This window comes from Methylibium sp., assembly GCF_965279545.1.
Classification (GTDB): Bacteria; Pseudomonadota; Gammaproteobacteria; order Burkholderiales; family Burkholderiaceae_C; genus Methylibium.
The window spans coordinates 57672-112760 of the sequence record NZ_OZ257250.1 but is presented as its reverse complement, the minus strand read 5'-3'; the positions used below and the strand labels follow the sequence as shown (position 1 = coordinate 112760).

General features: G+C 68.7%; 57 protein-coding genes (2 of these 57 running past the window's edge). 34 read left to right on the top strand and 23 right to left on the bottom strand.

Annotation, left to right across the window (positions count from 1 at the left end; all coding sequences use genetic code 11):
* The 13 genes from ACQY9S_RS00525 to ACQY9S_RS00465 form a co-directional block, all read right to left on the bottom strand.
* A protein-coding gene (locus ACQY9S_RS00525; RefSeq protein ID WP_428422626.1) for a hypothetical protein crosses the window boundary here: on the bottom strand, nt 1-121 show its 5' portion. Its footprint begins 110 nt before the window's first position; only the first 121 of its 231 coding nucleotides appear in the window; the start codon lies at nt 119-121; the stop codon falls past the left edge of the window.
* A 133-nt stretch (nt 122-254) separates the two neighbouring features.
* Entirely contained in the window at nt 255-524 is a 270-nt protein-coding gene (locus ACQY9S_RS00520) for a hypothetical protein (protein ID WP_428422625.1), read from the bottom strand.
* 184 nt (nt 525-708) lie between these two features.
* Nucleotides 709-2334 carry a diguanylate cyclase domain-containing protein gene (locus tag ACQY9S_RS00515; protein ID WP_428422624.1) on the bottom strand — a complete coding sequence of 542 codons (1626 nt, stop codon included), beginning with the start codon at nt 2332-2334 and terminating at the stop codon, nt 709-711.
* 72 nt (nt 2335-2406) lie between these two features.
* Nucleotides 2407-4665 (bottom strand): putative bifunctional diguanylate cyclase/phosphodiesterase, encoded by a 2259-nt coding sequence (locus ACQY9S_RS00510; RefSeq protein WP_428422623.1) that lies wholly within the window; start codon nt 4663-4665, stop codon nt 2407-2409.
* Nucleotides 4666-4709: 44 nt separating this feature from the next.
* Nucleotides 4710-7703 carry a response regulator gene (locus ACQY9S_RS00505; RefSeq protein ID WP_428422622.1) on the bottom strand — a complete coding sequence of 998 codons (2994 nt, stop codon included), beginning with the start codon at nt 7701-7703 and terminating at the stop codon, nt 4710-4712.
* A gap of 280 nt (nt 7704-7983) precedes the next feature.
* Entirely contained in the window at nt 7984-8463 is a 480-nt protein-coding gene (locus tag ACQY9S_RS00500) for a response regulator (RefSeq protein ID WP_428422621.1), read from the bottom strand.
* A complete protein-coding gene (locus ACQY9S_RS00495) occupies nt 8460-11678 on the bottom strand; it encodes a PAS domain S-box protein (RefSeq protein ID WP_428422620.1) in 3219 nt (1072 codons plus the stop codon). The genes ACQY9S_RS00500 and ACQY9S_RS00495 overlap by 4 nt, the downstream gene beginning before the upstream one ends.
* Before the next feature lie 193 nt (nt 11679-11871).
* Complete coding sequence (locus tag ACQY9S_RS00490; RefSeq protein WP_428422619.1) at nt 11872-12627, bottom strand: flagellar brake protein; 756 nt, start codon at nt 12625-12627, stop codon at nt 11872-11874.
* A gap of 44 nt (nt 12628-12671) precedes the next feature.
* Complete coding sequence (locus ACQY9S_RS00485) at nt 12672-12971, bottom strand: flagellar protein FliT (RefSeq protein WP_428422618.1); 300 nt, start codon at nt 12969-12971, stop codon at nt 12672-12674.
* Between the two features lie 40 nt (nt 12972-13011).
* Entirely contained in the window at nt 13012-13446 is a 435-nt protein-coding gene (gene fliS / locus ACQY9S_RS00480; protein WP_428422617.1) for a flagellar export chaperone FliS, read from the bottom strand.
* Nucleotides 13447-13586: 140 nt separating this feature from the next.
* On the bottom strand, nt 13587-15035 hold the full coding sequence (gene fliD, locus ACQY9S_RS00475; protein ID WP_428422616.1) for a flagellar filament capping protein FliD: 1449 nt from the start codon (nt 15033-15035) through the stop codon (nt 13587-13589).
* A gap of 175 nt (nt 15036-15210) precedes the next feature.
* Nucleotides 15211-16074 carry a flagellin gene (locus tag ACQY9S_RS00470; protein WP_428422615.1) on the bottom strand — a complete coding sequence of 288 codons (864 nt, stop codon included), beginning with the start codon at nt 16072-16074 and terminating at the stop codon, nt 15211-15213.
* A 206-nt stretch (nt 16075-16280) separates the two neighbouring features.
* Complete coding sequence (locus ACQY9S_RS00465; protein WP_428422614.1) at nt 16281-17141, bottom strand: flagellin; 861 nt, start codon at nt 17139-17141, stop codon at nt 16281-16283.
* A gap of 430 nt (nt 17142-17571) precedes the next feature.
* On the opposite strand from ACQY9S_RS00465, the gene ACQY9S_RS00460 reads away from it, so the two are divergent.
* The 9 genes from ACQY9S_RS00460 (at nt 17572) to ACQY9S_RS00420 (ending at nt 25368) form a co-directional block, all read left to right on the top strand.
* Nucleotides 17572-18117: a class I SAM-dependent methyltransferase gene (locus ACQY9S_RS00460; RefSeq protein WP_428422613.1), complete on the top strand. Its 546-nt coding sequence runs from the start codon at nt 17572-17574 to the stop codon at nt 18115-18117.
* A 34-nt stretch (nt 18118-18151) separates the two neighbouring features.
* Nucleotides 18152-20080, top strand: coding sequence for a tetratricopeptide repeat protein (locus ACQY9S_RS00455; protein WP_428422612.1), 1929 nt, complete (start codon nt 18152-18154; stop codon nt 20078-20080).
* 298 nt (nt 20081-20378) lie between these two features.
* Nucleotides 20379-20702 (top strand): flagellar transcriptional regulator FlhD, encoded by a 324-nt coding sequence (gene flhD / locus ACQY9S_RS00450; protein ID WP_428422611.1) that lies wholly within the window; start codon nt 20379-20381, stop codon nt 20700-20702.
* Between the two features lie 115 nt (nt 20703-20817).
* Nucleotides 20818-21354: a flagellar transcriptional regulator FlhC gene (gene flhC / locus ACQY9S_RS00445; protein WP_428422610.1), complete on the top strand. Its 537-nt coding sequence runs from the start codon at nt 20818-20820 to the stop codon at nt 21352-21354.
* A gap of 136 nt (nt 21355-21490) precedes the next feature.
* Nucleotides 21491-22306 carry a class I SAM-dependent methyltransferase gene (locus ACQY9S_RS00440; protein WP_428425529.1) on the top strand — a complete coding sequence of 272 codons (816 nt, stop codon included), beginning with the start codon at nt 21491-21493 and terminating at the stop codon, nt 22304-22306.
* Nucleotides 22307-22437: 131 nt separating this feature from the next.
* Nucleotides 22438-23298: a flagellar motor stator protein MotA gene (motA, locus tag ACQY9S_RS00435; RefSeq protein WP_428422609.1), complete on the top strand. Its 861-nt coding sequence runs from the start codon at nt 22438-22440 to the stop codon at nt 23296-23298.
* Nucleotides 23299-23301: 3 nt separating this feature from the next.
* Nucleotides 23302-24264: a flagellar motor protein MotB gene (gene motB, locus ACQY9S_RS00430; RefSeq protein WP_428422608.1), complete on the top strand. Its 963-nt coding sequence runs from the start codon at nt 23302-23304 to the stop codon at nt 24262-24264.
* A 64-nt stretch (nt 24265-24328) separates the two neighbouring features.
* Entirely contained in the window at nt 24329-24724 is a 396-nt protein-coding gene (gene cheY / locus ACQY9S_RS00425; protein WP_428422607.1) for a chemotaxis response regulator CheY, read from the top strand.
* A gap of 11 nt (nt 24725-24735) precedes the next feature.
* Nucleotides 24736-25368, top strand: a complete 633-nt coding sequence (locus tag ACQY9S_RS00420; RefSeq protein WP_428422606.1) for a protein phosphatase CheZ — start codon at nt 24736-24738, stop codon at nt 25366-25368.
* Between the two features lie 81 nt (nt 25369-25449).
* On the opposite strand, the gene ACQY9S_RS00415 is transcribed toward ACQY9S_RS00420, so the two are convergent.
* Entirely contained in the window at nt 25450-26043 is a 594-nt protein-coding gene (locus ACQY9S_RS00415; RefSeq protein ID WP_428422605.1) for a hypothetical protein, read from the bottom strand.
* A gap of 106 nt (nt 26044-26149) precedes the next feature.
* Here ACQY9S_RS00415 and ACQY9S_RS00410 point away from each other — a divergent pair, with 106 nt between their 5' ends.
* From ACQY9S_RS00410 to ACQY9S_RS00380, 7 genes are all read left to right on the top strand, one after another.
* Nucleotides 26150-26896: a sulfurtransferase gene (locus ACQY9S_RS00410; RefSeq protein WP_428422604.1), complete on the top strand. Its 747-nt coding sequence runs from the start codon at nt 26150-26152 to the stop codon at nt 26894-26896.
* A gap of 163 nt (nt 26897-27059) precedes the next feature.
* The gene (locus tag ACQY9S_RS00405; RefSeq protein WP_428422603.1) at nt 27060-28481 is read left to right on the top strand and encodes a cyanophycinase; all 1422 of its coding nucleotides are present in this window, start codon (nt 27060-27062) and stop codon (nt 28479-28481) included.
* Between the two features lie 95 nt (nt 28482-28576).
* Nucleotides 28577-29368 (top strand): ABC transporter substrate-binding protein, encoded by a 792-nt coding sequence (locus tag ACQY9S_RS00400; protein ID WP_428422602.1) that lies wholly within the window; start codon nt 28577-28579, stop codon nt 29366-29368.
* 37 nt (nt 29369-29405) lie between these two features.
* A complete protein-coding gene (locus tag ACQY9S_RS00395) occupies nt 29406-30095 on the top strand; it encodes an ABC transporter permease (protein WP_428422601.1) in 690 nt (229 codons plus the stop codon).
* Nucleotides 30092-30781, top strand: a complete 690-nt coding sequence (locus ACQY9S_RS00390; protein WP_428422600.1) for an ABC transporter permease — start codon at nt 30092-30094, stop codon at nt 30779-30781. Before ACQY9S_RS00395 ends, ACQY9S_RS00390 begins: the two co-directional genes overlap by 4 nt.
* A gap of 20 nt (nt 30782-30801) precedes the next feature.
* On the top strand, nt 30802-31917 hold the full coding sequence (locus ACQY9S_RS00385) for a succinylglutamate desuccinylase/aspartoacylase family protein (RefSeq protein WP_428422599.1): 1116 nt from the start codon (nt 30802-30804) through the stop codon (nt 31915-31917).
* Nucleotides 31918-31920: 3 nt separating this feature from the next.
* The gene (locus tag ACQY9S_RS00380) at nt 31921-32691 is read left to right on the top strand and encodes an ABC transporter ATP-binding protein (RefSeq protein WP_428422598.1); all 771 of its coding nucleotides are present in this window, start codon (nt 31921-31923) and stop codon (nt 32689-32691) included.
* Between the two features lie 39 nt (nt 32692-32730).
* Here ACQY9S_RS00380 and ACQY9S_RS00375 read toward each other — a convergent pair whose 3' ends face one another.
* Entirely contained in the window at nt 32731-33468 is a 738-nt protein-coding gene (locus ACQY9S_RS00375) for a DUF599 domain-containing protein (RefSeq protein WP_428422597.1), read from the bottom strand.
* A 125-nt stretch (nt 33469-33593) separates the two neighbouring features.
* On the opposite strand from ACQY9S_RS00375, the gene ACQY9S_RS00370 reads away from it, so the two are divergent.
* Entirely contained in the window at nt 33594-35063 is a 1470-nt protein-coding gene (locus ACQY9S_RS00370) for a flavin-containing monooxygenase (protein WP_428422596.1), read from the top strand.
* Nucleotides 35064-35091: 28 nt separating this feature from the next.
* Here the strand turns inward: ACQY9S_RS00370 and ACQY9S_RS00365 are convergent, their stop codons facing one another.
* The 3 genes from ACQY9S_RS00365 to ACQY9S_RS00355 are packed head-to-tail and all read right to left on the bottom strand — an operon-like array spanning nt 35092 to nt 36988.
* A complete protein-coding gene (locus ACQY9S_RS00365; RefSeq protein WP_428422595.1) occupies nt 35092-35664 on the bottom strand; it encodes an NADPH-dependent FMN reductase in 573 nt (190 codons plus the stop codon).
* An 11-nt stretch (nt 35665-35675) separates the two neighbouring features.
* On the bottom strand, nt 35676-36230 hold the full coding sequence (locus ACQY9S_RS00360) for a flavodoxin family protein (protein WP_428422594.1): 555 nt from the start codon (nt 36228-36230) through the stop codon (nt 35676-35678).
* Between the two features lie 56 nt (nt 36231-36286).
* A complete protein-coding gene (locus tag ACQY9S_RS00355) occupies nt 36287-36988 on the bottom strand; it encodes a pirin family protein (protein WP_428422593.1) in 702 nt (233 codons plus the stop codon).
* 124 nt (nt 36989-37112) lie between these two features.
* Here ACQY9S_RS00355 and ACQY9S_RS00350 point away from each other — a divergent pair, with 124 nt between their 5' ends.
* The 3 genes from ACQY9S_RS00350 (at nt 37113) to ACQY9S_RS00340 (ending at nt 39575) form a co-directional block, all read left to right on the top strand.
* Complete coding sequence (locus tag ACQY9S_RS00350; protein WP_428422592.1) at nt 37113-38093, top strand: LysR substrate-binding domain-containing protein; 981 nt, start codon at nt 37113-37115, stop codon at nt 38091-38093.
* A gap of 33 nt (nt 38094-38126) precedes the next feature.
* Nucleotides 38127-39029, top strand: coding sequence for a tRNA glutamyl-Q(34) synthetase GluQRS (gluQRS, locus tag ACQY9S_RS00345; RefSeq protein ID WP_428422591.1), 903 nt, complete (start codon nt 38127-38129; stop codon nt 39027-39029).
* Between the two features lie 150 nt (nt 39030-39179).
* Nucleotides 39180-39575: a response regulator transcription factor gene (locus ACQY9S_RS00340; RefSeq protein ID WP_428422590.1), complete on the top strand. Its 396-nt coding sequence runs from the start codon at nt 39180-39182 to the stop codon at nt 39573-39575.
* An 18-nt stretch (nt 39576-39593) separates the two neighbouring features.
* Here the strand turns inward: ACQY9S_RS00340 and ACQY9S_RS00335 are convergent, their stop codons facing one another.
* The gene (locus tag ACQY9S_RS00335; protein WP_428422589.1) at nt 39594-40232 is read right to left on the bottom strand and encodes a response regulator; all 639 of its coding nucleotides are present in this window, start codon (nt 40230-40232) and stop codon (nt 39594-39596) included.
* A gap of 105 nt (nt 40233-40337) precedes the next feature.
* Here ACQY9S_RS00335 and ACQY9S_RS00330 point away from each other — a divergent pair, with 105 nt between their 5' ends.
* The 8 genes from ACQY9S_RS00330 (at nt 40338) to ACQY9S_RS00295 (ending at nt 44986) form a co-directional block, all read left to right on the top strand.
* Nucleotides 40338-41726, top strand: coding sequence for a sensor histidine kinase (locus ACQY9S_RS00330; RefSeq protein WP_428422588.1), 1389 nt, complete (start codon nt 40338-40340; stop codon nt 41724-41726).
* Nucleotides 41727-41946: 220 nt separating this feature from the next.
* On the top strand, nt 41947-42111 hold the full coding sequence (locus ACQY9S_RS00325; RefSeq protein WP_082535889.1) for a DUF1328 domain-containing protein: 165 nt from the start codon (nt 41947-41949) through the stop codon (nt 42109-42111).
* 69 nt (nt 42112-42180) lie between these two features.
* Nucleotides 42181-42525 carry a hypothetical protein gene (locus ACQY9S_RS00320; RefSeq protein WP_428422587.1) on the top strand — a complete coding sequence of 115 codons (345 nt, stop codon included), beginning with the start codon at nt 42181-42183 and terminating at the stop codon, nt 42523-42525.
* A 24-nt stretch (nt 42526-42549) separates the two neighbouring features.
* Nucleotides 42550-42930, top strand: coding sequence for a hypothetical protein (locus ACQY9S_RS00315; protein WP_428422586.1), 381 nt, complete (start codon nt 42550-42552; stop codon nt 42928-42930).
* On the top strand, nt 42927-43565 hold the full coding sequence (locus ACQY9S_RS00310; RefSeq protein ID WP_428422585.1) for a hypothetical protein: 639 nt from the start codon (nt 42927-42929) through the stop codon (nt 43563-43565). Before ACQY9S_RS00315 ends, ACQY9S_RS00310 begins: the two co-directional genes overlap by 4 nt.
* A gap of 233 nt (nt 43566-43798) precedes the next feature.
* Nucleotides 43799-44341, top strand: coding sequence for a ferritin-like domain-containing protein (locus ACQY9S_RS00305; protein WP_428422584.1), 543 nt, complete (start codon nt 43799-43801; stop codon nt 44339-44341).
* A gap of 43 nt (nt 44342-44384) precedes the next feature.
* Nucleotides 44385-44699, top strand: a complete 315-nt coding sequence (locus tag ACQY9S_RS00300; protein WP_428422583.1) for a BON domain-containing protein — start codon at nt 44385-44387, stop codon at nt 44697-44699.
* A gap of 47 nt (nt 44700-44746) precedes the next feature.
* Nucleotides 44747-44986 carry a CsbD family protein gene (locus tag ACQY9S_RS00295; protein ID WP_428422582.1) on the top strand — a complete coding sequence of 80 codons (240 nt, stop codon included), beginning with the start codon at nt 44747-44749 and terminating at the stop codon, nt 44984-44986.
* 154 nt (nt 44987-45140) lie between these two features.
* Here the strand turns inward: ACQY9S_RS00295 and orn are convergent, their stop codons facing one another.
* The gene (gene orn / locus ACQY9S_RS00290) at nt 45141-45716 is read right to left on the bottom strand and encodes an oligoribonuclease (protein ID WP_428422581.1); all 576 of its coding nucleotides are present in this window, start codon (nt 45714-45716) and stop codon (nt 45141-45143) included.
* Between the two features lie 52 nt (nt 45717-45768).
* Here orn and ACQY9S_RS00285 point away from each other — a divergent pair, with 52 nt between their 5' ends.
* From ACQY9S_RS00285 to rsgA, 3 genes are read left to right on the top strand one after another with little or no spacing between them, the layout of a single operon-like run.
* The gene (locus ACQY9S_RS00285) at nt 45769-47037 is read left to right on the top strand and encodes a M48 family metallopeptidase (protein ID WP_428422580.1); all 1269 of its coding nucleotides are present in this window, start codon (nt 45769-45771) and stop codon (nt 47035-47037) included.
* A 41-nt stretch (nt 47038-47078) separates the two neighbouring features.
* The gene (locus ACQY9S_RS00280; RefSeq protein WP_428425527.1) at nt 47079-47351 is read left to right on the top strand and encodes a 4a-hydroxytetrahydrobiopterin dehydratase; all 273 of its coding nucleotides are present in this window, start codon (nt 47079-47081) and stop codon (nt 47349-47351) included.
* Between the two features lie 10 nt (nt 47352-47361).
* A complete protein-coding gene (gene rsgA / locus ACQY9S_RS00275; RefSeq protein ID WP_428422579.1) occupies nt 47362-48276 on the top strand; it encodes a ribosome small subunit-dependent GTPase A in 915 nt (304 codons plus the stop codon).
* Nucleotides 48277-48390: 114 nt separating this feature from the next.
* Here rsgA and ACQY9S_RS00270 read toward each other — a convergent pair whose 3' ends face one another.
* Entirely contained in the window at nt 48391-49731 is a 1341-nt protein-coding gene (locus tag ACQY9S_RS00270) for a DEAD/DEAH box helicase (RefSeq protein WP_428422578.1), read from the bottom strand.
* Between the two features lie 319 nt (nt 49732-50050).
* Here ACQY9S_RS00270 and ACQY9S_RS00265 point away from each other — a divergent pair, with 319 nt between their 5' ends.
* From ACQY9S_RS00265 to ACQY9S_RS00255, 3 genes are all read left to right on the top strand, one after another.
* The gene (locus ACQY9S_RS00265) at nt 50051-51013 is read left to right on the top strand and encodes an MBL fold metallo-hydrolase (protein ID WP_428422577.1); all 963 of its coding nucleotides are present in this window, start codon (nt 50051-50053) and stop codon (nt 51011-51013) included.
* A 171-nt stretch (nt 51014-51184) separates the two neighbouring features.
* Complete coding sequence (locus ACQY9S_RS00260; RefSeq protein WP_428422576.1) at nt 51185-52828, top strand: methyl-accepting chemotaxis protein; 1644 nt, start codon at nt 51185-51187, stop codon at nt 52826-52828.
* Nucleotides 52829-52923: 95 nt separating this feature from the next.
* Nucleotides 52924-53709 carry an SDR family NAD(P)-dependent oxidoreductase gene (locus ACQY9S_RS00255; protein WP_428422575.1) on the top strand — a complete coding sequence of 262 codons (786 nt, stop codon included), beginning with the start codon at nt 52924-52926 and terminating at the stop codon, nt 53707-53709.
* Between the two features lie 37 nt (nt 53710-53746).
* On the opposite strand, the gene ACQY9S_RS00250 is transcribed toward ACQY9S_RS00255, so the two are convergent.
* Both ACQY9S_RS00250 and ACQY9S_RS00245 read right to left on the bottom strand, forming a co-directional pair.
* Nucleotides 53747-54994, bottom strand: a complete 1248-nt coding sequence (locus ACQY9S_RS00250) for an MFS transporter (RefSeq protein WP_428422574.1) — start codon at nt 54992-54994, stop codon at nt 53747-53749.
* Nucleotides 54987-55089: the end of a MarR family winged helix-turn-helix transcriptional regulator gene (locus tag ACQY9S_RS00245; RefSeq protein ID WP_428422573.1), read on the bottom strand. The gene runs 368 nt beyond the window's last position; the window shows 103 of its 471 coding nt (coding positions 369-471); its start codon lies beyond the right edge, outside the window; the stop codon is at nt 54987-54989. The genes ACQY9S_RS00250 and ACQY9S_RS00245 overlap by 8 nt, the downstream gene beginning before the upstream one ends.

Below are 55089 nucleotides of genomic sequence, written 5' to 3'. Positions count from 1 at the left end.
CCTCCGCCGCGTCGTCTTGCTGGGCTGAGCGAGCCAGTTCGGCAGCGCTTCGATCGGCCCGATGCTTGAGCGGATGCAGATTGAACTGCCGTGACTTGGCTCCAAAGTCGAACGTTGCCATCGCTGTCCCCACATTGCGAAAAAATCGCGAACATAAGGTTACATCTCTCCTGTGCGAGGAGTATTTCCCATGTTTCTGGAGTGGTTATCGCATGCGATGGCCTGCGGCTGATCGCATGCCGCCGAGAGCGCCCCTATTTCAGGGTCGTCCAGTGAACGTCGGCGCTTGTGGGTCGATCGTCGTCATCGTCTGAACCGTCGTCTGTTGCGCTGCCGGGCGCCGGTGCAGATTGGGCGCAGGTATCGATGAAGCGCCGCAGTTCTGCCTCCATCTCCGGGGTGAACCCATCGCGCATCTGTATGACCAACGCTTGCTCGATAGCGGTTCGCATATCGGACGGCAGATGCCGGCCTGCCAGAAGGGCCGTCACCAATTTTTGCGCCCGTCGTTCGATATCAGTCATATCGCGATCCACAGAACGTCGCCCATTGTCGACACTAAGCAGCCGACCGGCACTGCAGTTGATCGGTCCCGGTCTTGGAAGCATCGGCGATTCGACAGAACCTGGCGTCCCGCACAGGGGGTCGCTCCGATGGGGGACTGGCGGCAGGCGCCGCGCGAACGAGCTTGACCCGAAGGCGCTCGAATCAGGCGATGCAGGTGCGGTTCTTTCCGCTGTGCTTGGCTTCGTACAGCGCCTCGTCGGCACGCTCCAACGCCTGCTCGAGCCGCTCGCCCGACCGGTAGAGGCTGACCCCGGCAGAGAAGGTCACGAACACCTGCCCTTGCTCGTCGCTCATGAAGAGCTCCGCGCTCAGCGTGCGCTGCACGCGGGTCAAGACTTGCTGGGCTTCGTCGATCGGCGTGGCCGGCAGCAGCACGACGAATTCCTCGCCGCCATAGCGCGCGAGCGTGTCGCCAGGTCGCAGCGCCTGGGTCACGCGATGCGTCAGGAACTGCAGCGCCGCATCGCCGCTGGCGTGGCCCAGACGGTCATTGAGTCGCTTGAAGTTGTCGATGTCGATCAAGGCGACCGCCAGTTCGCCACCCTCGCCCTGCGCACCGCGCGCGCGCTTCGCGCGCTCGGTTTCAAAGGCCTGCAGCAAGCCGCGACGGTTGGCAATCTGCGTCAGCGGATCCGTGGACACCTCGTCGGACAGGCGCCGGATTTCGTCTTCCAGCTCGGCCACGCGGGTCTGCATGGCGCTGGATCGGCCGTGTTCCAGGGCCAGCTTCGCCTGCGACTGGCTCACGCTTTCGTGAACCGCCTTGCTTTCCGCCACCATCTGCCGCACCGTGCCGGTCAGGCTTTCGAGCGATTCGGCACGGTCGATCGCGTCGGCATAGCTGTCCAGATGGTCCGAGAACCGCCCGGTCTGTGCGCCGAGTGCCGCAATCTCGTCGAGCATCTGGTGGATGGAATCCTTCAGTGCTTCCCGCGCCTCGTTGCGTGTCGTGCGCAACGCTTGCTGGCGCTCACGGGTACGGAGCAGCAATTGGCTCACTGACCGCACCCCGCGCGCCGTCAGCCCCTCGTCGTTCTCGAACAACTGACCGCGCATCACCTCGCACTGGCCACGCACCCAGGAGTCGTCCTCCGACAGGTCGGCGAGTCCCTCGGTGAGCTCCTGGCACAAACTGCCGAGCTGGCCCATCAGGTGATGGCGGTGCTGCAGCACCCGCTGCGCCTCGGCACAGGCCTGCGCGACTTCGTCGACCAGCGCATCGGGTCCGCTCGCATGGGCGCGAACCTGCAAGCCGGCAAGCCGCTCTGCCACCTCGCGGCAGCGTGTTTCGCTCGTCGGCAGCGCAGCCTGTACGGTCGCGCCCAGTTCAGCGGCAAGGCGAGGCCACGCGGACCCGGCCACCTCTGCGATCGTGGATCGCGGCAGCACAACTTCGCTGGAGGGCAGTGTGTCCAGGGGAACGAGGTCGCTGGGCGCCTCGTTCGGCGCATCGCTGTCCCAGCTCGCGATCAACTGCTTCAGCCGCTGCTGCAGGCGCTTCGCATCGCTGCGGCTGCTCCCGAGCACCCGCTGCAGGCTGTCCTTCCGGCGCGCAGCGGTCCAGTGCCGGCCACCCCGCTCGACACCACGCAACGCACTTTCGATCAGGGTGGCCCAGGCCTCGCCGTCCGGGCCCTCCGCCTGAGGAGCGGGCACGCTGGTGAAGGCAGGAGAGTCACCACGCTCAGCGTGATAAGCCCGCGCGAAATTCTCGGGCGTGGGCTGCAGACGCTCCAGGGCGAGCCGCCGCAGGGCGGCCTTGGCCAACTGGGCGGCTGCAGGGTCGGCACCGCCTGCCGCCTGAGTCTCTTGGGTCACGACAGATCCAGCCGAGCGCGATCAAACGCCCGGTGTCGGCGCGCCGGGCAAGGCGCGCGCACCGCGTGGCGGCGGCTCAGCCGGCTCGTGGTCCTCGACCTGACCGATCCACGGCGCCTTGCGCGGCAGCACCGTTTGAGCGAGCCATTGCTCCAGCTCTTCGGGCGGCAATGCCTTGCTGAACAGAAAGCCCTGCATCGTGCTGCAACCCAGGCGGTGCAGTACTTCCATCTGACGCAGGTTCTCCACGCCTTCGGCGATCACGCGAATGCCGAGCGAGCGTGCCAGCGCAATGATGGCCGTGACCACCGCCGAACTCTGCAACGTCACACCGAGGTCACGCACAAAGCTGCGATCGATCTTCAGCTCGCTGATCGGCAACGTCGTCAGGTAGGCAAGCGAGGAGTAGCCGGTGCCGAAGTCGTCGATCGAGATCTCGACGCCAATTTCGTTCAGGCGGTGCAGCGCGGGGATCACGTTCTGCAGGTCCTTCATCAAACCCGTTTCGGTGATCTCGAGTTCGATGCAGGAATGCGTCACGCCATGCGCGGCCGCGGCCTGCTGGATGTGCGCGACCAGGTCGGTGCGCTCGAACAGGCGGCTCGGCAAGTTCACCGCAATCGAGGTCTCCAGGCCGTGATTCTGCTGCCAGAGGCGCGCCTGGCGGGTCGCTTCGCGGATCGCCCACTCGCTCATCGGAACGATCAGGCCCGTTTCTTCGGCGAGCGGGATGAAGTCCCCCGGCGGCACCAGCACACCACCGCGCTTCCAGCGCATCAGGGCCTCGGCACCGACCATGCGGGCGGTACGTACATCGATCTTGGGCTGGTAATGCAACACCAGTTCCTCTCGCTCGATCGCCTTGTGCAGCGCGCTCTCGAGCTCGAGCTTCTCGCGGCCCTTGCCAGCGAGGTGCGGCCGGTAGAGAGACGCGGCGTTGCGCCCGGCCGCCTTGGCGGAATACATCGCCACATCGGCGTTGCGCAGCACGTCGGCCACGGACGCACCATCGCGGGGGAACAGTGCGATGCCGACGCTGGCGGTGACGAAACACTCCTGACCGCCGACGAAGATGGGCTCGCGCATCACCTCGAGGATGCGCAGTGCGACGCGCTCGGCATCCTGGTCGGCATCGACCTCGGGCAACAGCGCCACGAACTCGTCCCCACCGAGCCGGCCCACCGCCTCGAGCGAGCGATGGGCGCGCAGGCCGACGGAATCGACCCCGGTCTCGATCACCTGATCGGAATGGCGCACGCAGGAGCGCAGCCGCCGCGACACCTCCATCAGCAGCTCGTCACCGGCGCCATGGCCCAGCGTGTCATTGATGACCTTGAAACGGTCGAGATCGATCAGCAGCAGCCCCACCTGGTGGTTCATGCGCTTGGCTTGCTCCATCGCGCGCTCCGCACGCCAGATGAGCTGGCGGCGGTTCGGCAGGCCGGTGAGCGCGTCGAAGTTCGCAAGGTGACGAATCTTGTCCTCGGCCACCCGCCGGTCGGTCACGTCCTGCACGATACCGGTGTAGCCGATCAAGCTGCCCTGTTCATTGAACTCGGGCTCCGCTTCGACGTGCACGACCCGCTGGCGCCCGTCGATCAGCAGCACGGGAAAGTCGGTCGCAAGCACGGTGCTGTGCGCCAGCGTCTCCCGCAACAGCGAAATGCAACCCTGGCGATGCTCGGCCGGCACCATGCGTGCAAGCGATCGCATGCTCAGGTGATCGCCGGGCCCCAGGCCGAAGACACGCAGGCCTTCGACCGCGAACAACAGCCCGGATCGATCACGCCGCCAGTCGAAACTGCCCATGCGCGCCAGATCCTGGGCACGCGCCAGCTTGGACTTGCTGCGTTCGAGCTCGAGCCGGGTGCGAGACGACCGCAGCAGATAGCGCAGCCGGCCGGCCAGCAGACTCCATTGCGTGGATTTCACGAAGAAATCGGTCGCGCCCGCCTCATAGGCGCGGGTGATCGAAGCATCGTCGTCGAGCCCGGTCAGCATCAGCACCGGCATCGATTCGAAGCCCGGCAGTGCGCGCAGTCCGCGACAGGTGGCAAAACCGTCCATGCCCGGCATCAAGGCATCGAGCACGATCACGTCGGGAGACCAATCGGCCAGCAACTGCACCGCCCGCTCTCCGCTGGTGGCTTCGGTGACGGCGAATCCCCGCTCGCGCAGCGCAATCGACGTCAGCAGCAGGTTGACTTCATCGTCATCGACCAGCAGGACGCGCGGACTCTCCAGCGGGTCGTCGGCAGAGGGATCGGCGCGCAAGTCCATGGTTGAATTCTTGATCGGCAGCGCGGTTATACAGAGACCCAAGGTCAGGCGGCGGGCAACAACTGGGCACGCAGGCTGCCACGTACCGACGCGATCTCGGCGCGTAGCGCCGCGATGCGCGGACCCAGGGCCTGCACCTCGTTATTGCGAATCATGCCTTCGATGTCGGCACACAGGGCAGACAACTTGAGCGCTCCGATGCTCGCCGACGAGGATTTCAGGGTATGGGCGACATGCTTCACGCCGTCCAGGTCACCCGCGGCCTGGGCCTCGTCGAGCTGTGGCAGCAAACGCCCGGTGGAAGTCTCGAAAGCCTGCACGACGCGCTCGAGCAGGTGGTTGGCGCCGGTGGGGTCGAGGTCACGCAGGCGCTGCAAGGCCTGCGCGTCCAGCGCGTCGGCCGACCGCGTCGGCGGCGGCGCCTGAAGTGGCACGTCGTTGCCGGCCGGCGCCAATTCGCCAGCCGCGGTATCGGGAATATTCAGGCGTTGTGACAGCATGGTGTGCAACTGGCTTTGCCGGAAGGGTTTGGAGAGGTAGTCGTCGAATCCAAGGCCCAGAAAGCGTTCACGGTCGCCGCCGAGTGCGTTGGCGGTCACCGCGACCACGGGGGTGTTGGGCGGCGTGCGGAAAGCGAACCGGTCCCCGGGGCCGCGGCGGAACCAGCCCAGCGCCTCGACACCATCCATCCCCGGCATCTGGATGTCCATCATGATCAGGTCGAAATGTTCGGCGCACAGCGCACGCAGCCCCTCCAGCGCAGAGGAGGCCAGCTGCACGCGGCAACCGAAATGACGCAGCATCTGTCCGATGACTTCCTGATTCACCGGATTGTCCTCGACCACGAGGATACGGGCGGCGATCTTGCGCGCCGAGCCGCCGGCCTGCGCGGCGGCGCCCGACACGCCCAGGATCGCCTGGCGCAATTCCGTCTTGCGCACTGGCTTGTTGACAAAGCGCTTGAAGCCCGCCGCCTGCGCCCGCTTCGCGTCGTCGGGCGAGCTGACCGAGGACAACATGATCAGTTTCATGTCGGCGAAGTAGGGGTCCGCCGAAAGCTGCCGCGCCAGCAGCAGCCCGTCCAGGCGGGGCATCTGCATGTCGATCAGCGCGACATCGAAGCAACGACCCGCTTCGCGTTCGGCGTAGAGCAGTTCGAGCGCGTACATGCCGTCGGCGGCCAGCATCACTTCCATGCCCCAGGCGCCGAGCAGGTTCTCGAGCACCGTGCGGTTGGTCTCGTTGTCGTCGACGACCAGCACGCGCAGCGCGGGCATATCGTGCAGATCGAGCATGTCGACCTCGGCCTCGCTCGATGCAGGCGACAGCGGCAGACGCACACAGAACCTGGAGCCGACGCCCGGCTGGCTCTCGACCGTGATCGTCCCGGACATCAGTTCGACCAGCTGGCGCGAGATCGCCAGCCCCAGACCGGTGCCCCCATAGCGTCGTGCCATGCCGCTGCTGGCCTGACTGAACGCGGTGAAGAGCCTCGACAACGCCTCGGCAGGGATGCCGATCCCGGTGTCGCGCACGCACAGCTCGACCCACAGCCGGCCATCGGCCGCGTCGGCAGCCTCTCTGCCCGTCGGCTCGGTATGGCGCAGTTCGACGACCACCTCGCCATGCTCGGTGAACTTGATCGCATTCGCGACCAGATTCGTGAGCACCTGGCGCAGCCGCAGTGCATCACCGTGCAAGGCTGGCGGCAGACCGGGCTCCTCGCGAAAGCTCAACTCGAGCCCGCGCTCCTGGGCGCGCGGCGCCAGCAGCTCCAGCACATCCTCGACGAGGGCCCGCGGCGTGAAGTCGGCCGGTGCCAGCTCGAGCTTGCCGGCTTCTATCTTCGAAAAATCGAGGATGTCATTGATGATTTCCAGCAGGCTTTCGCCGGAACGGTACACCGCCTGGGCGAAGCGCCGCTGGCGCGAGTCGAGCGACGTTCCCAGCAGCAACTCGGTCATGCCGAGCACGCCGTTCATCGGCGTGCGGATCTCGTGACTCATCGTGGCCATGAACTGGCTCTTGGCCTGGCTGGCGGTCTCTGCCTGCAGCGCCAGCGCCTGCGCGGCGGCGGTGGCCTGCTGCAACTCGGCCGCACCGGCTTCAATGTCACTGCGGTGCAGATGCAGCCTGGCCTGCATGCTGTTGAACGTGCCAGCGAGCCGCCCCAGTTCGTCGTCCGAAACGATCTCCACCGGCTCTTCGAAATCGTCGTCCGCGATGCGCAGCGCGCCCTCGCGCAGTCCGTCGATCTGGCGGTTGATGCGCCGCGTCAGGTAGCTGGCGACCAGCAGGCCCAGCGCCAGCAGGCTGCAGGCCGCGACCAGCATCACGGCGAACAGCAGCCCGGCGATCCAACGGCTGGCCTCGCCCAGCACGGCCGAGAACGCATCTTCGATCGGCACCAGTCGGCGGTTGAGCACCTCGATCTCTGACACCAGCAAGGCAGCATGGGCCGGACTCAGGCTGTCGTTCAGCACTTGTGCGCGGATGGTGTCTCCGTAGCCACGCAGCAAGGCCATCTCTTCGTCGCCCCGCGACCACAGCGCGATCGCACGGTCCATGTAGCTGAGCCGACGGAAGGTGCGAAACAACCAGATCAGGCTGTCGATGTCATCAGGGTGATTGCGCCCCGCCAGGAAACCCGCATACGCCACCTGGTAGTCGAAATTGGGCTTCTCGAGCTCCAAACGGGCCTGCCGGTCACCGAGCGTGACGGCCACGGCTGCGCCGTACTGACGGTAGTCGGCTTCGTCGTGGCTCTGCGCATAGCGAACCAGGTAGAACACCGCGTCGCGGTTCCCTTTGGCCCAGAGGCCGTCACCGGCGACATAGGCACGCACGCCGGACAGGATGTCGGAGCTGAGCTTGCTCAGGGAGACGAGGCCGACAACCACCGCCACCAGCAGGAACACGATCAGCGCGAGCTTGCGCGCCACCGCCAGGTCGCGCAGCGGCCTCAGCAGCCTGCGGTCGACCGCGGCACGTGCTTCCGTCGCCACCCGCTCGAACTGGGAGTCGGCATGCTCGCTCATCGACAGCCCGACAACAAGACGCCCCTGTGCGCCAGCACGCGAGCACCAAGCCACGGCCCACAGCTCGAGGCGTTCGAGTGAATTCGCATGGTGACAAGTGTGGCGCGGCACGGGCATGCACGCAAAGGTGCATGTGCACCCCCCGCTTTTGGGGGTGTCGGACTGGCTTGTGCCAGAACTCCATTGCAGCGATGACCCACGAAGCCGAAGTCGACCGCAGTGCTCGCTTCGTCTTCACGTTGCCGGCCCGACGCGACCGACGCCAAGGCAGCCGCCTGGTTCACGGTGTCGACGGCGCCGGCTGCAGTTCCTCCTTCGAGCACAACCGCTCGAAGGCGGCCTCGACCGCCGGCACGATCTGCCACATGTCGACCGGCTTGATCAGGTGATCGAGCGCACCGAGCGCCTTGACCTGCGCCACCGTCGCCGCGTCCGAGAAGGCCGACAGGAAAATGAAGGGCACATTGCCGTGCTCACGCAGGTGGGCGGCGACATCGAACCCGCTCTTGCCTTCCATTCGAATGTCGAGCAACGCCAGGTCGGGCCGGTGCATGTCTGCCTCGAGGATGGCGTCGTCGCCGTTGTCGGCGTCGATGATCTCGTAGCCGGCCTGCAAGAGGCCATGCGTCAGAGTCGCCAGTACCAGCCGGTCGTCGTCTACGACGAGGATCTTGCCCTTGCTGCCCAAAAAATCCCCTGTTTGTTCTTGCGCCTGAACGGCATTCTGAATGAAGACCGCATCGGCACCCGTCTCGATCATGACGGTGCGCCGACCCGGGCCGACAGAGTATCCAGGCGCGCGAGGCCTGGAGGACGCAGACTCACGCAGGCCAGCACGCCGCTGGCCTCGGCGGCGAGGCTGAACGAGGCGCTGCGCCGCGGCAGCAGCGCACGCACCAGGCCCAGGCCGTAGACACCGGCCGCGACCCGGTCGAGGCTGAAGCCCTCCGGCAGTCGGCCCTCGTTGCGAACTTCGATACGCGCTTCCTCGACCTGGCTGACAAGACTGCACTCGACGGTGCCGCTGCCATGCTTCAGCGCGTTGCCCAGCAGCTCGTTGAGCGTCAGTGCAATGGGAATCGCCTCGGCTTCGGGCAGGGCCCAGCTCGGTGCGTCGTGTGCCGGCAGGCTCACCACAATGGTCCGGCCGCTGCCGCGCTGCAGGCTCGCCGCGATCGCGCTCACGAGGCTCGCCAGTTGCACCGGCCCCTGCGAGCCGACCTGCAGACCGTAGACCTGCGCGATCGCCTGCACCTGGGCCGCCGCCTCATGGATCGCCGGCGCCACCTCGGGCTGCCGCTGCGCAATCTGGGCGAGCAGTCCGGCCACGCCCTGCAGGTTGTTCTTGATCCGGTGGTGCACCTCCTTGACCAGCATGTCGCGCTGCGCGATCGCGGCCTCGAGGCGGGCCGCCTGGGCCGCACGCTGCTCGGTCACGTCGACCGCCACCAGCAGCACCTCGTCGGGCGGCTCACCGGGCTGCCCGAGCGGCAAGAAACGCGCCTCCCAGACCTGCTCGCGCCCCTCGCGCTCGAAGCGGTACTCGCGCAGCGTGACCTCGCCACGGTCGCCGGCCTCGAGCGCGGCCTGCAGGTCGGCGCGGATCGACTGGCCATCGACCAGCAGCTGCAGTTCTTCGGGGCGACGGCCGACCAGCGCTTCGCCGGGCTGGCCTGCCACCGCGGCGGCCAGCGGGTTGACTTGCCGCAACTCGCCAGTGGCGGCATCGAACAACGCGATGGCCAGCGGCGCCAGATCGATGACGCGCTGCAACGAGGCCTGCGCCTGCGCACTGCGGGCCTCGGCCCGGCGGCGACGGTCGATGTCGAGCAGCGCGTACGTGAGCTGAGGTTGCTCGGCCTCTCCGGTAGAGACCACGTTGCCCACCACCCAGAACGCGCGGCCGTCACGCGCTTGCACGCGGCATTCGAAGCTGCTGCTGGGTATCTCGGACCGCAGACCCGGCGCCTCGAGCTGGGTCAGTGCATGGCGGAATGGATGCTGCGGATCGGCGGTCGCGACGCAGGACAGCGGCTGGTGCTGGAAATCGGCCAGGTCCCCGCCGAACATGCGCCGCGCCGAGCGGTTCATCCACTCGATGCCGCCGAGCCCCACGGTGACGATGCCGACGAACACCGAATCGAGGATCGCCCGCGTGAGCTCCGCCTGCTGCGTCATCGCCGATTCGGTGCGCTCGCGCTCGTCGGCCAGACGCTCCAGCTGCGCCTGCTGGCGCTTGAGGCGGGTGATGTCCGACAGCACCGCCACCACTTCGGCACCCGGCCCGGGGGCGCCGATGCGCCGGGCCGCCAGCGACACCCAATGTGGTCCGCGCTGCGGCAGCACGATCTCGATCTCCGTTTCGTAGACACCGGACTCGAGCAGCGCGAGCTCGGCATCCTCGGCCACGAGCCGGGCCTGCGGTTGGCCGGCGAACAGCTCGCGCACGCTGCACCCTGCCACCGCACCGGCACTCATGCCGAGCATGCGCTCGAAGCTGCGATTGCAACGCACCAGCGTGTTGCCGCGCAGGTAGGCGATACCGGCACTCGAGCTCTCGAGAATGCTGCTCAGCTCGCGCAGCAACTCCTCGCTGCGGGTGCGGCTGCGCTCCTGCTCGGTGACGTCGAGCGTGACCACCGATGCCTCGCCGCCGCCCTGCGGCCGCGCCGCGACGCGGGTCAGCAGCCACCGCATTCCCAGCTCAGGGTGGCGGATGGCGTAGCGTGCCTGGGCCGCCTCGCCGCCGCGCAGGGCTCGCTGCAGGCGCTCGAACTCGGGCAGGGAGTCGGGCAGCACCAGATCCCGCCCCACGCTGTCCAGCGCCACACCGACGCCGGCGGCGTCGACCAGTGCGCCGAGCTGGGCCTGTGCCAGGTCGAGCGCCTGCTCGACGCTCAGGTCCTCGATCACGGCGATGTAGCGCGGCTCGCTGCCACTGACGGCATCGGTGCAGCGCACCCTCGCCCGCAAATGGCGCGGGGACCGCGAGCGCGCCCCCGGCAATGCAGCGACCCAGCCACGCCGCTCGGCCGCTTCACCGCCTGGCAGCAGCTCAGCGAGGCTGCGCGGGCCGTGCCAGCCCAGCAGATCGTTCAAGCTCTGCGGCGCCTCGCTCAGCAACACCGGCACGCGACCCACGAGCGTCTCGAACACGGCGTTGCTGCGCAGGACCAGGCCCGCACCGTCGAAGGCCAGCATGCCGACCGGGCTCAGCTCGAACCATTGGTCGAGCTCGCTCAGCGAGCGCTCGGCACGTTCACGCGCGGCGTGTTCGGCGGTGCAGTCCTGCATCACCGACAGGCGCAGCACCCGGCCATCGGCATCGGCAACATGGCGCTGTGCGCCGCGGTACCAGCGATCGCGGCCCTGCACATCGATCAGGCGACGCTCCACGAGGGCGGGAAGCTCGGAGCCGTCATGGTCGGCGGGCAGTTGCTGCCGGGTCGACTCCCACAGCGCGTGATCCTCGAGCGGCACCAGCGCGAGCGCGTCCATCCCGACCAGGCGGCTGCGCGACCAGCCGGTGTAGTCGACGAAGGCCTGGTTGACGTCGACGATACGGTAGTTCTCGTCTTCCAGCGTGGCCGGGAACGGCGAGTTCCAGTAGAGCTGCCTCACTTCGGCAAGCGGTTGCACACCGGCTTGCATGGCGTTCGGCCCGCGCTCGCGTCGCCCCGGCGCAGGCAGGCGAAGCGCCCAGCGTTGCGCGCTGAGCTGGCTGAGCGCCGCATCGGGGAAACTGCTCAGGAGTTCGTCGGCACGCCCCTCCAGCACGTCCTGCACCCAGGACACCAGCCCGGCGTCGACCACCGGAGGCAGGTCTTCCAGCGGCATGCCCGGCTCGAACGGATACAGGCGCAGTGCGGGGGTGTTCGCGAACCGCACACGCCCCTGCCCGTCCAGCATCAGCAGCGGATCGGTCAGCGTGTCGAGAAAGCCATGCCACAACACCACCGCGTCGGCGGCGCTCACCTGCGGCGACGAGAAAGGAAGGGCAGTGGGAGTGACCAAAGGCACAGGCTCGGACAGCAACTGCTCATGCGGGCGGTGATGCCCAGCGTGTCTGGACTGCAGTGTACGGTCAAGGGGGGCTAACACCCGGGGGTGCGAGCCGCCGGATCGGGGGATGGCGGTCGGCGCACCGGGCCGGACCGTCTGCGGCGCCTCAGAGCGAAAGGAGCCGGCGCCGCTTTTGCGTCTGATCGATGTAGCGCTGCAAGGCCCGCTCGCCCTCGCCGCCGAGGTTGAGCATCTCGCAGCCGAGCCGTGCGCCCCTGGACTCGTGATGCAGCAGCGTGACGTGATGGACGATCAATCCGCTGTGCAGCCGCGTGTCGCCGTCCAGGTCGACCTGCACTCGCGCGAGCTGCACCCCGGGCTCGATCGGCGGCACGTCGTCGGGCAGGAACAGCGCCACGCCGCCAATGCTGACGTCGAGCACACGCAACGCCAGCTGCATGTCGGGCATCGCCGGGTGGCGCAGCGTGGCCGTCGGGCTGGTATTGAGCATCGGGCGCACGCGGTAGCTGCCGCGACGCTGGAAGCGGTAGACCTCGCGCGGAAAGCGTGTGTTCAGTGCGCTGGCACGGCCGCTGTGCACCAGCACCAGGTCGTGCAGGTCGAACTGCAGCTTGACGCTGTCGAGGTAACCCACCGCAACCACTTCGTCGCTCTCGAGCAGGCGCTGCAGCTTGATGTCGTCACCGTCGGCGCTCAGACACAGCAGGCCGCGTGCGGGGTCGAGCGCCCACACGGTGGTCGTGTAGCTGCCGCCCTCCGGCGAACTCAGGCTCAACAGCACATTGCCGTCGGCGCATTGCTTGAGCAGGCTCAGCACTTCGGCCGGCGAACCGACGCGGAACTCGCCCAGGCCGGCCGGCGATCCGCCCATGGCCTCCAGCGGCATCGGCAGGGTTTCCATCGCTCGCGTTCTCTCGTCTGAGGTCGGGGTTCGTTCGCTGCCGGTCAGTGCAGCATTTTCGGCCTGCCGGCGAGCAGGCGATCGAGGTCTTCGAGCCAAGGCTCCGCGAGTGTGCGCACCTCGGCATCGTTCGTGAGGATGCGCTTCATGATGCGGCTCTTGAGCTGGCGCTCGTCGGCGCCCAGCTCCCGGGTCGCGGCTGCCTGCTTGAGCTGCGAGATCAGCAGCGCGCAAGCGCCTTCGAGCTTGACGACCTGGTCCCAGTTGCCGCCACGGGCGGCTTCGAGCATCTGCTCGCTGGCCCGCTCGATGGCTTCGTAATAGTTCAGGAGTGCCGCTTGCATAAGGCCGCCTAGAAGGTGATGGGGTTCGTCGGAAGATCGTTCAGTAGCGGGAGTCTTCGACCGCGCCGCCGATGCTCTGCCACGCCGAACGCAGCGGCTCGACCAGACGGACGCACTCGGCCAGCGCCACCTCGTCGTTGTGCAGGTTCACGTGCGTCAGGCGGGAGCAGATGTAGCCATACAGGGCATGGAGGTTGGACGCCAGCTCGCCACCGGCGTCCAGGTTGAGACCGGCCTTCAGGCCCTCATCGACGATGCGAACCGCGCGGCCGATGCTGCGCCCCTTGAGCTCGACATTGCCCGCCTGCAGCGCGCCGCGCGCCTGTGCGATGGCATCGAGGAGCGCGTCGAACAGCAGGCCCACGAGCTGATGCGGACCGGCGGTGCTGACCCGGGTCTCGACGCCGACAAGGTGGTACATGCTGCTGCGCGAACTGAAGCCTTGGGAACGGTTCGTCGTGGGAGGTGTGAACATCGCGCGCTTTCGTTTCGGGGATGCCAGAAATATCGGCAAACTGTCTGGCGACTTGAGTCCCCCCCCCTCGATCGGGTGGTCGATGCCGCGCGGCATCGGCAGGCTGGCGGCGCCGGCCCGCAGGCGGCCTCAGCCGCGCGTCACTTGCTGCTGCTCGACGAAGTGAGCCCGGCGAGTTGCTGCGTCACGTAGCTGCTCAGCGCATTGAGCTTGGACATGTTCGCATCCATCGCGCTGTACTGCTGGACCAGGCGCTGCTGGTACAGATCCACACGGTCATTCAGGCGGGCCTGATTCTCGGTGTTGTTGGTGATCTGCTTGCGCAAGCCCTCGGTACGCGTGGTGATGGCGCCATCGGCGCCGAGGATCGAGGTGGCCAACAGTGCGTAGCGCTTGGCGAATCCGTTGTTGGTGGCATCCAGCGTGTCGTAGTTGCTGAAGGCCTTCTTCGTCTCCTTCAGATTGGAGAGCGCGGCAGTGACTTTGGTCTGGTTGACCTGCAGCGTGCCATTGCGCTGGAGCTCGAGTCCCAGGTCGGACAGCCGCGGGAAGCTGGCCGAGGCGCCGGAGGGCGAGTTGAGCACCGAACGCAGGCGCCCCTGCAGGCCGGTTGCCGTGCTGTCGCCCTGCAACGGACCGCCGGTCTTGCTCGCAGCGTCGTACTTGGTCTGGTCGCCCAGGTAGGTGGACAGGTCGCTGTAGGCCTTCGCGAAATCGGTGATGGCCTTGTTGATGGCATCGGTATCGCTGCTGACCGACACGTCCACCGGGCCCGTTGTGACCTTGCCGAGCTGAATGGTCAATCCGTCGACCGCGCCGCTCAGCACGTTGGTCGCGGAGGTGACCTCGATGCCATTGATCGTCGCGAGCGCGTTCGCGCCCGCCTGCGAATGCAGCATCTGCGCCGCGCCCGTGGTGGGATCGTAGGCGAAGCGAGACAGGCCGGCCGCGTCGGTGTTGCCGCCGTCGTCGTCGGCCGCGGTAATGCGGAACCCATTCTCCAGGCCGGTGTCACTGGACCGAATGGCCAGCCGCGAGCCCGAGGCGTCCGTCACGATGGAGGCCGAGACGCCGGCGCCGGCGGCGTTGATCTTGTCGCGCAGCGTGCCCAGCGTGTCGGTCGCCGTCACGGTGATCGCGAGAGGCGTGGCGCCGGCCTTGGCGGTGAACGCGGTCCGCCCGGTATCCCAGGCGCCCAGTTCGACGTTGAGCGTGCCGGAGCCGACCAGGTCGGTGGTGTTGGCGAATCGTGCGCCGCTCACGACACTCTGGCTGGTGGCCAGCGCCTGAACGCTGACCGCGTAGCTCCCGGTGGCGGCAGCGCCGGTCGCCGTCACCGCCATGGCAGTGGTATCGGCAGACTTCGCGCTCACCTGGGTCCACAGCGCCGACCCCGACAGCTTGTTGCTGGCATCCTGAACGGCCGAGAAGAGACTCTGGATCTTGCCGTAGGAGGACACCTTGGTCTGCAGCGTGCTCGCGTCGGTCTGCATCTGCTTGAGCGGCTCGCGCTCCAGCGCGACGAGCTGCGTCACGATGGAGTTGATGTCCAAGCCGCTGCCGATGCCGAGCGAGGTGATTGACGCCATGCGGAACTCCTAGGTCCTGTTCACGACAATTGAGCCCCCGCCCCGCACGGTGGCGCAGCGCAGGGCGAGGCAGGGCACGTCACAGGGTGCGCTGCGCCTTCCATGGCACTTCGGCTGTTCGCCGCAAAACTTAAGGCGCCGGCTCGGCGGCGCCCGGGTTTGCGAGCGTTTGGCTTCAGCCCTTGAGCAGCGTCAGCACCTGCGACGGCAGCTGGTTGGCCTGCGCGACCATGGCGTTGCCGGCCTGCTGCAGGATCTGCGCGCGCGACAGCGCGGCGGTTTCGGCGGCGTAGTCGGCGTCCATGATCCGGCTGCGGGCAGCCGCCTGGTTCTCGGTCGCCACCATCAGGTTCGACACCACCGACTCGAAGCGATTCTGCACCGCACCGAAGGTGGCGCGCTGGCTGTTCACACCGGTCAGCGCCGCGTCGATGGCATTGATGGCGGCCAGCGCGAAGCTGCCGTCGGTGCCGGCGATGGCCGTCGTCGGATCGGTGCCCACGGCCACACCGACCGCCGTCGTGATGGAGGCCACGCTGGTCCAGTTGAAAGCCGCGACCGACAGCGTGTCGACGCCGGCCACCGTATTGGCGCCGATCTGGAAGGTCGAGGTGTTGGTCGTGGCCAGGATGTTCTGGCCGTTGAACTGGGTGCCGCCGAGCGTGCGCGCCGACTCGCGGGCCAGCTGCAGGTACTCGTCGTTCAGGCTGGTGCGGTCGGCCTGGGTGTTGGTGCCGTTGGCTGCCTGCACGGCGAGTTCACGCATGCGCTGCAGCATGTCGCTCACCTTGCCGAGCGCGCCTTCACCGACCTGGGCCATCGAGATGCCATCGTTGGCATTGCGCATGGCCACGTTCATGCCGCGGATCTGGGTGTTCATGCGCTCGGCAATCGCCAGACCAGCGGCGTCGTCCTTGGCGGAGTTGACGCGCAGACCCGAGGACAGGCGCTGCATCGCTGTCGCCAGCGACGACTGGGTGGAGGTCAGGTTTCGCTGAGCATTCAGCGACACCAGATTGGTGTTGATGGTTTGAGGCATGGCGGCACTCCTTTCGGATCAATGGATGAACTCGGTCCGGCAGGGGCCGCCGGGATGACCGTTGCAATGGGACGAAGCGTAGTGCTGCACCCCAGGGGTCGATTGGCCGAGAAACACCCGCAAAGCCACCCAAATCGTGGCCGCCAATGAGAAAGGCCTGCCGAGCGGCAGGCCTTGGAATCGGCAGCCAGGCTGCCGGTGGAGGATCAGCGCAACAGCGACAGCACTTGCTGCGGCAGCTGGTTGGCTTGCGAGATCATCGCGTTGCCGGCCTGCTGCAGGATCTGGGCGCGCGAGAGGCTTGCGGTCTCGGACGCGTAGTCGGCGTCCATGATGCGCGAGCGAGCCGCAGTCTGGTTCTCGGCCGAGATCATCAGGTTGCTGACGACCGACTCGAAGCGGTTCTGCACCGCACCGAAGGTGCCGCGCTGGCTGTTGACCGAGGTCAGCGCGGCGTCGATCGCCGTGATCGCTGCCGTCGCGAAGCTGCCGTCCGTGCCGGCGATCGCCGTGGTCGGAGCCGTACCGACCGCTGCACCGATCGCCGTGGTGATGGCGGCAACGCTCGTCCAGTTGAAGGCGGCGACCGAGATCTGGTCCAGCGTGGCCGACGTGTTGGCGCCCACCTGGAAGGTCGAGGTCACCGTCGTCGCCAGGATGTTCTGGCCGTTGAACTGGGTGCCGCCGAGCGTACGCGCCGATTCAGCAGCCAGCTGCTGGTACTCGTCGTTCAGGCTGGTGCGGTCGGCCGAGGTGTTGGTGCCGTTGGCCGCCTGCACGGCGAGTTCACGCATGCGTTGCAGCATGTCGCCGACCTTGCCGAGCGCGCCTTCAGCGGTTTGCGCCAGCGAGATGCCGTCGTTGGAGTTGCGGATCGCCACGTTCATGCCACGCACTTGAGCGTTCATGCGTTCGGCGATCGCCAGGCCGGCGGCGTCGTCCTTGGCGCTGTTGACGCGCAGGCCGGATGACAGGCGTTGCATCGAGGTGGCCAGCGCGCTTTGCGAAGACGACAAGTTGCGCTGGGAGTTCATCGAGATCAGGTTGGTATTGATGGTCAGGGGCATGGCAGCTCTCCTATCAGTTGAATAAGCACAGGCTTTCGCCTAAAAGGGACCGAGCAGTCGGGCCTCGCATTTGGTTTGCTGCGCCTTGCTGCATCACCCTGCAAATGCCGGCTTGGTGGCCGATATCCGCAGAACCTGCCCGGTACGACGACTGCCGTCCTGCGGCTCCCTCCTGGAGACCTTGCATCACGGCGGGCTGTCGGCCCGGACCACTTGCCCCCTGGAATCTGGAGCTCGTTGAGGGCAATTTCGTCAGGCCGGCCGGCGGCTTTAGAGATTTCTCGAAAATTTTTCACGGCCGCGCAGCACGCACGGCGGAAAAGGCCGCGCAAGCCCCTTCTATTCAGGCGCTGGACGCCCCCCGGGTGAGGAATCATCGCCGGACCCAGCTGGCAAAGGCCGGCTCACGACAGAAGGAAAGACATCCCCCATGGAACGCAAGCTGCATATCGGCGGCCGGCAAGTGGCGCCCGGCTGGGAGATCCTCGATGTGTTCCCCGGCCCCCATGTCGACCACGTCGGCAACGCCAACGACCTGAGCCGCTTCCCGCAAGGCAGCTTCGACGAGATCTACGCCTCCCACGTGGTCGAGCACTTCGACTACAAGGACGAGCTGCTCAGGACGCTCACCGAATGGTGCCGCGTGCTGCGCCCCGGCGGCGTGTTGCGGGTGAGCGTGCCCGACATCGACATCCTGGCTCACCTGCTGTTGCAAAAGCACCAGCTGGACGTGAACCAGCGCTTCCTGGTGATGCGCATGATCTTCGGCGGGCACATGGACGCCCACGACTACCACCTGGTCGGCCTGAATCAGGAGTTCCTGAGCGCCTTCCTGAGCCAGGCCGGCTTCGTCACGCCCGAGCGCGTGATGCGGCACGGCCTGTTCAACGACACCAGCGAGACCACGGTCGCTGACACCCTGATCAGCCTGAGCATGACCGCGCGCAAGCCGCAGACGGCCAGCACCCCCCGCTGAACCTCACCCACGACACACGATCGGCACGGACACCATGCACCACGCCCAGACCCAGCTTTCCCGACGCGCACCGGCGGGCCACGCCCACTGGCAGCGCGGCGTGGATCTCACCTCACGCTCCGACTGGCGCGGAGCGATCGAAGCCTTCGAGCACGCCACCCGCGAGGCGCCGAAGGACGTCGTCTACTGGGTCAATCTGGCCAACGCCTACCGGCGCAGCGGCGACACCGTCCAGGCGGTCGCCAGTGCAGCGCGTGCGCTGGACCTCGAACCCGAGCATGCGCTCGCGCTCCAGATCACGGCCGACTGCCACCTGCAGGCCCACCGCTACGCCGACGCGGTGGCTGTCTACGAGCGGCTCGAGCGCAGCGGCGTGCGAGATTGCGATCTGCTCGTGAACCACGGCGCCATGCTGCAGGCGCTGAGGCGCCACACGGAGGCGATCGGCAAGTTCCTCGAAGCGGCCGCGCTGAAGCCCGACCACGTGCAGGCGCACGCGATGATGTCCACCTCGTTCCGCGACCTGGGCCTGAAACGCGAAGCGGTGGAGTGCCTGAAGACCGTGCTCGCGCTCAAGCCGCAGAACCTGCAGGCGCTGTCGCACGAGTCCTACGAGAAGCGGCACATCTGCGACTGGAAGGACCTGGACGCCGACGTCGCGTCGCTGACGCAGCAGTTGCAGACCGCACCGAGCGGGCTGGCACGCATCGCCACGGTGTTCGGTCTGCTGTCGCTGCCCATCGACCCGGCGCTGCTACTGGTGGCCGCGCGTGGCGAGGCCTTGGTGCCCGCGCTGGCCGTCACGCCGCTGGCGCCGGTGGCGCCGGCCGAACGCATGGGGGCGAGGATCCGCGTCGGCTACCTGTCCTACGACTTCCACGAGCACCCGGTGTCGCAACTGCTGGTCGAGGTGCTGGAGCAGCGCGACCGGTCGCAGTTCGACCTGGTGCTCTATTCGCACGGCCCCGACGACGACTCCCGGGTGCGCCACCGGCTGAAGGCGGCGACTGACGACTTCGTCGACCTGCGCGGCCTGACCGACCGGCAGGCCGCCGAGCGCATCCGCGGCGACCGCATCGACCTGCTGATCGACCTGCAAGGCCACACGCGCGGGCAGCGGCTCGCGATCCTCGCGCAGCGGCCCGCCCCGGTGCAGGCCGCCTTCCTCGGCTACCCGGGCAGCACCGGCGCCGACTACATCGACTACATCGTCGGCGATCCGCTGGTCACGCCGATCGAACTGGCGGGGCACTACAGCGAGAAGCTGGCCCAGCTGCCGCTGTGCTTCCAGCCCAACGGCCGCTGGCGGCCGCTGCCGCAGCCGATGACGCGGCAAGAAGCGGGCTTGCCGGACGACGCCTTCGTCATGTGCGCCTTCAACCACACCTACAAGATCCTGCCGGAGGCCTTCGACGCCTGGTGCGCCGTCCTGCGTGAAATCCCTCACGCGGTGCTGTGGCTCAAGGAGACCAACGGTCAGCTGCGCAGCTGCGTCCACGCCGAGGCAGCGGCGCGAGGTGTCGCCCCGGAGCGCATCGTGTTTGCACAGAACGTGGCGTTCGACGCGCATTTCTCCCGCCTGGCGCTGGCCGACGTGTTCGTCGACACCTGGCCTTACAACGCCCACACGACCGCCAGCGACGCGCTGTGGGCGGGTGTACCGGTCGTCACGCTCTACCAGAACAGCTTCGCATCGCGCGTGGCGGCCAGCGTGCTCAATGCCGCCGGCATCGCCGAACTGGCCGTGGAGACGGTGGACGACTACCAGCGGGCCCTCCTGGCTCTGGCCAGCGACCCCGCGCTGCTGCAGACCTATCGCAACCACCTCCAGACGCAGCGCATGACGCTGCCGCTGTTCGACAGCCAGCGCTACGTGCGCGAGTTCGAACACTTGCTGGCGCGCATGGTGCAGCGCTTCCGTGCCGGCCTGCCGCCGGACCACCTGCTCGCCAGCCAGCCCTGAGCGGCCGCCAGGCCGCGGCCTGGACCCGCGACGCTGCGCGCAGCGCCGCGACGGCGCTCCTTCCTCGCGCAACCCCTGCACTGGACGGTACGCGCCCGGTGCCGGCCTGCGCGCCGGCAGCAGGCTTGTAGGAAGTTGCCTGACAAGCCATGTCCGCGCAAAGGGACAGCACGGACAGCGCACCCCCTATTCAGGCGCCGCCACACTGTGCCTACAGTTCATTCACGGTGAACGCGAAAGCAAAGCCCCAAACCAGCCCCTGATCCGAACCGAACATCCAGACGCAGAGAGAAGCAGCATGAACACCGAACAGATCCTGATCGAGATTCGCGAAGCCAACCTGTCGTACCTGATGCTCGCGCAAAGCCTGGTCCGCGCCGACCGCGACCAGGCGCTGTTCCGCCTCGGCATCTCGGAAGAGACTGCCGACCTGATCGGCCTGCTGAGCCCGGCGCAGATGATGAAGATCGCCTCCGGCAACACCCTGCTGTGCCGCATGCGCGTCGACGACGACATGGTGTGGAGCCTGCTGACCAACCACGGCAAGGGCGCCGCCAACGACAGCGTCAGCCGCCTGCACGCCAACATCCTGATGGCCGGTCGCCATCAGGAAGCCGCATAGCTGACGACACCCGGCGCGGAATACCGCGCCACCCTCCGGGAGGGGGCCAGGCCGGCTTGGGAGCGGCCCGGCACTCGGCCCGGCACCCGCTGACGACCACTGCGAGACAGACACCATGCGCAACAAGAGCATCCTTACCGAAGCCAGGCAGATCGAACGTGCCGTCACGCTGATCCAGCTCGGCGCCCGCCTGCAAGTGCTGGAGTCGGAGACCGATCTGTCCTACGAGCGCCTGCTGCGCCTGTACAAGGAAGTGGCCGGCAAGTCACCGAGCAAGGGCCAACTGCCCTTCTCCACCGACTGGTTCATGACCTGGCAGCCGAACATCCACGCCAGCCTGTTCCTCAACATCCATGAATACCTGAACAAGGCCGCCGCGCTCGACGAGATCGACAGCGTGATCAAGGCCTACCGCCTCTACCTCGAGCAGACCGAGTCGCAGGGCCTGGAAGCGCTGCTGTCCGTCACCCGCGCCTGGCGCCTGGTGAAGTTCATCGACAACGGCATGCTGACGATGACCGAATGCTCCAAGTGCGGCGGCCACTTCGTGACCCATCCGCACGAGATCGGCAAGCACTTCGTTTGCGGCCTGTGCAACCCGCCGGCGCGTGCCGGCAAGGGCAAGGCCGCTGGCGCGCTGCATCTGCACTGAACAGCACACGGGCCCGTCGGGCCCGGCCGAAATCGCCCCACCCGGACCTCTCGCACTGTCGAGCAAGACGCCGATCGTGCCATCCGACCTGCCCCTCTGCGCGACGCCCACCGCCGCGTCGCCCGCCCTTGGCATCCTGCCCGCGCTGCACCGGCTGTGGCCGCTGCCGGCCCTGCTGGGGTGGGCTGCGGCGTGGGCCGCGTTCGCGCTGCTGCAATCCACCGCCGCGCCGCTGTGGCTGGCCATCGGTTGCGGCACCGCCATCGGGGTCGCCCTCGGCGCCTGGGGCAGGACGCGCATGCGCAGCCTGCTCGTCGCCGTCGGCTTTCCGGTCTCGCTGCTGGCCAGCGGCGCTGCGGCCAGCCTGCCCGGCTGGGCCTGGCTGCTGCCGCTGGGTCTGCTGCTGCTGGTCTATCCGCTGCACACCTGGCGCGATGCGCCGCTGTTCCCGACGCCGGCACGCGCGCTCGACGGTCTGGGCACACTGGCGCCCCTGCCCACGGGGGCGACCGTGCTCGATGCCGGTTGCGGCCTCGGCGCCGGTCTCGAGGCGCTGCGCCGGGCCTACCCTTCTGCCCGGCTCGAGGGGGTCGAATGGAGCTGGCCGCTGGCGCTGGCCGCCAGTCTGCGTTGCCGCCTCGCGCCGATCCGCGCCACGGTCCGTCGCCGCGACATGTGGGCAGACGACTGGCGCGCCTGCTCGATGGTCTATCTCTTTCAACGTCCGGAGAGCCTGCCGCGCGCCGTGACCAAGGCACGCAGCGAGCTGACAGACGGCGCCTGGCTCGCGAGCCTCGAATTCGAAGCGCCCGACATCGCGCCGCAGGCCGTGTTGCGCTGCGCCGACGGCCGGGCGGTCTGGCTCTACCGCATGCCGTTCGTGGCAGCCGGCGAGTCCCCGCGCCGCGGGTCCCGCAGTTCACGCAACAGTACGCGCAGCAAGCGCCGATAAGTACGACAAGCACCCGCGCGCTCGATCGCCAGCACACCGTGCCTCAAGTCCGGTGACACGCGACCGATAAATACGGTCAGAACCACCCGCCGAGCCTTCCGGCCTGCAGCGTCTCAATCGGACCTCTCACCATGTTCGTCATCATCGGCTACGTCGTCGCGCTGGGTTGCATCTTTGGGGCCTACATCATCCATGGTGGCAACATCGAAGTGATCCTGCATGCGATCCCGACCGAGATGATGGCCATCGGCGGCGGCGCGATGGGCGCCTTCGTCGTCGCCAACCAGCCCAAGACGCTGAAGGCCGTGCTGAAGGCGATCCCGACGCTGCTGAAGGGCTCCAAGTACACCAAGGCGCGCTACATGGAGCTGATGGCGCTGCTCTACGACATCCTGCAGAAGGCCCGCAAGGAAGGCCTGATGGCGATCGAGAAGGATGTCGAGGACCCCCACAACTCCGCGCTGTTCAAGAAGTACGCCACCGTCGGCTCGGATCACCACGTGGTCGAGTTCGTCACCGACTACCTGCGCATGATGGTGTCGGGCAACCTGAACCCGCACGAGATCGAGTCGCTGATGGACAGCGAGATCGAGACCCACCACCACGAGGCGCACGCCCCGGCCGCCGCGATCGGCCGCCTGGCCGGCGCGCTGCCGGCCTTCGGCATCGTCGCGGCCGTGCTGGGCGTCGTGAACACCATGGGCTCGGTCGGCCAGCCGCCCGCCGTGCTGGGCGGCATGATCGGCTCGGCGCTGGTCGGCACCTTCCTCGGCATCCTGCTGGCCTATGCGGTCGTCGAGCCGCTCGGCGGCCTGCTCGAGCAGAAGAACGACGAGGGCTCGAAGGAGCTGCAGTGCATCAAGACCACGCTGCTTGCGAGCATGCAAGGCTATGCACCCGCCATCGCGGTGGAGTTCGGCCGCAAGACGCTGTACTCGACCGAGCGCCCGAGCTTCAGCGAGCTCGAAGGTCACGTCAAGGGAAAGAAGTGAGCCATGGCCGGTGACGCGAAGAAGCTGCAGCCGATCATCGTCAAGAAGATCAAGAAGGGCGGCCACGGTGCGCATGGCGGCGCGTGGAAGATCGCCTATGCCGACTTCGTGACGGCGATGATGGCCTTCTTCCTGCTGATGTGGCTGCTCGGCTCCACGACCGAAGGCGACCGCAAGGGCATCGAGGACTATTTCAACAACCCGGTCAAGGTCGCGATGATGGGCGGATCGGGCTCCGGCGATTCGTCGAGCGTGGTCAAGGGCGGCGGCCAGGACCTGACGCGCAGCACCGGCCAGGTCAAGCGCGGCGACGTCGAGGCCGAGCGCAAGAGCTACACGCTGCAGGCGCTCAAGGCGGTGCGTGCCCAGCAGGCCGCGGCCGAGGCCGAATCCCTGAAGCAGTTGCGCGGCCGCGTCGAGTCCAAGCTGGCCAGCGACCCGCGGCTGAGCGAACTCAAGGCCCAGATCCGCTTCGACATGACGCCCGACGGCCTGCGCATCCAGATCGTCGACGAGCAGAACCGTCCGATGTTCGCGACCGGATCGGCCATCGTGCAACCCTATATGCGTGAACTGCTGCGAACCATCGGCGGCGTGCTGGCCGAGGTGCCGAACAAGCTGACGCTGGAAGGACACACCGACGCGGCGGCGTTCAGCGCCGGCGCCGCCGGGTACAGCAACTGGGAGCTGTCGGCCGACCGCGCCAATGCGTCGCGCCGAGAACTGATCAGCGGCGGTCTGGCCGACGAAAAGGTGCTGCGCGTGCAGGGCCTGGCCGCGAGCAGCCTGTTCGACCGTGATCAACCGCTCAACCCGATCAACCGCCGCATCAGCATCATCGTGATGAACCGCGACGCAGAAGATCGTTTCCACCAGGCCACGCAGGCCGATGTCCAGCCGCCGGCGCTGGAGGTCGCGAATGCACTCGCGGCGGCGGCCTCAAGTGCGCCGGCCGACACCCGATAACCCGTACAGACCCCGATGGCCGCCTTCGAGCGGCATGAACCGACAGCGCGCGAGGACACAGATCATGAGCACCCCCGACCTCAAATTCCTGATCGTCGATGACTTCTCGACCATGCGCCGCATCGTGCGCGGACTGCTCAAGGAGATCGGCTACAACAATGCCGACGAAGCCGAGGACGGTGCCGTGGCGCTGCAGATGATGAAGACCTCGAAGTACGACTTCGTGGTCAGCGACATCAACATGCCCAACATGAACGGCTTCGACCTGCTCAAGGCCGTCAAGGCCGACGAGAGCCTGAAGCACATTCCCGTGCTGATGGTCACCGCCGAGGCGCGCAAGGAAGACATCGTGCTCGCCGCACAGACCGGTGCGGCCGGCTACATCGTCAAACCCTTCACCAAAGCCACGCTCGAGGAGAAGGTCCAGAAAATCATGCAAAAACTCGCGGCCACGGCCTGAAGGACAGCCTCATGAAGATGGACGATACGGCCGTGCTGGCCCCGCCGCCGGCGGCGAGCGCTTCGCCCGAGGTATTTCAGCAGCTCGGTGCGATCACGCGCCAGCTGCACGACACGCTGGCCCAGCTCGGCGTCACGCCCAAGCTGCAGCAGGCCGCCGAGTGCCTGCCCGACGCACGCAGCCGCCTGAACTACATCGCCGAGAAGACCGGCGCGGCCGCCGACAAGGTGCTGAACTCGGTCGACCACGCCAAGCTCGAGCACGCACGCATCGCGGCCGAGACGCGGCGCATCGCCAGCGCCATCGTCGCCGACCCGGTGAAGGCCGTGGCCTCGGGCTCGGTGATGAACTTCGTCGGCGACGTCGAGGCCGCGACGGCGCGCATCGACGCCCACCTGACCGACATCATGATGGCGCAGGACTTCCACGACCTGACCGGTCAGGTCGTCGCCAAGGTGGTCGCACTGGCGAGCGACCTCGAAGACAGCCTCGTCAAGCTGCTGGTGCAGGCGGCACCGCCCGAGCAGGCGCAAAAAGTGGAGAGCACGATCCTCAACGGCCCGGTCGTCAACCCCGAAGGTCGGGCCGACGTGGTGCAGAACCAGGGCGAGGTCGACGACCTGCTGGCCAGCCTCGGCTTCTAGGACGCTGGCAGTCCACCGGCACGACGGCGCGCTTCGGCGCGCCGTTGCACTTGGCGACGCTGCGGCAGCCGCCGCAGCAGTTCAGTGACCGCGGCCGGTCGCCCGCAACAGCAACCGGGACGGCGGCGGCCGCGACATGCGGGCCGGCCGGTAGGCCGAGCGCACACGCAGCGGTGGCAGGACGGGTGAGGCTTGCGCGCGATCGGAACCCGGGGGAGGCTCTGCCAGCTGCGCGCTGCGGGGATGTGGATCGAGCGCCAGGAAGCGCCGCCGCAGGGTGCAAAAACGATCGAAGTCCGATGCCGCGATCGAGCACCAGAAGGCGGTGAAGAGGCCCAGACAGGTCAGCATCCAGCCAGCACCGTCGCCGAGCGGTGCGCCCCACGGCGTCAGCAGGGTCCAGGCCATCAGCGCCAGCGCGACGAACACGGTCAGGTCGATGCCGAGTGCGCCGCCGGTGCGGGTGAAGCACGGGCTCAATTGCCGCAGTGCGGCACGCGGCAGGGCCAGTACGGTAGATGCCCCGGCAACGGCCCGGAGCGCCGCGAAATCGAACCCCGGTTCTCGTGCTGCTGTGTCCATGTCCGCGCTCCTTGTCCGGCGATGAATTGCCTTGGCGATAAGGTAGCGAATCGACAGCGACGGGACACCCCACGATTGCAGGGCGCGCAACACCCCGAACGGCAATCGGTCACGGCGGCTCCGGCATCGGCCGCGTCGAACGCACGCTTGCGGTGCATCGCGGCCGCTCTCGGGCATGACGTTTTCTACAATCGGGCCCATGTCTGCCGCTGCATCCATTCTCAACCTCGCCGCCTACAAGTTCGTCACGCTCGAAGATCCTGCGCTGCTGCGCGCGCGGCTGATGGAAGAGGCGCAAGCCGCCGCGCTGAAGGGCAGCATCTTGCTGGCCGAGGAAGGCATCAACTTCTTTCTCGCCGGGGACGCGGCGGCGGCACGCGCATTCCTGTCCATGCTGCGGCGCGACAGGCGCTTCGCCGACCTGCACGCCAAGGAAAGCTGGAGCCGGACGCAGCCGTTCCGGCGCCTGCGCGTCAAGCTCAAGCGTGAAATCATCCGCATGGACCATCCGACGATCCGCCCGGCCGCGGCCCGTGCGCCAGCGCTGGACAGCACCACCCTGGCGCGCTGGCTCGACGCCGGACGCTGCGAAGCCGGTCGACCACTGCTGATGCTCGACACGCGCAACGGCTTCGAAGTCGACGCGGGGCGCTTCGTCGGCGCACTCGACTGGCGGCTCGAACGCTTCGGCGACTTCCCCGCGGCGCTGGCGGCGCACCGTGCAACGCTCGAAGGCAAGACCGTGGTGAGCTATTGCACCGGCGGCATCCGCTGCGAGAAGGCCGCGCTGCTGATGCGCGAGCAGGGCCTCGAGCATGTGCTGCAGCTCGACGGCGGCATCCTGCAGTACTTCGAGACCGTGGGCGGGCACCACTACGAAGGCGGCTGCTTCGTGTTCGACGAACGTGGCACGCTCGACGCCCGCCTGCAGCCTTCGCCCGCCTGAGCGCAGCCTGCGGCAGAACTCGCTCCGTCTCCACCGGTTACGGGGAAGCGGGGGCTCTGGGGCCCGCATCGTCGGCCGCGCCCAGGCGCAGGACTTGCTCCAGCGTGATACCTGCCGCAATTTGCACCTGCATGTGACGGCGGGCCGTCACTTCGATGCCAAGATGGAAGCCCTGCAACGCGCCATCACCGGAGGCTTGATCATCATGCCGGCCATCCTGCTCGCTGCTGCGTTCGGCCCGTCACTCCGGGAAAGAGCCGGGATGGTGCGAATCGCCGGCCGGCGGTTCGCCGCGCTGGCCACTGCCCTCGCCCTCACCGCGGCGGCCGTCGCCGGTCCGGTGGCAGCGGATCCGCCGCCCCAAGGCTATGCGGTGCCGATCGGTGGCGAGCTGAAGTACGACAACACGGCCGTCTGGTCGCGGCTGGTGCAGCTGTCAGGGGGGCTCGGTTCACGCTGGGTGGTCATTCCTGCCGCCTCGTCGGCGCCCGAAAAGACCGGCGAGATGGTCGTCGACGCCCTGCAGCGCCACGGCGCGCAGGCACAGACCTTGCCGGTCGCGCCTGAATGGCAAGGCCGTGCGGTGGACGAGGCGGTGCATGACCCGGTGTTGGTCGAGCAGGTGCTCGCGGCCACCGGCATCTATTTCGCCGGGGGTGCGCAGTCGCGCATCACCGACTCCCTGCAACCCGACGGCAAGCCGACGCCGCTGCTGCAGGCGATCTGGAGCGTGTACCGGGCCGGCGGCGTGGTGGCCGGCACCAGTGCCGGTGCCGCGGTGATGAGCGAGACCATGTTCCGCGACGCCTTCGACGTGCTGCGCGTGCTCAAGCGCGGCCGTCTCGACGAAGGCCAGGAGATCGGCCGCGGGCTCGGCTTCGTCGGACCGGAACTGTTGATCGACCAGCACTTCCTCAAGCGCGGCCGCATCGGCCGGCTGCTCCCGCTGATGGTGCAGAAGGGCTACCGGCTGGGCCTCGGCGTCGAGGAGAACACCGCCGCGATCCTGCATGACGGCATGGTCGAAGTGGTGGGCGGCAAGGGCGTGCTGCTGGTCGATCTGGGCGCTGCCTCGCAGGACGGCCGGCTCGATGCCTTCAACCTGCGCAACGCCAAGCTCACCTACCTGGACCGCGGCGACCGCCACGACCTGCACAGTGGCGTCACCACGCCCTCGATCCAGAAGTTGCAGGGCCAGCTGATCGACCCCGCCTCGCCGGACTTCGCGCCGAGCTTCGAGAGTGCGCCGTTCCAGAATGACATGCTCGGCGATTCGACCATCGTCAACGCCATGGGCTCGCTGCTCGACAACCGCGACACCGAGTCGACCGGGCTGGCCTTCAGCGGCACGCCGCGCGCCAGCGATCCGCAACCTGACCTGGGTTTCGAATTCCGACTGCGCCGCGGTCCCGACAGCCGCGGCTGGTACACCAGCGCGTTCGGCGGCGAGGACTACACGGTGCTCAACCTCTACCTCGACGTGACGCCGATCACCATCGCCCGCCCGCTCTACAGCACGGCGACCGCTGCCGCCACGGACGCGGTCGTGCCCCACTACGAGCCGCTCGCACCGACGCCACCCTGAGCGGTGGTCCCGATGCGCCCGGCAGCGGCTAGCATCGCGTCCGGTGCCGGCCCGAGTGCCGCCCTCACCTCCCCCAACGACCTCACGAGGACCGCATGACCCGTTTCGCCTCCTTCCTGGCCCTGGCCGCCTTCGTGCTCTTCGCAGCCGAGCCCGGCCTCGCTGCCGACGGGAAGAAGCTGCGCATCGCCGTCGAGGGTGCCTACCCGCCGTTCAGCGAGGTCACGCCGTCGGGTCAGCTCAAGGGCTTCGACATCGACATCGCCAACGCGCTGTGCGCACAGATGAAGGTCGAGTGCACGCTGGTGCAGCAGGACTTCGACGGCATGATCCCGGCGCTGCAGGCGCGCAAGTTCGACGCCATCGTCGCGTCGATGTCGATCACGCCGGAGCGCCAGAAGGTCGTCGCTTTCACCGACCGCTATTACCAGACGCCCGCACGCCTGGTCGCCAAGTCCGGCAGCAAGCTGGAGCTCACGCCTGAGGGCCTCAAGGGCAAGAAGATCGGCGTTCAGCGCTCGACCATCCACGACCGCTTCGCGACCGCCACCTTCAAGGGCGCCGAGATCGTGCGCTACACGAAGCAGGACGAGGTCTTCCTCGACCTCGCCGCCGGCCGCATCGACGCGACGCTGCAGGACTCGGTGGCCGCCGACGTCGGCTTCCTGAAAACGCCGTTGGGCAAGGGCTACGGCTATGTCGGCCCGTTCTACGACGACGAGACGTTCTTCGGCGTCGGCGCCGGCATCGCGCTGCGCAAGGGCGACACCGAGCTGCAGACGAAGCTCAATGCGGCGATCAAGGGCATCCGCGCCGACGGCACCTACAAGAAGATCCAGGACAAGTACTTCGACTTCGACGTCTACGGCGAAGCACCGAAGAAGTGAGCTCACGAGCCCGGCACGCGCCGTCCGTCCCGACACGATGCTGCATGGCTATGCGCCCTCGCTGCTGAGCGGCACGCTGCTGACGCTGGCGGTTGCACTCGCGTCGCTGGCGATCGCCGGCGTGCTGGGCCTGGCCGCCGCGAGTGCGCGGTTGTCGCGCTCGCGGCTGCTGCAGGCCGGTGCGCTGGCCTACACCACGCTGATCCGCGGCGTGCCCGACCTGGTGCTGATGCTGCTGGTGTTCTTCGGCGGTCAGCTTGCGGTCAATGCGTTCGCGCAGCAGCTGGGCTTGGCGGACTACCTCGACGTCGACCCCTTCGTCGCCGGCGTGCTGACGATCGGCTTCGTGTTCGGCGCCTACCTCGGCGAAACCTTCCGTGGCGCCTTCCTGGCACTGGCGCCGGGCCAGTGCGAAGCCGGCCTCGCCTGCGGCATGAGCCGTTGGCAGGTGCTGCGCCGCATCGAGCTGCCGCAGATGCTGCGCCACGCGCTGCCGGGGCTCTCGAACAACTGGCTGGTGCTGGTCAAGAGCACCGCCATCGTCTCGGTGATCGGCCTCAACGACATGATGCTGCGCGCCACCCAGGCCGCCGGCGCAACGCGCGAGCCCTTTGTCTTCTACGCGGCGGCGGCGGCGATCTACCTTGCCATCACCAGCCTGAGCGAACTCGGCTTCAAGCTGCTGGGCAAGCGCCTCGCGGTCGGCATCCGGACGAGTGCGCTGTGAACTTCGAGGCCGTCGTCGAGAGCGCACCGCTCTACGCCAGCGGCCTGGCGACGACGCTGCAGTTGCTGCTGATCTCGCTCGCCGCAGGGCTGGCGGCGGCGCTGCCGCTCGCAGTGCTGCGGGTGTCGGCGTCAGGCTGGTTGCACGGCCCGGTCTGGTGTTTCACCTACGTGATCCGCGGCACGCCGCTGCTGGTGCAGCTCTTCCTCGTCTACTACGGTCTGGCGCAGTTCGAGGCGGTGCGCAGCAGCTTCGCCTGGCCCTGGCTGCAGTCGGCCTGGTTCTGCGCCTGCCTGGCGTTCTCGATCAACACCTGCGCCTACACCACCGAGATCATCGCCGGCAGCCTGAAAGCCACGCCGCACGGCGAGGTCGAGGCCGCCCGTGCGCTGGGACTCACGCGCGCGCAGGTGTGGCGGCGCATCCTGCTGCCCTCGGCGCTGCGGCGCGCACTGCCGACCTACGGCAACGAGGTCGTGCTGATGCTGCATGGCACCTCGCTCGCCAGCGTGGTGACGCTGCTCGATCTCACCGGCGCCGCCCGGGAAGTGAATTCGCGCTTCTACCTGCCCTTCGAAGCCTTCCTCACCGCGGGTGCGGTCTACTTGGCGCTGACGCTGGCGCTGGTCGGCGCGCTGCATGCGGCCGAACGCCGCTGGCTCGCGCACCTGCGACCGCGGGCCTGAGTTTCCCGGAGACCGACACCATGCAACGCCGCGACCACCCCCTGCCGAGCCGCAGCCTCGGCACCGTTCGCACACTGACCAGCTTCCACTACGGACCGCCCGGCGGCGCGAAGGCCTACGTGCAGGCCTCGCTGCACGCTGACGAGCTGCCGGGCATGCTGGTCGCGCACCACCTGCGCGAGCGCCTCGCCGAGCTCGAGGCGAGGGACGCCCTGCGAGGCGAAGTCGTGGTCGTGCCGGTGGCCAACCCGATCGGCCTGTCGCAGTGGCTGCTGCGCAGCCCGATCGGCCGCTTCGAACTCGCCAGCGGCGAGAACTTCAACCGCCACTACCCGGCCCTGCGCGACGCGGTGTGGGCACGCATCGAGCCAGGCCTGGGCGCCGATCCGCAGGCGAATGCAGCCCTGGTGCGCGCCGCGCTGCGGGAGTCGGTGGCGCTGCTGACGGTCGAGTCCGAGTTGGAAGCGCAGCGCCGCTGCCTGCTCGCGCTGGCCTGCGACGCCGAGGTGGTGCTGGACCTGCACTGCGATGCCGAGGCCGTGCTGCACCTCTACACCGGCACGCCGCTGTGGCCGCAGACCGAGCCGCTGGCACGCCTGCTGGGTGCCCAGGCCACCCTGCTGGCCAACGAGTCGGGCGACCAACCCTTCGACGAGGCCTGCTCGCAGCTGTGGTGGGAGCTGGCCGAGAAGGCCGGCCCGGCGCGCCCCGTGCCGCTGGGCTGCCTGTCGGTGACCGTCGAGCTGCGCGGCATGGCCGATGTGAGTCACGCGCAGGCGCGGCAGGATGCGCAGGCCCTGATCGACTTCCTGGTCCACCGCGGCCTCGTCGCCGGCGAGGCGCCGCCACTGCCGTCGCTCAGGTACGCTGCCACGCCGCTGGCCGGCTCGATGCCGGTCACCACGCCGGTCAGCGGCGTCGTCGCCTGGCACCGCGGACCGGGTGACTGGGTGCGCGAAGGTGAGGTGATCGTCGACGTGATCGACCCGATCAGCGGCCAGGTGACGGTGCTCGCGAGCGCGACAGACGGCCTGCTCTATGCGCGCGAGAACCTGCGCTTCGTGATGGCGGGCACCCGTCTGGCCAAGGTGGCCGGCAGCGAGGCCCGAAGGACCGGCAAGCTGCTGGGCGCCTGACTCATGCCCGACCTCAAGCTCCAGGCCGTCGACCTGCACAAGCGCTACGGCACGCACGAGGTGCTGAAGGGCGTGTCGCTCGCGGCGCAGGCCGGCGACGTGATCACCGTCGTCGGCTCCAGCGGCTCCGGCAAGAGCACGCTGCTGCGCTGCCTGAACCTGCTCGAGCAGCCGAACCACGGCCGCCTGCTGCTCGGCGGCGAAGAACTCGCCCTCGTGCCGGACCGCGACGGCAGCCTGCGCGCGCGCGACGCGAAGCAGCTGCAGCGCTGGCGCGCGCGGCTGGCGATGGTGTTCCAGTCCTTCAACCTGTGGCAGCACCTGACCGCGCTGCAGAACATCATCGAGGCACCGATGCAGGTGCTGGGGCTCGGCAGGGCCGAGGCCACCGAGCGTGCGCAGGCGCTGTTGGCGCGCGTGGGTGTGGCCCACCGTGCCACCACCTATCCGGCGCACCTGTCCGGCGGCGAGCAGCAGCGCGTCGCGATCGCGCGCGCGCTGGCGATGGAGCCCGAGGTGATGCTGTTCGACGAACCGACCTCGGCGCTCGACCCCGAACTGGTCGGCGAGGTGCTGAAGGTGATGCGCGATCTCGCGGCCGAAGGCCGCACGATGATCGTCGTCACGCACGAGATGGGCTTCGCGCGCGAGGTGTCCAACCACACGCTGTTCCTGCACCAGGGCCTGATCGAGGAACAAGGCCCGCCGCACGAAGTGCTGGCGCAACCCCGCAGCGAGCGCTTGCGCGCCTTCCTGTCCGGCGGCTTGAAGTGAAGCGGGACGGGACGGCACGGCACGGCGCCGCCGCGCCGCTCAGCCGCCGCGCAGGACTTCGAGCACCTCGGAGTGGAACTCGCGCTGGTAGAGGATGTAGACGACACCGGCCGTGGCCAGCGCGAACACCAGCGGCGAGAAGAACCAGCCGATCGCCGCGAACGAGAAGTAGTAGGCCCGCAGTCCGTCGTTGAAGGTCTCGGCCGCCATGCCGACGACGCGCCCCGCGCGGTCCGCGAAGGCCTCACGCTGGGCCTGGCCGGCTTCGCCCAGTGCGTCGAACTCGCGCGCCTCGGGCGCCGACGCGACCAGCAGCGCACCGAAGGTGTACTGCCGCAGGCTCCAGGTGAAGCGGAAGAAGGCGTAGACGAACACCGCCGTCAACAGCAGCAACTTCAAGTCGAACACCAGCGCGGTCGTGCGCGTGGCGAACGGCAGCTCCTGCACCAGCTCGGTCGCCCGGTCCGAGGTGCCGAGCAGGGCCAGCAGGCCGCCGATGATCAGGATCGTCGTCGACGCGAAGAAGCTCGGGCTGGTCGACAGGTTCTGCACCACCACGCCGTCGATCACACGCACTTCGCGGCGCGTGGTCTGCAGCATCCACTGGCGGCGGATGCGGTTGGTCGAGCCGAGAATGGACGCATGGGTCGCCGCGCGACGATGCGCGAAGTTGGCGTAGCCGGCCCAGGCCGCGAAGAACCAGCCGACCGCCGCCCAGTCGGCCCACGGCAGCAGCGACAACACCGTCGAGAAGGAGAGCGAGGAGAAGAGCGTCATGAAGCGATGCTAGGGCCTGCCTTCGTCGTTGGCGAGCCGGCGTCGTGTCTCCGGCGGGCAGGGGCAGCTCGATCGGCGACGACCGCTTCCCGTACAGTCGCGCCTCCGCATTCTTCGCTGTGTGCATGAGCGTCCAAGACCACGCTGTCCTGATCATCGGCGCCGGCTTCGCCGGCCTCGGCATGGCCATCCGGCTCCAGCAGGACGGCATCGACGACTTCGCGATCCTCGAGCGCGCCGACGCGGTGGGCGGCACCTGGCGCGACAACCGCTACCCCGGTTGCGCCTGCGACGTGCCCTCGCACCTGTACTCCTACTCCTTCGAGCCGAACCCGCACTGGACACGAGCCTATGCGCCCTGGCACGAGATCCGCGACTACCTCGAGCACTGCGTGCGCAAGTACCGGCTCAGCCCGCACCTGCGCTTCGGCGCCGCGCTGCACGAGGCCCGCTGGGACGCCGCGGCCGGGCGCTGGCAGGTCCTGACCACCGACGGCCGGCGCTACAGCGCGCCGGTGCTGATCGCCGGGCTCGGCGGCCTCAGCAACCCGGCGCTGCCGCGCATCGACGGCATGGAGCGCTTCGCCGGCCCCAGTGTCCACAGCGCCGCCTGGCCGGACCGGCTGGACCTCACCGGGCGCCGCGTCGCGGTGATCGGCACCGGCGCCAGCGCGATCCAGCTCGTGCCGCAGCTCGCCGCGCAAGCTGCCCACGTAGACCTCTACCAGCGCACACCCGCCTGGGTGCTGCCCAAGGCCGACCGCGCGCTGCACGGCTGGGAGCGCCGCTTGTTCGCGCGGTGGCCGCTCACGCAGCGCCTCGCCCGCCTTGCCAGCTACTGGCAACACGAGGCGCGCGCGTTCCCGCTGCTGAAGCGGCCGCAGTGGCTGCGCGTGGCCGAAGCCACCGCGCGCCGCCACCTGGCGCGCCAGATCTCGGACCCGTCACTGCGCACGCGGCTCACCCCCGACTACACGCTGGGCTGCAAGCGCGTGCTGCTGTCCAACGACTACTACCCGGCGCTGGCACGGCCCAACGTCGAGCTGGTGACCGACGCGATCCGCGAGATCACGCCGCACGGCGTGGTCACCACGGACGGCCGCGAGCGCGCGGCCGATGTGCTGGTGTGGTGCACCGGCTTCCGCGTGCAGGGGCGCCTGCCGGCCGGCACCGTCGTCGGGCGCGACGGACAGGACCTGCGCAATGCCTGGGAGCACGCCAACCAGGCCTACCTCGGCAGCAGCGTCGCCGGCTTCCCCAACTTCTTCCTGCTGACCGGGCCGAACACCGGCCTCGGCCACAGCTCGATGCTGCTGATGATCGAGTCGCAGCTCGCTTACATCGGCGACGCGCTGCGCACGCTGCGCGAGCGCGGCCTGCGCAGCGCCGAGGTCCGGCGCGAGGTTCAGGACACCTACAACGAGGAGCTGCAGCGCCGCCTGGCCGGCACCGCCTGGGCCAGCGGCTGCCACAGCTGGTACCTCGACCGCAATGGCCGCAACACCGTCATCTGGCCGGGCTACACCTTCGGTTTCCGGCGCCGCACGCGCCACTTCGACGCGGCGGCCTACCGCCTGGAGCCGTCGCCGCGCTGAACGCGCAGCGCCCGGCGAGGAACGACGCTCAGCCGCGGAGCGTCCCGGCCGTCTTCAGCAGTGCCGCCAGCACACCGTCCAGTGTCTTCGCCTGCTTCTCGTCGGCCAGGGCGCCGTCGGCCGTGAAGGCCTGCGCCGCATGGCTCAGCGCGAACTGCTGCGGCAGCACCAGCATGGCGGGATTGAGCGACAGGAAGTTGCGCAGCACCAGCAGACTGCGCAGGCCGCCCAGCGCGCCGGGCGAGGCGCTCAGCAGCGCGGTTGGCTTGCCGTTCATCGCCTTCATGCCCTCGGGCAGGCGCGACACCCAATCGATGGTGTTGATCAGCAGGGGGGTCGGGAAGGCGTTGTACTCGGGCGAGACGACCACGAAGGCATCGTGGGTCGCCATCTGCTGCGCCAGCGTTGCAGCGCCGGGCGGCACGCCCTGCGCGGCCTCGAGGTCGGCGTCGTAGACCGGCAGCGCCAGCGCGCGCAGGTCGGCCACGGTCGGCTCGGCACCCAGCTCGCGCAGCGCGGCCGCGGCCGCGGCCGCGAGCTTGAGGTTCCACGACCCCGTGCGGACACTGCCCGGGATCAACAACACGCGCAGACCGGCCATCGCTCGCTCCTTTACTTGTTCAGTCGAGCGGTCATTGTCGCGACCCGCGCGCCGAACTGCTTCGCGGTCTCCAGATCGCCCGACAGCATCTCGTCGACGCTGGCGTCCGACGGGCTCTGCGCCATTGCGCCGGAAAAGGCACCAAGGTGATTGACGTCGTTGCGGACCGCGGCCTTGCTGCTGGCCGGCATCATGCCGGTGCCGACCCAGACGCCGCCGTGCTGCATCGCCAGCGTGAACAGGTAGTGCAGCGTCGACAGCTTGTCGCCGCTCGGCGAGGCGCTGTTGGTGAAGCCGGCGAACAGCTTGTCCTTCCACGCATGGCCGAACCAGGGCTTGCTCGACGCGTCGGCGAACTTCTTGAACTGCCAGCTCACGCTGCCCATGTAGGTCGGCGAGCCCATGACGATGGCGTCGGCCGCGGCCAGCTTCTCCCAGCCGCCTTCGGGCAGATTGCCTTCGGCATCGATCGGCAGCAGGTCGCCGCCGGCGCCCTGCGCCACGGACTCGGCCATGCGTTTGGTGTGGCCGTAGCCGCTGTGGAAGACGATGACGATCTTGGACATGGTGAATACCTTTCGAGTGGGTCGAGAGAGAGACTGAGAGAAGCGTCCGGCGTGCCTCAGCGCGCCAGGTCGAACACGATCACTTCGGCGTCGTCGCCGTCACCCAGTTCGAGCCGGCTCTCGCCGTCGAGCATGGCGGCGTCGCCGGTCTGCAGTGCCTGGCCGTTCACGCTCACGCTGCCACGTGCCACGTGCACATAGGCCAGGCGCCGGGGGTCGAGCGTCAGCCCGGCGCGCTCGGGGCCGTCGAACAAGCCGACGTACATCGCCGCATCGGCGTTCAGGGTCACCGCGCCGTCGCGGCCGTCCGGCGCGGCGACGAGCTTGAGCACGCCACGCTTCGCGTCGGCCGCAAAGTGCTTCTGCTCGTAGCTCGGCGCGATGCCCTGCGCCTGCGGCAGGATCCAGATCTGCAGGAAGTGCGTGGTCTGCTGGGCAGCGTGGTTGAACTCGCTGTGCCGGATGCCGCTGCCCGCGCTCATGCGCTGCACGTCGCCCGGCTGGATGGCCGCGCCGTTGCCGATGCTGTCCTTGTGGCCGACCGCGCCTTCGAGCACGTAGCTGATGATCTCCATGTCGCGGTGGCCGTGCGTGCCGAAGCCGGTCCCGGGGGCGATGCGGTCCTCGTTGATGACGCGCAGGTTGCCGAAGCCCATGTGGGCCGGATCAACATACTCGGCGAACGAGAAGCTGTGATAGCTCTTGAGCCAACCGTGGTCGGCATAACCGCGTTCGGCGGACTTGCGCAGGGTGATCATCGAGGGCTCCTGGTCGGTGGCGGTGTCGTGCACCGCGATGAAGTCAATGTAGGTGGGGGACCGACCGCGATCAGTCGCCGCGCCTTGATGGCATCATTCAAAGTCCTTGAAGCCCAGAACCCCGATGAGCGACCGTCGCAACGCCCTGACCCCCGAAGCGCTGACCATGGTCGACCTGATTGCGCGCACCGGCAGCTTCGCGGCCGCGGCACGCGAACTCGGCAAGGTGCCCTCGGCGCTGACCTACAGCGTGCGGCAGCTGGAGGACGCGCTCGACGTGCTGCTGTTCGACCGCAGTTCGCGTCAGGCCAAGCTCACCGCCGCCGGCGAGGAACTGCTGCACGAGGGTCGGCGGCTGCTGCTGGAGATCGACGCGGTGGCGAACCGCGTCAAGCGCGTCGCCACCGGCTGGGAAACGCAGCTCACGGTCGCGGTCGACAACATCCTGGCGCCCACCGCGGTGTTCGAGCTGGTCGAGGCCTTCTACACGCTGCGCGTCGCCACCCGCAATGCCCCCGACAGCCCCCCGCCGACGCGGCTGCGGCTGCGCAGCGAGGTGCTCTCGGGCACCTGGGAGGTGCTGGCCACCGGCCAGGCCGACCTCGCGATCGGCATCGCCGGGGACCCTTCGCAAGGCAGCAGCGGCATCCGCTGCGAACTGCTGGGCACGCTGAACATGCGCTTTGCCGTCGCCCCCCACCATGCGCTGGCGGCGCTGCCCGAGCCGCTGTCGGCCGAGACGATCGCCCAGCACCGGGTGATCGCCATCGCCGACAGCGCACACAGCTTCACCCCGATGACCGTGGGCGTGCAGCCGGGCCAGGACGTGCTGACCGTGCCCTCGCTCGCCGCCAAGCTCGAGGCCCTGCTGCGCGGCCTCGGCTGCGGTTCGGTGCCCGAGCCGCTGCTGCGGCGCCATGCCGAGGCCGGTCGGCTGGTGATCAAGCGCACCGCGCTGCCGGCCCGCAGCCTCGGTCTGCACTACGCCTGGCATGCGCCGGGCAACGCCCTGCCCGGCCTGGCCTTGCAGTGGTGGCTGTCGCAGCTGCGCAGCGCGGCGACGCAGCGCGCGCTGCTGGAGCAGCATGCCGGGTTGGTGCTCTAGCTGCAAGAGCGCCCCTTCGTTGCCTCGAGAACAGTGACTTCGAGCCTCCCCTACGTCGGTCGTTTCGCCCCTTCGCCCACCGGCCCGCTGCATGCCGGCTCGCTGGTCGCCGCACTGGCGAGCTGGCTGGACGCGCGGGCCCACGGCGGCCGCTGGCTGGTGCGCATCGAGGACGTGGACACACCGCGCTGCGCTCCGGGCGCCGAGCGCGAGATCCTGCGCCAGCTCGACATCCTGGGGCTGCGCGCCGACGCGCCGCCGCTGCGGCAGAGCGAGCGCGGCGCGCACTACCAGGCGGCGCTCGACCGTCTGCTGCAAGCCGGGCTGGCGTACCCCTGCGCCTGCACGCGCCTGCAGATCACCGCGGCGAACGCCGCGCGCGGCCTGCCGCCTTCGCGCCATGCAGAGCTCGTCTATCCGGGCAGCTGCCGTCCCGAGCGCGGCGGCCTGCACGGCCGACCGGCACGGGCCTGGCGGCTGCGCATCCCCGACGGCGCGCACGTGACGTGGACCGACCGCCGGCTGGGCGTGCAGTCGCAAGAGGTCGACCTGGCCGTCGGCGACTTCGTGCTGTGGCGCGCCGACGGCCTGTGGGCCTACCAGTTGGCCGTGGTGGTCGACGACGCGGCACAGGGCGTGACCGACATCGTGCGCGGCGAGGACCTGGCCGACAACACCGCGCGCCAGGTGCTGCTGCAGCGCGCGCTCGGCCTGCCGACGCCGCACTACCTGCACACGCCGCTGGTGCGGACCGCCGACGGCGAAAAGCTGAGCAAGCAGCATGGCGCGCCGCCCCTGGACCTGCGCGAGCCAGGCGCGTCGCTGGCGGCCGCCGCGGCCGTGCTCGGCCTGGAGCTGCCGCGCGAACAACCCGCGACAGACTGGTTGTCGCAGGCCGTGGGCGCCTGGCAGGCGATCAGCGGCCCGCCGGGCTGACCCCCCGTGTCCGGTGAGCCTTGTAAGAAATGGACTACCGCAGCAAGGACCGAACGCCGATGGTCTGCCGCTTCAGCGGCCCATAACATTCGCACACACATACAGAAGCGGTGGTGATCCCGCGACTTCACGGATTCCTTTCTGCCGTATATGCCATCGCGCCGCGTTTTCATCGTCGAGGACAGCCCGGTCATCCGGGCCAACCTGATCGACACCCTCGAAGAATTGACCCCCGTGTCCGTGGTCGGCTGGTCGGATGGCGAAGCCGGGGCGCTCACCTGGCTCGCCGAGCATCCCGACGGCTGGGATCTGCTGATCGTCGACCTCTTCCTCAAGCAAGGCTCGGGGCTGGGCGTCTTGCAGGCCTGCAAGCAGCGCACGCCCGGGCGCAAGCTGGTGGTGTTCAGCAACTATGCGACGGTCGACCTGCGCATGAAGTGCATGGAGCTGCGTGCGGACGCGGTGTTCGACAAGTCCAACGAGATCGATGGCCTGATCGACTATTGCGCCGGCCTGGAGGGCAATGCGCCACCGGCGCATGCCTGAGGCTGCCTGCTCACAGGCTCACAGGATCAGGCCGTTCTTCAGCGCGTAGTAGGTGAGGTCGCTGTTGGACGCGAGTTTCATCTTCTCCATGACGCGCGTGCGATAGGTGCTGACCGTCTTCACGCTCAACGAGAGGCTTTCGCCGATGGCACCGATGGTCTCGCCCTGCGCCAGCCGCAGGAACACCTGCAGTTCACGCTCCGAAAGCTGCTCGTGAGGCAACCCGTCCGTCTTGCCGCCGCCGAGTTGGTCCGCCAGCAACTCGGCCACGGCCGGCGTGATGTAGCGGCGCCCGCGCGACAGCGTGCGCACCGCGGTCACGATCTCCTGCGGATCGCATTCCTTGTTGAGGTAGCCGCTCGCGCCCTGCTTGAGCAGCGCGGTCGCGTAATGCGTCTCGGGGTAGGCGCTGAAGATCAGCACGGGCAGCTCGGGCGCCCGCGCCCGGATGCCGGACAGCACGTCGACGCCGTTCTGGTCGGGCATCGACACGTCGAGGATCAGCACGTCGATGCCGCCGGCGCGCACGAGGTCCAGGGCCTCGCGGCCGTTGGCGGCCTCGGCCACCACCTCCAGGTCCATCTGCTCGGCGAGATACTGGCGCAGACCAGCCCGTACGATGGCGTGGTCGTCGACGATCGCGACTTTGATGGACATGGACTTCGCTAGGCCGGGCTGCGGTGCGATCGATTCTAGGTCGGGTGGAGCGCTTCGTGGTCCCGGCGCTTGCCCCCTTTGCCGCGGCTGCGCCGCCTCACGAGCATGACACCCACACGCCAATGGCGAACCTCCGCCCTCAGCTTTCCGCTCGCGTTGCTGGTGGCGCTGGCCTTGCTGCTGATCAGCGAAACGTCCTACCACCGATCGCTGTCGGCCCTCAACGAAACCAGCGTCGCCTTCGACGCGCGCATCCAGGTCGGCCAGGTGTTGCGCTACATGGTCGATGCGGAGACCGGTCAGCGCGGCTTCCTGCTGAGCGGCAAGGACAGCTACCTCGCGCCCTACGACGACGCGGTCCGGCAGATCAAGGCGCTGCTGCCGAAGCTGAACACCTACTATGCAGGTCATCCGGCGCAATTGCCGGACTTCGAGCTGCTGGCACGAGCGATCGAGAAGAAGCTGTCGGAAATGTCCGAGACGATCCAGCTGTACCGCGCGGGCCGCGATTCGGCGTGGCACGGCCTGATGGAGTCGGACATCGGCCTGGAGGCTCAGCAGACCATACGCGTCGTGACCGACCGGCTCGTGGGCGTCGAGATGCAGCGCCTGCAGGCCCATCAGGAGCAGATGGCGCAGACTCTGCTGATCAGCCGGCTCGGTGTGGCCGCGATGACCGTGCTCAGCGTGCTGGCCTTCTACTTCTACCTGGAGCAGACGCGCGCGCTGGTCGCCGAGCGCGAACGCCAGCGGGCGGTGCTGCAGGCCGAGCGGGACCTGCTCGAGTCCGAGGTCGCGCGGCGCACCCGCGAGCTCACGGTCCTGGCACGGCACCTGCAAACCACGCAGGAGAGCGAGCGCAGCCACCTTGCCCGGGAACTGCACGATGAACTCGGCGCGCTCCTCACCTCGGCCAAGCTCGACGTCGCCCGGTTGCGCTCGCGCCTGCCCACGGTGACGCCGGAGGTCTCGACGCGCTTCGCCCACCTCAACGAAGCGCTCAACAGCGGCATCGCGCTCAAGCGCCGCATCATCGAGGATCTGCGTCCTTCGGCACTGAGCCACCTCGGCCTGACGGTCTCGCTCGACATCCTGGCGCGCGAGTTCGGCGAGCGCTCCGGCCTCGCGGTGCACACTGCGTTCTCACCGGTGACGCTCGGCGACAGCGGCAATCTGACGGTCTATCGCTTCGTGCAGGAGGCGCTGACCAACGTCGCCAAATACGCCAGGGCGAGCCGCGTCGAGGTGTGCCTGAGCACGGACGCGGACTGCGTCGAGATCTCCGTGCGCGACAACGGCAGCGGCTTCGATCCGGCAGCCGTTCACAGCGGTGCTCACGGACTCACCGGCATGCGCTTTCGGGTCGAAGCCGAAGGCGGCCGCATGACCGTGGTGTCGCAGCCCGGACTCGGCGTGCTGCTGAGCGCCCGCCTCCCGGTCCGCCCGCCCGGGATGCAAGCCGCGCCCGGCGGCAGCGGCACGGCACCGTCCTAGGAGTCCGTTGCCGGCGGCGCGCGGGCTCGGCCGAGGCGCCCACGCACCGCCGGCGCATGGGCGCCGTCCTACAGCATGGCGCTGCGGCGGACGACAAGGGCCAGGAGCCATGTCTCATAGGCCGTGCAGGCCGCTCCTCCTACATTGAGGCCACGGTTCGGCGCGATCCCCGCGCCGGCCTCCCGGCGCACCGGGAGCCGTTTCAACCGAGGAGCCCAGCATGCTGCACTACGCCGTCGTCTTTTTCGTCATCGCCTTGATTGCTGCCGTGTTCGGCTTCGGCGGCATCGCCGCCAGCGCCGCGGGCATCGCCAAGATCCTGTTCTTCGTGTTCGTGATCCTGGCCGTCGCCAGCTTCCTGTTCGGCCTGATCCGCAAGGGCTGACGCCGCTGTTTCACCGATCGCGCCGACTCGGGCGCATACTCGTTTCAACCCGCCTCGCAAGGAGCTTCCATGACCCCCAGCACGCCCTCCATCCAGCCCCAGATCCAGCAAGCCGCCAACGCCGCCGAGCGCCTGACCGACAGCGCCGAGCAGGCCGTGTCCGGCTTGCGCGAGCGCGTCATCCCCGCCGCGGTGCGCCTGGCGAGCCAGGCCGAGGACCTGGCCCATCGCGGCTACGACGCAGTGCGCGACGGCTCGCAGCAATTGCGCGAACGCGCGGTCGATGCGCGCGAGCGCGGTGTGCGCTACGTTCGGGAGGAGCCGGTCAAGGCCGTGCTCATCGCCGCGGCCGCCGGCGCAGCGCTGATGGCGCTGGCGCAACTCGTTTCGCACCGCCGTAGCGATCGCCCCTGAACGGCTTGCGGCCGCGAGCAACCCATGCTGCCCCTTCTTCGCGTGATCGCGAACGAACCCGGCACCCTGGTCGAGCATGCCACTGCGTATGCCGACCTGGCCAGCGACGAGCTGCAGAGCCTGAGTGACCACTGGTCACGACGGCTGGTGTGGCTGATCGTCGCCGCCGTCGCGGCGTTGGCCACGTTGGTGCTCGCCGGCATGGCGGTGATGCTGTGGGCCGTCGTGCCACCGCACGAAACGGCCCACGCATGGCTGCTGGTGGCCGTGCCCGTCGTCCCGGCGATCGTTGCGCTGGTGGCACTGCAGGGGGTCCGAAGCATGGGGCAACGCCCCGCCTTCGACACGCTGCGGGCCCAGTTGCGCGAGGACCTTGCGCTGGTCCGTGAGGGACTGGCGCAGTGAGCACGCCACCGGTTTGCCCTGAACTGACGCCGATCGAGCGCCTCGGGCGCTCGCGCGCACGTCTGCGCAGCACCTGGATCGTGCAGCAACGCCCTGCGCGACAGGGCCGAGCCGGCGCCTGCGCGCCGCGCGATGCCGCTGGCGCCTCGCCGCCCGTGGGCGAAGGCACGATCGATTTGCTGGCCTCGATGCTGGCGCGATGGTGGCAGCGGCACCCGCTGCACGAGGCGGTGAACGTCGCCTCCGAGCTGGGTGGGCCGGCGGCACGCCGTCTGCTCGCGTCGACCGCAGAACGTCATCCGCTGCGGCTGCTGGCGCTGGCCGCGGGCGCTGGCGCGCTGCTCGTCGCCTTGCGGCCCTGGCGCTGGCTGCCCCAGGCCGCGCTGTCGTCAGCGCTGCTGACGACGCTCCGGCCGCGTGGCAGCCTGACACGCTGGCTCGGCACCGGCGGGCTGGCCAGTCTGCTGACGAGCGGTGAACTCAGCCGTCTGTTGGCCAGCCTGATGAGGCCTGCTCCGGACGGCGCGGACGCACCGGTTGCACCGGGCGCCCCCGCGGCACCCGAGGCCGAGCCCGCGTCTCCCGACGCCGCCAACGACCCTGCGGTGCCACAGGCCGACGCAGCGAAGCGCTGAGCGGCGCCGCGGGCCCGCTGCTCGCAGACGGCCTGCGGGCCGCCGCTCCTGGCCTGCAAGAAGAACCCCATCGTGCGCCACGGCGCACTTTTTCTTGCCCCGCGTGCGCCATGGGGTCACGTCCTACACGTCCTGGCGTCAGCCTCCGATACCGGGCAAGCGCACCGATTTCTACAGTACGTCAACGGTGCAGCCAGCCCGCCAACCACTGACCCCTCGACAAGGAGTTTTCGATGAGCAAGACCACCTCCCAAGCGGAACACCTGGCGCTGGACGAGAAGGCGATCAGAGCCGCCGCGACGCACCTTGACGAAGGCGCCGTGACCCCGAGCTACGGCCCGTGGCGCGATGGCATCGTGAAGCTGCTGAACGACGCGCTCGCCACCGAGCTGGTGTGCGTGTTGCGCTACAAGCGCCACCACTTCACGGCGCACGGCATGGCGTCGCCCAAGGTGGCCGAGGAGTTCATGGTGCACGCCGTCGAGGAGGCGGCGCACGCCGACCGGCTGGCGCGGCGCATCGTGCAACTCGGCGGCGAGCCCGACTTCTCTCCCGACAGCCTGAGCGCCCGCAGCAACGCCCGATACGACACCTCGAGCGAGCTGCAGGCGATGGTCAAGGCGAACCTGATCGCCGAGCGCGTGGCGATCGAGACCTACCGCCAGATGATCGACCTGATCGGTGACACCGATCCGACGACGCGGCGCCTGCTCGAAGACATCCTCGGCGACGAGGAAGAACACGCCGACGAAATGAAGGACCTGCTGGAAGGCTGAGTCCGCCCTCGATCAACCCCTCACCGACCCCCAGGAGATCCCGATGAAATTGCGCACCCTCATCATCGCCGCCGCCACCGTCACCACGCTCGCCGTCACCAGCGGCTGCGCCGTGCAGCGCGGCCAGTCGACCGTCGGCCAGTACATCGACGACGCGACCATCACCACCTCGGTGAAAACCAAGCTGATCGAAGACAAGACCGTCGACGCCAGCGCGATCAGTGTCGAGACCCTGAACGGCACGGTGCAGCTCGCGGGTTTCGCGAAGAGCGCGACCGAGAAGGCCCAGGCCGAGGTGCTGGCGCGCCGCGCCAGCGGCGTCAAGGACGTGAAGAACTCGATCGTCGTGAAGGACTGACCCTCGGCCCTTCGTTTTTCCAACCCACCCGAAAAGGAGATTCACCCATGAACTGGGACCGCATCGAAGGAAACTGGAAGCAAGTCAAGGGCAAGGCCAAGGAACAATGGGGCAAGTTGACCGATGACGACTTCGACGTCATCGCCGGCAAGCGCGATCAGCTCGCCGGCAAGATCCAGGAGCGCTACGGCGTGGCCAAGGACGAAGCCGAGAAACAGGTCTCGTCGTGGGAACGCAGCGCCAAGGACGACTGGTTCACCGACGGCGGCGGCCACCCCCGTCACTGACCGCATTCGCATCGGCGCGGGCGATCACCTGCCCGGCGTTCCAGGACCGACATCCGCGAGCGCAGTGGCCCGGCCCCATCGAGGCTGGGCCCTTGTCATTCAGGACGAGCCTTGGCTCCAGCTTCAGTCTGACGCGTTCGAACGCAATGCCGTTTCAAAGCGCGAGGAAATGCTCGCGGTAGTAGGCCAGCTCGTCGATGGACTCGTGGATGTCGGCCAGCGCCGTGTGCGCCTGGGCCTTCTTGAAACCGTCGAGGATGGTCGGCTTCCAGCGCCGCGCCAGCTCCTTGAGCGTGCTGACGTCCAGGTTGCGGTAGTGGAAGAAGGCCTCGAGCGCCGGCATATCCTTCGCGAGGAAGCGGCGATCCTGGCAGATCGAATTACCGCTCATCGGGGACTTGCCCGCCGGCACGTACTGCTTCAGGAACTCGATCACCTGCTGCTGCGCGGTGGCCTCATCGACGGTCGACGCTTTCACCCGATCGATCAGGCCGCTCCTGCCATGGGTGCCCTTGTTCCAGGCGTCCATGGCATCGAGGACCGCGTCGCTCTGGTGCACGGCAAACACCGGGCCCTCGACACGCACGGTCAGGCCCGGGTCGGTGACCACGACCGCGATCTCGATGATGCGGTCGTTGGCAGGATCGAGTCCGGTCATCTCGAGATCGATCCAGACGAGGTTCTGGTCGCTCTTGACCAGCGGGGAGGAGGCGGTGGCTGTATCGGTCATGGGGGGTCCTTGCTAGCGCCGGATTGTCGGTCAACACGTACACTGACCCTCCATGACGACACCCGTCCTGACCGTGCTTTTCGCAGCGTTCCTGGTCGGCTCCCTGCTGCTGCGGGCATGGCTCGCCAGCCGCCAGATCCGCCACGTGGCCGCCCACCGCAACCGTGTGCCGGGCGCGTTCACGGCCACCGTGAGCCTGCAGGCGCACCAGCGCGCGGCCGACTACACGCTCGCCAAACTGCGCCTGGGCCTGCTGACGATGGCCTTCGGCGCCGCCGTGCTGCTGGGCTGGACGCTGCTCGGCGGGCTCGACGCCCTCAACGCCTGGCTGATCACCCATGCCCGGGCGCCACTCGGCGACCTGGGCTACCAGCTCGCGCTGCTGGCGGCCTTCGCGCTGATCACCGGCCTGGTCGACCTGCCTTTCGAGGCCTGGACCACCTTCCGCCTCGAGCAGCGCTACGGCTTCAACCGCATGACGCCGGGACTGTGGCTGGCCGATCAGGCCAAGGGGCTGCTGGTCGGCGCGTTGCTGGGCCTGCCGGTGGTGGCGTTGATCCTGTGGCTGATGGGTGCCGCCGGCGCGCGCTGGTGGCTGTGGGCCTGGGGCGTGTGGGTGGGTTTCAACCTGCTGGTGCTGGTGCTCTACCCCACCGTCATCGCACCGCTGTTCAACAAGTTCCGGCCGCTCGAGGACGGCGCGCTGAAGGCCCGCGTCGAGGCGCTGATGGCGCGCTGCGGCTTCGCGGCCAAGGGCCTGTTCGTGATGGACGGCAGCCGCCGCTCGGCCCATGCCAATGCCTACTTCACCGGCTTCGGTGCCGCCAAGCGCGTGGTGTTCTTCGACACGCTGCTGTCCAAGCTGTCGCCGAGCGAGGTCGAGGCGGTGCTCGCGCACGAGCTCGGTCACTTCAAGCACCGCCACGTGATGAAGCGCATCGCCGCGATGTTCGCGCTCAGCCTGGCCGGCTTTGCGCTGCTCGGCTGGCTGTCGCAACAGGTGTGGTTCTATGCCGGGCTGGGCGTGAGCCCGAGCATCGAGGCGCCGAACGATGCACTCGCGCTGTTGCTGTTCCTGCTGTCCGGGCCGGTGTTCAGTTTCCTGGTGGCGCCCGTGTTCGCCGGCCTGTCGCGCAAGCACGAGTTCGAGGCCGACGCCTATGCCTGCGCGCAGACCAGTGCACAAGACCTCGGCGGCGCGCTGCTCAAGCTCTATGAAGACAATGCCTCGACGCTGACCCCGGACCGGCTCTACGTGCGGTTCTACTACTCGCATCCGCCGGCGTCGGAGCGGCTGGCCGCGATGGGAGCCATCGCATGAGATTGGTCGAGCAACACTGCCTGCCGCAGACCGACGGCGCGATGACGCCGTACGAGATCGGCAAGCACCTGCAGATGGTGGTCGGCTGGTCGCTGGTCGACGGCTCGATCGAGAAGACCTACAGCTTCGCGAACTACCACGAGACCATCGGTTTCGTGAACGCGGTGGCCTGGATCGCCAACCGCGAAGACCACCACCCTGACCTCGCGGTCGGCTACGACCGCTGCGCCGTGCGCTTCAACACCCACTCGGTGAACGGCATCTCGCTGAACGACTTCATCTGCGCCGCGAAGCTCGACGCGCTGCTCACATGAAGGAGCGCGCTTGACCCGACCGGTCGAGCTCGACCTGGGTCTCGTGGTGGCTGGCCACGGCCGCCACTACATCGTCGAGACGCCGGAAGGCCGGCGCCTGATCTGCCATCCGCGCGGCAAGAAGAGCGCGCTGGTCGTCGGCGACCGCGTGCGCTGGCAACCGATCGGTGGCGATCAGGACGAGGGCGTGATCGAGCACCTCGAGCCGCGCCGCAACCTGCTGTTCCGCCAGGACGAATGGAAGACCAAGTCCTTCGCGGCGAACCTCGACCTGCTGCTGATCTGGCTGGCCGTCGATCCGCAGTTCAGCGAATCTCAGCTCACCCGCGCACTGATCGCCGCCGAGTCGGCCGGCATCGACGCGACGATCGTGCTCAACAAGACCGACCTGCCGGACACCGAGGCGCAGCGCGCCCGCCTCGCGCCCTACCGGGCGATGGGCTATGCCGTGATCGAGCTGTCGCTCAAGCATGCGTTCGACGCGGCGGCCGGTGCCCTGCGCACGCTGCTCGCCGGCCGGACCACGCTGGTGCTCGGCCCGTCGGGCACCGGCAAGAGCACGCTGATCAACGCATTGTTGCCGAGCGCCAGGGCCCAGGTCGGCGAGATCTCGCAGGCCCTCAACTCGGGCCGGCACACCACCACCACCACGCAGTGGTACTGGCTGGACCGCGAGACGAACAGCGCACTGATCGACTCGCCGGGTTTCCAGGAGTTCGGCCTGCAGCAGATCGAGGCCCAGCAGCTGCCGGCCTACATGCCGGACCTGCGCGCCCACGCCGGCGGCTGCAAGTTCTACAACTGCACCCACCGCCAGGAACCGGGCTGCTCTGTGATCACCGCGGTCGAGCGCGGCGAAGTCAGTGCGAGCCGCTGGCGGATCTACGGGGACCTGATGGACGAGTTGACGCGCACGCGCTGGTGATCCGGCAGCGATCGCCGTAGCGCGGCCGGTGGACCGGGTGAAGGTCCACCGGCCGCGACAAGAAAAAGGGGCTGCCTGCGGGCAGCCCCTTTTCGATCCGGACGGGCGCAGCGCTCAGCGACCGTCGCGCGATCCGAAGCGCGGGGCACCGTCGCGGCGCCCACCGCCGAAACCGCCGCCCGCCGGGCGGCCGCCGCGGCCCTGGCCGTGACGCTGCCCCGGCATCGGCTTGGCCGGCCGCGCCTTCTGCGGCGTCGGCTCCAGGCCGACGATCACGCTGGCCTCGATAGGCTGGCGGGTGAAGGCCTCGATCGCGCGGATCTTGCCGCGCTCGCGATGCTCGGCGATCGTGATGGCGGTGCCGGCTCGGCCGGCTCGGCCGGTGCGGCCGATGCGGTGGACATAGTCCTCGGCCTTCATGGGCAGACCGAAGTTGATGACGTGGCTGATGCTCGGCACGTCGAGGCCGCGCGCGGCGACGTCGGTGGCCACGAGCACGCGCACATGACCGTCACGCACGTTCTGCAGGCGGCGGTTGCGCACCGCCTGCGGCATGGCGCCGTGCAGCGCGACGGCCGAGTGGCCCTGCTGCTGCAGCGCCTCGGCGATCGCCTCGGTGTCGACCTGGGTGCTGGCGAACACCACTGCCTGGTCCACCTCGGCGTCCCGCAGCCAGTGCTCGAGCAGCGCCTGCTTGTGGACCATGTTGTCGGCCCAATGCAGGGTCTGGGTGATGTCGGCGTGCACGTCGTGCGCGGTCGCGAGTTCGAGCCGGCCCGGCGAGCGCATCAGCTTGGCGGCGAGCGTCATGATGCGCGGCGCGAAGGTGGCCGAGAACATCATCGTCTGCTCGCGCTTCGCAGTGGCTTCGGCGATCGCCGCCAGGTCGTCGGCAAAGCCGAGGTCGAGCATGCGGTCGGCTTCGTCGACCACCAGCACCTGCGTCTCGTCGAGGCAGATCTGGCCGCGCCCATGCAAGTCGAGCAGGCGACCGGGGGTGGCGAGCACGAGTTGCGCGCCGCGCAGGTCGAACAGCTGCTTGCCGAACGGCATGCCGCCCACGATGGTGGCGATGCGCAGGCCGCGCGCGGCGTCGCGCAGCGGGTGCTGCTTGCCTTCGGCGCGCAGCGCTTCGCTGACGCCGCGCATCAGGTCGATCGCATCGGAGCAGACCTGTTGGGCAAGCTCACGGGTCGGACACAGCACCACGGCACGCGGCGTCGCCACGCGGCTTGCTTCCACGGCGCCCGCGTTCAGCAGGCGGTGCAGCAGCGGCAGCAGGAAGGCCGCGGTCTTGCCGGTGCCGGTCTGGCTGCTCACCATCCAGTCGCCCCCCTTCAGGGCGGCGGGGATGGCCTGCGCCTGAACATTGGTGGGGGCGGTGAAGCCGAGCTGGGTCACGGCGTGCAGCAGCGGTGCGGCAAGGCCAAGGGATTCAAAATTCGAAGCAGTCACGAAGCATCCCCGCCGGGTTGCCGGCGGGTCCGTCATCGCCGCATGCAGGCATGCGGCAGGTTGGTCCAAACACATCGACCAACAGACGGAATGCACTGTGTGCAATGGCCCCGAAGGAACGGGTGAGGCCGGGCTGGTGACGATGCACTGACCCTCGAAACCTGCCTTGCAGGTGAGGGAGGCTGCTTTTTGCAGCGCAACAAGGATTGTCTCACATCCGCACGACGCGCGCTGCTACAAAGTCCCGGGCCTGCCGTCCGCACAGGCCCGGGCGGAGTGCTTCCTACAATCGACGCCGACTTCCCGGCCCTCATTCGTCATGCCCACCTTCCCGTTTCTCGAGGCGCTCGGCCACGGCATCACCATCATCGACACCGGCTTCATGCGGCCGCGCTTCGACGCCGCCTATCTCGTCGTCGAGTCGGGCCGGGCCGCCTACATCGACAGCGGCACCAACGACGCCCTGCCGCGCCTGCTGGCGGCGCTCGACGCGCAGGGCCTGGGCCGCGAGGCGGTCGACTACGTGATCGTGACCCACGTGCACCTCGACCACGCCGGGGCCGCCGGGCTGCTGATGCAGCAGTTGCCGAACGCGAGGCTGGTGGTCCACCCGCGCGGCGCGCCGCACATGATCGACCCGAGCGCGCTGGTCGCCGGCGCCAGCGCGGTCTACGGCGCCGAGCAAGTGGCGCGCACCTACGGCACCGTGCAGCCGGTGCCGGCCGGGCGCGTGCTCGCCAGCCACGACGGCATGGTGCTCGACCTGGCCGGCCTGCCGCTGCTGCTGATCGAGACCCCGGGCCATGCGCGCCATCACCACTGCATCTGGGACGAGCGCAGCCGCGGCTGGTTCAGCGGCGACACCTTCGGCCTGTCCTATCCGGAGTTCGAGACGCCGGGCGGTCGCTACCTGTTGCCGACGACGACGCCGGTGCAGTTCGAACCCGAACCGCTGAAGGCCTCGGTCGCGCGCATGCTGGAGCACCGGCCGGTCTGCATGTACCTGACGCACTACGGCCGCGTCGACGACGTGGGCCCGCTGGCAGCGCAGTTGGTGGAGCAGATCGACGCGATGGTCGTGCTGGCCCGACAACTGGCCGCAGCCGACGACCGCGACGCGCGGCTGCGCAGCGGCCTCGCCCGGCTCTACCGGGAGCGTCTGCGCGCCCGCGGCAGCGGGCTCGACGATGCACGCATCGATGAGCTGCTGGCGACCGACGTGACACTCAACGCGCAGGGTCTGGGCGTCTGGCTCGACCGCGAGGCTCGCAACGCGGCGTAGCCCGCCGAGGCACAGGACCGGCAGCGGGCCGAGCCGTCGCTCGGGCCTGCGGCGTGAACCGTGTCACGGCCCGCAGCAGCGAGCGCGCCGTGTTGTTGCGCTGCATCAATTTTGCGGCGGTCGGTGCTGCCGATCATCCCGGGACACCGACAGACCACCCCGGAGCATCCCTTGCGCCTGAACACGCCCGTGACCGCCGATGAATACCCCTTCCCCTCCGGAGAAACGCTGGTTTCGACGACGGACCTGAAGGGCCGCATCACCTACTGCAATTCGGCCTTCATCCATGTCAGCGGCTACGCCCGCGAAGAACTGCTAGGCCAGCCGCACAACATGATCCGGCACCCGGACATGCCCGAGGAAGCCTTCCGCGACATGTGGGCGACGATTGCATCCGGCCGCCCTTGGTCGGCGCCGGTCAAGAACCGCCGCAAGGACGGCAGCTGCTACTGGGTGATGGCGAATGTCACGCCGATCATGACCGGTGACCAGCCGATCGGCTACATGTCGGTGCGCACCCATCCCGAGCGCGCCGACGTCATCGCGGCCGAGCAGCTGTACACGACGATGCGTGCCGAGAAGGCGGCCGGTCCTCTGGTGCACCGCTTCGAGTCGGGGCGCCTGATCGTCGACAACTGGGGGGGCCGTATCGCGAACGCGCTGCGCCTGCCGCTGCAAGCCCGGCTGGGCGTGACTGCGGCGCTGCTGGGCGCAACGGGGTTCGTCGCGGGAGCCTTCTCGACCGCTGGCTTCCATGCCCCGGGGCTGACGCAAGCGCTGGCGGCAGCGGCGATGCTGGCGTTGTGCGGAGTGATCGGCGGCGCCTACCTGAGCCGGCTGACCGTCGGGCCGCTGGCGCGCCTGGTGCAGTTCGCCAATCGCATGGCAGCCGGGGACCTGACGCAGAAGATCGACAACGACCGGCACGACCTGGTCGGCCAGCTCACCCAGGGGCTGAACCAGTTGAACGTGAACCTGCAGTCGATCGTGCGCGACGCGCGCAACGAGATCGAGCAGATGCGAGTGGTCACCGGCGAGATCGCCTCCGGCAACCAGGATCTCTCGGGCCGCACCGAGTCGCAGGCCAGCAGCCTGCAGCAGACGGCCGCATCGATGGAGCAGATCACCGGCACCGTGCGGCAGAGCGCCGACTCGGCCGAACAGGCGACGCGCCTCGCCACCGAGGCCACCGCCGTGACCCAGCGCAGCAGCGACGCGGTCCAGGACGTGACGCGCACGATGGGCGAGATCAGCGCATCGTCGCACCGCATCGGCGAGATCATCCAGGTGATCGACGGCATCGCCTTCCAGACCAACCTCCTCGCGCTCAACGCCGCCGTCGAGGCGGCGCGGGCCGGCGAGCAGGGCCGCGGCTTCGCGGTCGTGGCCGCCGAGGTGCGCTCGCTCGCCCAGCGCACGACCGCCGCAGCGCGCGAGGTCAAGCAGCTGATCGAGGACTCGGCCTCGAGGGTCGAGGCTGGCAGCCGGTTCACCGACACCGCGCGCACGACCATGGACGACGCCTTGCGCACGGTGCAGCAGGTCGGCAGCCTGATCGGCGAGATCAGCCACGGTGCGCGCGAACAGCTGACGGGCATCTCGCAGATCAACGAGGCGGTCACGCAGCTGGACACGATCACGCAGCAGAACGCCGCGCTGGTCGAGCAGATGGCGGCCTCCGCGGTCTCGCTGGCACAGCAATCGGGCACGCTGGCCGAGACGGTCAAGGTGTTCCGCATCGACGGCAGCGCAACGGCGGCCCCCGACGCGGTGGCGCTGCGGCGCTCGATGAGGCAGACCCTGCACGCGGCCTGAGGCACAGAGCCTCCGCGCGAGGCCTGCCGTCGGCACTACACTGCCGTCGACGAGAGCCCGCCCACCGCGCGGGCTCGCGGCTTTCGGGAGCCGAGATGAATGCCGTGAACTTCGCGCTGGCCGGCAAGGTGACCGTAGTCACCGGCGCCGCACAAGGGATCGGCGCGGCCTGCGCCGAGCGTTTTGCGCGCGAGGGCGCACCGGTCGCACTGTGGGACGTGGACGACGCCCGCGGCGCCGCGCTGGCGCAGCGCCTCGAGGCCGAAGGCTGGCGTGCGCTCTACCTGCACTGCGACGTGTCGCGCTCGGAGCAGGTGCACCGCGCGCTGGCCGCCACGCTGGCCGCCTTCGGCCGCATCGACGTGCTGGTCAACAACGCCGGCATCTTCAGGGCCGCGGAGTTCCTCGACGTCACCGAGGCCGACTGGGACGCGGTGATCGGCGTGAACCTGAAGGGTGCCTTCCTGGTCGGACAGGCCTGCGCCCGCGTGATGGCGGCGCAGGGCAGCGGCGCGGTCGTCAACATGAGTTCGGTCAACGGCCTGATGGCCATCCCGACGATCGCCAGCTACAACGCCAGCAAGGGCGGCATCAACCAGCTCACGCGCGCCATGGCACTGGCGCTGGCCGACAAGGGGGTGCGCGTCAATGCCGTCGCCCCGGGCACGATCGCAACCGAGCTGGCCGCGCAGGCGGTGCTGACCAGCGACGACGCCCGGCAGCGCATCCTCGGCCGCACGCCGCTGCGGCGGCTGGGCGAGCCGGCCGAGATCGCCGACGTGGTGGCCTTCCTGGCCAGCGGCGCGGCGAGCTACCTCACCGGCCAGATCGTCTACGCCGACGGCGGGCGCCTGGCACTGAACTACTCGGTCCCTGCCTGAGCGGCCCGGCCGACACGCAAACCTTCCCGACCTCCCCTCACGCCGGCAGGACAGTGCTCGCCGCTCGCGTCTCGCGGATCGGCAGGTGCACCAGCGCCGCACCGAAAGCCAGCAGGATGTCGACGATCCAGATCGCGTCGTAGTTGCCGGTCCATTCGAAGGCCTTGCCGCCGAAGTAGGCGCCGAGAAAGCCGCCGAGCTGGTGCGCCAGCATCACGATGCCGAACAGCGTGGCCATGTGGGCCGGACCGAAGAACTTGGCCACCAGCCCGGCCGTCGGCGGCACCGTGGACAGGAAGCTCAGGCCGATCGCCGCCGAGAAAGCCAGCATCACGGCCTCGGTCTTGGGTGCCAGCAGGAAGGCCAGCACCACGAGGCCGCGTGCGGCATAGACCAGCGACAGCAGCGACTTCATGCGCCAGCGCCCGCCCCGGTGGCCGAGCGCCCAGCCCATCGCGAAGCTGCCGACGATGTTGAACAGACCCACCATCGCGAGCGACCAGGCGCCGATGGCCGGCGGCAGCTGGCAGGCCGCCACCACGCCCGGCAGGTGGGTGGCGATGAAGGCGACGTGGAAGCCGCAGACGAAGAAGCCGGCACAGAGGAAGCGGTAGCTCGGATCGGCCAGCGCGCGCCGCACCGCCGCGCGCGTGCCCTCGGGCCGGGCGGTGCCGGCCATAGCGAGCTGCTTCGAGTTGCCGCGCAGCACCCAGGCGGCCGGCAGGGCGAGCAGCACCAGGAAGGCCATGCTCTGCATCGCCGCCGCCCAGCCGGCGGCGGCCGTGAGGCCTTGCGCGATCGGTGCGAACACGAACTGCCCGAAGGAGCCGCCGGCATTGACCACGCCGGTGGCGATGCCGCGCTTGGCCGGCTCGATCAACCGCGTGGTCGCGGCCATCAGCACCGACGGCCCGGCCATGCCGGCACCGCCCGCCGCCAGCACGCCGATCGCGAAGATCAGCCCGGCGGTCGTGTGCATGTAAGGCGTGATCGCCGTGCCCAGCGCGACCAGCAGCACGCCGGCGAAGACCACGCGCCCGGCGCCGATGCGGTCGGCCACCATGCCGGCGAAGGGCTGCGTCAGCCCCCACCAGAGCTGGCCGAAGGCGAAGGCCAGGCTGATGCTGCCCAGGCCCAGGCCGGTGCTGGTGTTCAGCACGCTCAGAAACAAGCCCATCGACTGGCGCACGCCCATCGTCAGGGCGAAGGTGCCGGCCGCGGCCAGCAGCACCAGCCAGAGCAGCGGCGCGACGCGCGGTGCCGCGCTGGCCTTCGGGTCACTCATCGGATTCGTCATCGGTGCTGTCGAGCAAGTCCAGGCAATCGTCGATCAGCGAGTGCAGCGCCGCCACGCGCGCCGCGCTCAGCCGTTCGTTGAGC

Coding starts and splice junctions, on each gene's coding strand:
- ACQY9S_RS00520 (WP_428422625.1), bottom strand. CDS start 524: ATGACTGATATCGAACGACGGGCGCAAAAATTGGTGACGGCCCTTCTG.
- ACQY9S_RS00370 (WP_428422596.1), top strand. CDS start 33,594: ATGAGCGTCCAAGACCACGCTGTCCTGATCATCGGCGCCGGCTTCGCC.
- ACQY9S_RS00510 (WP_428422623.1), bottom strand. CDS start 4,665: ATGGACTTGCGCGCCGATCCCTCTGCCGACGACCCGCTGGAGAGTCCG.
- ACQY9S_RS00375 (WP_428422597.1), bottom strand. CDS start 33,468: ATGACGCTCTTCTCCTCGCTCTCCTTCTCGACGGTGTTGTCGCTGCTG.
- ACQY9S_RS00410 (WP_428422604.1), top strand. CDS start 26,150: ATGTCTGCCGCTGCATCCATTCTCAACCTCGCCGCCTACAAGTTCGTC.
- ACQY9S_RS00385 (WP_428422599.1), top strand. CDS start 30,802: ATGCAACGCCGCGACCACCCCCTGCCGAGCCGCAGCCTCGGCACCGTT.
- ACQY9S_RS00505 (WP_428422622.1), bottom strand. CDS start 7,703: ATGAGCGAGCATGCCGACTCCCAGTTCGAGCGGGTGGCGACGGAAGCA.
- ACQY9S_RS00465 (WP_428422614.1), bottom strand. CDS start 17,141: ATGCCCCTGACCATCAATACCAACCTGATCTCGATGAACTCCCAGCGC.
- ACQY9S_RS00380 (WP_428422598.1), top strand. CDS start 31,921: ATGCCCGACCTCAAGCTCCAGGCCGTCGACCTGCACAAGCGCTACGGC.
- ACQY9S_RS00365 (WP_428422595.1), bottom strand. CDS start 35,664: ATGGCCGGTCTGCGCGTGTTGTTGATCCCGGGCAGTGTCCGCACGGGG.
- ACQY9S_RS00485 (WP_428422618.1), bottom strand. CDS start 12,971: ATGCAAGCGGCACTCCTGAACTATTACGAAGCCATCGAGCGGGCCAGC.
- ACQY9S_RS00280 (WP_428425527.1), top strand. CDS start 47,079: ATGACGCCGTACGAGATCGGCAAGCACCTGCAGATGGTGGTCGGCTGG.
- flhC (WP_428422610.1), top strand. CDS start 20,818: ATGCGCAACAAGAGCATCCTTACCGAAGCCAGGCAGATCGAACGTGCC.
- ACQY9S_RS00320 (WP_428422587.1), top strand. CDS start 42,181: ATGACCCCCAGCACGCCCTCCATCCAGCCCCAGATCCAGCAAGCCGCC.
- ACQY9S_RS00350 (WP_428422592.1), top strand. CDS start 37,113: ATGAGCGACCGTCGCAACGCCCTGACCCCCGAAGCGCTGACCATGGTC.
- motA (WP_428422609.1), top strand. CDS start 22,438: ATGTTCGTCATCATCGGCTACGTCGTCGCGCTGGGTTGCATCTTTGGG.
- ACQY9S_RS00295 (WP_428422582.1), top strand. CDS start 44,747: ATGAACTGGGACCGCATCGAAGGAAACTGGAAGCAAGTCAAGGGCAAG.
- ACQY9S_RS00315 (WP_428422586.1), top strand. CDS start 42,550: ATGCTGCCCCTTCTTCGCGTGATCGCGAACGAACCCGGCACCCTGGTC.
- ACQY9S_RS00500 (WP_428422621.1), bottom strand. CDS start 8,463: ATGATCGAGACGGGTGCCGATGCGGTCTTCATTCAGAATGCCGTTCAG.
- cheY (WP_428422607.1), top strand. CDS start 24,329: ATGAGCACCCCCGACCTCAAATTCCTGATCGTCGATGACTTCTCGACC.
- ACQY9S_RS00355 (WP_428422593.1), bottom strand. CDS start 36,988: ATGATCACCCTGCGCAAGTCCGCCGAACGCGGTTATGCCGACCACGGT.
- ACQY9S_RS00405 (WP_428422603.1), top strand. CDS start 27,060: ATGGAAGCCCTGCAACGCGCCATCACCGGAGGCTTGATCATCATGCCG.
- ACQY9S_RS00285 (WP_428422580.1), top strand. CDS start 45,769: ATGACGACACCCGTCCTGACCGTGCTTTTCGCAGCGTTCCTGGTCGGC.
- ACQY9S_RS00455 (WP_428422612.1), top strand. CDS start 18,152: ATGCACCACGCCCAGACCCAGCTTTCCCGACGCGCACCGGCGGGCCAC.
- ACQY9S_RS00400 (WP_428422602.1), top strand. CDS start 28,577: ATGACCCGTTTCGCCTCCTTCCTGGCCCTGGCCGCCTTCGTGCTCTTC.
- fliS (WP_428422617.1), bottom strand. CDS start 13,446: ATGTTCACACCTCCCACGACGAACCGTTCCCAAGGCTTCAGTTCGCGC.
- orn (WP_428422581.1), bottom strand. CDS start 45,716: ATGACCGATACAGCCACCGCCTCCTCCCCGCTGGTCAAGAGCGACCAG.
- ACQY9S_RS00325 (WP_082535889.1), top strand. CDS start 41,947: ATGCTGCACTACGCCGTCGTCTTTTTCGTCATCGCCTTGATTGCTGCC.
- ACQY9S_RS00300 (WP_428422583.1), top strand. CDS start 44,385: ATGAAATTGCGCACCCTCATCATCGCCGCCGCCACCGTCACCACGCTC.
- ACQY9S_RS00305 (WP_428422584.1), top strand. CDS start 43,799: ATGAGCAAGACCACCTCCCAAGCGGAACACCTGGCGCTGGACGAGAAG.
- ACQY9S_RS00490 (WP_428422619.1), bottom strand. CDS start 12,627: ATGGAAACCCTGCCGATGCCGCTGGAGGCCATGGGCGGATCGCCGGCC.
- ACQY9S_RS00470 (WP_428422615.1), bottom strand. CDS start 16,074: ATGCCTCAAACCATCAACACCAATCTGGTGTCGCTGAATGCTCAGCGA.
- fliD (WP_428422616.1), bottom strand. CDS start 15,035: ATGGCGTCAATCACCTCGCTCGGCATCGGCAGCGGCTTGGACATCAAC.
- ACQY9S_RS00460 (WP_428422613.1), top strand. CDS start 17,572: ATGGAACGCAAGCTGCATATCGGCGGCCGGCAAGTGGCGCCCGGCTGG.
- motB (WP_428422608.1), top strand. CDS start 23,302: ATGGCCGGTGACGCGAAGAAGCTGCAGCCGATCATCGTCAAGAAGATC.
- ACQY9S_RS00360 (WP_428422594.1), bottom strand. CDS start 36,230: ATGTCCAAGATCGTCATCGTCTTCCACAGCGGCTACGGCCACACCAAA.
- ACQY9S_RS00335 (WP_428422589.1), bottom strand. CDS start 40,232: ATGTCCATCAAAGTCGCGATCGTCGACGACCACGCCATCGTACGGGCT.
- ACQY9S_RS00250 (WP_428422574.1), bottom strand. CDS start 54,994: ATGAGTGACCCGAAGGCCAGCGCGGCACCGCGCGTCGCGCCGCTGCTC.
- ACQY9S_RS00420 (WP_428422606.1), top strand. CDS start 24,736: ATGAAGATGGACGATACGGCCGTGCTGGCCCCGCCGCCGGCGGCGAGC.
- ACQY9S_RS00395 (WP_428422601.1), top strand. CDS start 29,406: ATGCTGCATGGCTATGCGCCCTCGCTGCTGAGCGGCACGCTGCTGACG.
- ACQY9S_RS00255 (WP_428422575.1), top strand. CDS start 52,924: ATGAATGCCGTGAACTTCGCGCTGGCCGGCAAGGTGACCGTAGTCACC.
- ACQY9S_RS00340 (WP_428422590.1), top strand. CDS start 39,180: ATGCCATCGCGCCGCGTTTTCATCGTCGAGGACAGCCCGGTCATCCGG.
- flhD (WP_428422611.1), top strand. CDS start 20,379: ATGAACACCGAACAGATCCTGATCGAGATTCGCGAAGCCAACCTGTCG.
- ACQY9S_RS00330 (WP_428422588.1), top strand. CDS start 40,338: ATGACACCCACACGCCAATGGCGAACCTCCGCCCTCAGCTTTCCGCTC.
- ACQY9S_RS00265 (WP_428422577.1), top strand. CDS start 50,051: ATGCCCACCTTCCCGTTTCTCGAGGCGCTCGGCCACGGCATCACCATC.